This window comes from Marinobacter sp. B-12, assembly GCF_056857915.1.
Genome location: NZ_JBSXOB010000023.1, coordinates 1 through 57671, shown reverse-complemented (window position 1 = coordinate 57671; position 57671 = coordinate 1). Strand labels below are relative to the sequence as shown.

Below are 57671 nucleotides of genomic sequence, written 5' to 3'. Positions count from 1 at the left end.
AAGGTAGGCGCCATCTACACCATCGGCCCCTATCTGTTCCCGCACCTGCTACCGGAGCTTCGCCGCGCCGCGTCTGAGATGCCGCTCTACATCGAAGAAAACTACACGGCCACACTGCGCCAGAAACTGCGCCAGTCAGAACTCGACGCCATCATCATTGCACTGCCGTTTGAAGAGCCAGAGGTCGTCACTCTGCCGCTCTACGACGAGCCTTTTGTGGTGCTGCTGCCGGGAGGTCACCCGCTGACCAAACGCGAGAGCCTGACAGCGGAAGAACTGGCGCAGGAGCAGTTGCTGCTGCTCGGTCCCGGCCACTGTTTCCGTGACCAGGTGCTGGAGTCCTGCCCGCCGCTGGTGGATGCGGTCACCCGTAATCCCAGTGCTGCGGCGCCTTCTCTGGTGACCGAAGGCAGTTCACTGGAAACTATTCGCCACATGGTAGCCTCCGGCCTCGGTATTACGGTGTTACCGCTGTCCGCCGCTACAGCGATGCAGTATGACGAGAACATACTTGCTGTCAGGCCTTTCGCGGCACCGGTGCCCTATCGCACGGTGGCGTTGGCCTGGCGGGTCACTTTCCCACGACCAAAGGCGATTGATGTGCTGTCACTGGCGGCCAGCCAGTGCCGGGTGATCGAGAAAGCGAAGATTGAAACGCCGGCCGCGGCTGCAACCGCCTGAGCCAGGCTATGATGTCACTGGACGACATTGCCGTCACCACCCTGAAGGGCGTTGGTAATGCCCTGGCCGACAGGTTGTCGAAACTGGGCATCCGTTCGCTGCAGGACCTGCTGTTCCATCTTCCCCACCGGTATGAGGACCGCACCCGCATTATTCCCATGGGTAACCTCCGTATCGGCGACGTCGGCGTGGTGGAAGGCGAGGTAATGAAAACTGACCTCGTGATGGGCCGGCGCCGCAGCCTGCAGGTGACTCTGAAGGATCGCAGTGGCTTTCTGGTCATGCGTTTTTTCCATTTTAACGCCGCCCAGAAGAACCAGCTTACGGAAGGCGCGCGGGTGCGTTGTTTTGGCGAGGTTCGGCCGGGGCGGGCCGGTTACGAATTCTACCACCCCGAATATCAGGTAAACCCGCCGCCGATGCCTGCGCAGGGTGAGGCCACGCTAACGCCCGTTTACCCCCTGACAGAGGGCATTCAGCAGCCGCGGGTTCGTAGCCTGTGCCAACAGGCCCTGGGCTACCTAAAGCGCTACCCGATCCGCGATTGGCTGCCCGCTGATTTGTTGGCAAGCTACCAGTTGCCCGGCATCACTGAGGCGGTGGAACTGGTGCATTCGCCGCCGGCCAATGCGCCAGTTCATCTGTTGATGGAAGGGCGACACCCGGCTCAACAGAGGCTGGTCATGGAAGAGCTGCTGGCCCACCAACTGAGCCTCTTGCAGGTGCGGCAGCAAGTTCAGGCCCGGGAAGCGCTGCCGCTACTACCAACCGGTGATCTGCCCGAACGCTTCCTTGATCTGCTTCCGTTCAGCCTCACCGGAGCGCAGCGACAGGTTATGACGGAGATCCGTCAGGACCTCAGCCAGCCGGTACCCATGTTGCGGTTGGTGCAGGGGGACGTGGGGTCCGGTAAAACCGTGGTGGCGGCGCTGGCAGCACTGCAGGCCATTGGTGCCGGCGCCCAGGTGGCGCTGATGGCGCCCACTGAAATACTGGCAGAACAGCATTACCAGAATTTTCGCAGCTGGCTGGAGCCGCTTGGGATCCAGTTGGCGTGGCTGTCGGGAAAAATTAAGGGCAAGGCACGAAAGGAGGCTCTGGAGGCCGTTGGCAGTGGCGAAGCCACCGTGGTGATAGGTACCCATGCCCTGTTCCAGGAAGATGTCGCGTTCAGTCGCCTGGCACTGGTGATTGTTGACGAACAGCATCGTTTTGGCGTGCACCAGCGGCTGGCCCTGCGGGAAAAGGGCGTCGGTGGCACCATGGCGCCACACCAGTTGATTATGACAGCGACTCCGATTCCGCGTACGCTGGCCATGAGCGCCTATGCGGATCTGGACACTTCGGTGATCGATGAATTGCCCCCCGGCCGCAAGCCTATCGAAACCATCGCCATTCCCGACGGCCGGCGTGACCATGTGACCGATCGGGTGCGAAGAGCCTGCAAAGAAGGCCGGCAGGCATACTGGGTGTGCACGCTGATTGAGGAATCCGAAGCGCTGCAGTGCCAGGCAGCGGAAGTGACTGCGCAGGAGTTGGCGGAACGTCTGCCGGATCTGAAGGTGGGGCTTGTTCATGGTCGCCTCAAGGCGGCTGAAAAAGCGGCGGTGATGGAACAATTCAAGAACGGTGAACTCGACCTGCTGGTGGCAACCACCGTGATTGAGGTGGGCGTGGACGTACCCAATGCCTCGCTGATCATCATCGAAAATCCGGAGCGCCTGGGCCTGGCGCAGTTGCATCAGCTGCGTGGCAGGGTTGGCCGGGGCGAAGAGGCCAGTTTTTGTGTGTTGATGTACCATCCACCGTTATCGCTGAATGGCAAAGCGCGTTTGCAGGCCTTGCGCGACAGTCAGGACGGTTTCGTGATTGCCGAGAAAGATCTGGAAATACGCGGGCCGGGAGAAGTGTTAGGCACCCGCCAGACCGGTATGATGCAGTTCCGGCTGGCAGATTTTGAACGAGACAAGGGTTGGATAGAGCCAATCCGTGAAATGGCGCCGCCGCTGATGAAGCAGCCGGCATTGGTGAACGGTTTGATTCGCCGTTGGTTGGGGGAGCGAATTCGCTACGGCGACGTATAAAAGCACTGCGTCGGTCTATGAAATCTTGTGAAAACCCGCTTGCTGTCAAAGTTGGGCCGCCGTTTGTGCCCTATACTGAGTGAAACCAATGTGTCCAACGGGGCACCGTATACATTTTGGGAGAAACTTATGGAGCTACCTGTCGTAGTCAGGCAGGCGTTGGGTGAGTCTGCTGCCGGCGTTTCCCTTAGGGATGTGAGCCAGGCCCGTGGCGGCGAACTGTTACGAATGGTATTGCTTACGGATGACGAGGGGAATCTCCAGGCCATATGCCGCGAGGGGGACCTGCTGGATATCAATGCCCTGAACAAACAGTTGGGGCGGGATTTGCGGGTGATGAAGCGACGGGAGCAGGTCCTGGTTCGTGAGCGCTCTGGCCTGACTGAGCTGCCCGCCTTGCCGTCTCTAACCGGCTGGCCCACGATTGTGGACGTTCGAGTTGATGAGTTGGCGTCCGTGGCATTGGTCCTGGGTGAGCAGAATCTTTGTATGGTCATGCCCGGCGACGAGTTCCGGGGAATCACCGTCGCGGCCGACCGCCATTCGTTTTCGGTGGCGCGGGATACCATTGCCGTGAATCTCAACAGTCCGGAGAAGGACCGAGATCAGCTACATTCCGCTATTCGTCGGTTTACCTCGCTGCGCATTCAGCAGCGCCTGGAAGATACGCTGGAGTTGCCCCCTCTGCCCGAAACTGCCCAGCGCATTATTCACCTGCGGGTGAATCCCAACGCTGTAATGGGGGATCTGGTGGACGTTGTGGAAAGTGACCCTAGCCTGGCTGCTCAGGTTGTCAGTTGGGCGTCCTCGTCCTTTTATGCTGCGGCGGGGCAGGTGCGTTCTGTGCACGACGCTGTCTCACGGATTCTGGGGTTCGACCTGGTGATGAACCTCGCCATGGGGCTGTCCCTGGGGCGTGCCCTGAAACAGCCCCAGGATCATCCTGAAGGCTATGTGGATTACTGGCAACAGGCAATATGGCAAGCCCAGTCGGCGGGGATCCTGGCCAGCATGATGCCTCGTGGCGAACGTCCGATCTTCGGTCTTGCGTACCTGGGGGGATTGTTGCATAACTTTGGTTATCTGGTGCTGGCGCAGGTCTTCCCTCCCCATTTCAAGCTGGTATGCCGGTCGCTTGAAGCTAATCCCCATCTCGATTCCTCAATGATTGAGCATTTTCTGCTGGGCGTGACCCGTGAGCAGATTGCGGCGGAACTGATGCAGAACTGGGGTATGCCCGACGAGGTCTGCCTGGCAATCCGCAACCAGAAAAACCCTGGTTATGACGGCCCTCACTCGGTGTACAGCAAACTGCTCTGGCTGGGCCGGCAACTGCTGACCAAGCGCGATGTTGCCTTGGGTGCGGGTGAAGAGGTGTCGGACGCATTCTACGAATCTCTCGGGCTGAACAGGGATAAGGTGGAAGCGCAGTTCGATGAACTGGTCGAAAACAAGGATAGCATCATGGCGATGGCGGGGATGATGAATCAGTAGGGCTCCGTCACCGCCCGACCACCTCTCAAAGCCCGCAAAAAAGCCGGCCCGAAGGCCGGCAAGCTCACCCGCTTGTTGCAGAATCAAACCAACGTGTTCAGGAGAAAACAAAGAGCGCCGTTGCAGGGTCGGTAGTGGCAACGCGCTTTTTTAAATTTAGCCAATACGAAGGGAAATAAAAGCTGGCTACGTTGGTGTTTGGTGAATGAGTGGGGCGTCATAATTTCGCGACTGCTGAAGGGATTGATTTGTAAAGCTAATCAAATTCTCAGCGACGAAAACTAGTTACAAATTGTTACAAAATACTGAGCATCATGTCGGTACGGGGTGAGCGTCAAGCCTGGAATGGGTGGTGTCGAATGGCGGTTGCGGCGCGCCGGATGGCATCGGCATGCTCCTCCTCGACCGCCAGACGCTCGCGATCCATCTTGTCTACAAAGCGGGTATCTGTTTCCTGGCGGGCACGGTGGGTCGGCATATGCTGGATCTGATCATGCACTTCCTGGAAAACCCGGAAAGGCGACTGTTCCAGCAACTCCGGCGCCACGTGATCCAGCAAGCCCTTGATTCGCAGGCAAGCTTCTGAGTATTCGATTTGGTCCTCTTCCACCGCCATCGCCAATACCCGGATACTTTCAATCATACTGTCCCGGCGCTCCCTCCGGAAAGATTCGGCTTTCTCCTGTCGCCTCCTGTCGTCCTGCAGGGTGCGGAACTGGCGGCTGATAAACGCCACAAGCAGCGCGATGGCCAGCATGCCGGCAATAATCAGTGTCCATTGAAGCCATGGCGGCATAGAAGTCTCCCTTGAAAATATCAGGCCTGTTTGCGTTGGCGGTCCGCACGCCAGACTTTCACGGACACAGTCTGCCCATTGAGTACGGAGGTGCCAACAAGCGGATCAATTTCCTGATCACTCAACACGTCGTTTATGCTGGCGCCAGCGTGGGCAACCGCCACACTCTGACCGGTACCCTCCCGATGGTGGCCCCAGCCATGGGGTACTGAAATCACGCCTGCCATCACATCCTCGGTGATCTCCACCGGCAATACAATCTGCCCGGAGGTAGAGCCAATCTCGGCGGAATCGCCAGCCTGAAGGCCACAACGAGCAGCATCTTTCGGATGGATCATCAGGGTACAGCGGTCCTTGCCTTTCACCAACCGCTGGCTGTTGTGCATCCAGGAATTATTGCTGCGAACGTGCCGGCGGCCGATCAGTAACAGACCGTCGGAGGGCGGTGCCGTAAGTAAGGCATGAAGTCGCCCCAGATCCTGCAGATACCGGCGTGGAGCGAGGTTTACCTTGCCGTCGCGGGTAAACAACCTGCCGGGCATGCAGGGGCGAAGCGGCCCGAGATCCACGCCGTTGGGCAGTTCCTTCAGGGCGCTGATGGAAAGCCCCTTGGGCAAATCCTGCCAGTGGCGGTTCAGTGGGCTCATTTTTGCCAGACCCCGCAAGGGATGGCGCTCTGGAAGTATATCCATCACCAGGTCGATGGCCGGCTGGACCAGGCCGCGTGCAGGCCCGATGTTTGTTCCGTAGGGCCCGGCCCGCAACATGAGATCAAGAATCGGGTCGGGCCCAATCTGCTTGAACGCGCGCCAACCCATTTCGGAACGCAGGGGCAGGCGACCACCTTTACGCTTTTTCTCCAGACGGTGCGCCAGTTCCAGCAGTATCTGCCAGTCGTGGCGGGTGTCTTGGCCGGCATCGAACAGGGCGGGGCTATACTTGGCGGTATTGCGAACCGCAAACATGCTGAAGATCAGGTCGTAGTGGCTGCGTTCCAGGCCAGCGGTGGGTGGCAGTATGACGTCCGCATGGCGGGTGGTTTCATTGAGGTAGTAATCCACCGATACCATGAAGTCGAGGCTGGCGAAGGCCTCGTCGAGCCGGCCGCCGTTGGGGCTTGAAAGCACCGGGTTGCCCGCCACCGTCACGAATGCCCGTATCTGGCCTTCACCCGGTGTAAGAATCTCATCGGCAATGGTGCTTGAAGGGTATTCGCCTGCAAACTCAGGCAGCTTTTTCACCCGGCTGAACCGCTTGCCGAAGTGACCGTTCTGGCCGGACATACCACCGAGTGCGATCAGATCAATCGCGGGTTGTGTGAACATCATGCCGCCAGTGCTGTCCAGCTTCCCGGTCAGGATATTGAGCACGTAGGCAAGCCAGGTTGCAACTCCGCCAAAGGCCTGGGTGCTGGTGCCCATGCGGGTGTACAGTGCAGCCCTCGGTGTTGTGGCCAGTTGCCGCGCAAGGTTGCGGATATCGGCCGCCGGCATGCCGGTAGTATCGCTGGCAGCTTCAGGTGTAAATCCCAATGCCGCCAGTCGTACCAGATCCACATCTTTCGTCCACTGTTCCGCGTGGCCAAGATTGACCAGGTTCTCTTCGAACAGGGTGTGCACCATGGCCATCAGCAACAGGGCGTCGGTGCCCGGGCGGATGAAATGGAATTCGTCGGCGAGTTTGCCGGTTTCGGTGCGGCGTGGGTCCACGACCACCATCTTGCCGCCGCGACCCTTGAGTGCCTTGAGGCGACCGCGGAAGTCCGGCACGGTCATCAAACTGCCGTTGGAGGCTATGGGGTTCGCGCCGATGCAGATAAACAGGTCGGTGCGGTCGATGTCTGGTATCGGAAAGAGAATCTGGTGCCCGAACATTTCCAGGCTGGCCAGCATATGGGGCAATTGGTCGTTGGAGGTGGCGGAGAAGCGGTTCTGGGTACCCAGGGCCCGAAGGAATGGCATGGTGGCCACCAGCGAGCCGTGGTTGTGTACGTTGGGGTTGCCGAGGTAGGCGCCAATGCTATTGCGGCCGTGCTCTTTGCGTACCCGGTGCAGTCGGCTGGCCACCAGGTCAAAAGCTTCGTCCCACTCCATTTCCTGCCAGCCGTCAGAGGTGCGCCGTACCGGTTTGCGCAGGCGCTCCGGGTCTTCGTGGAGGTCCTGTAGGGCGACGGCCTTGGGGCAGATGTGGCCATGGCTCAACGGGTCGTCTTCGTCGCCCTTGATGGAGGTGACATGGCCATCCCTGACCTCAATAGCAACGCCGCACATGGCTTCACACAGGTGGCAGTTACGGTAGTGGGTGCCATTGTCCATCGGGTCTCTCCGGTCTTTTTATTGATTATGTGCTTTGGCAAGCGGGCAGGGGTATTCCGAAACACGCTGTGAATACGTCCCTTTACGCTCGGGCTCCGCCATCCATGGCTCCGCACGGTTTCGGAATACCCTGCCCGCTTGTCAGTCCAATTTTGGAGTTAGTTTCAATAGAAAACCAGATTAGCAGGAAATGCTTGGTAGGGGAAAACCGCTTTCCGGCTCTTTAGGCCACAAAAAAGCCAGCCCGGGGGGCTGGCCATAAGTAGCGGAGCCTGAAGTTAGTACTCTGCTGGAATTTCCTTGATGGGGTTGGAGAGGAAGTTCAGGTAAACGCCCTGCTGCGGAATGATCAGCGGGATGTTGACGGTCGCGAAACCAAGGGCAACCGCTTCAACGTTGATTTGCGGAACGTTGTCAGTTCTTTGTTCGATCTGCATCCTGCCGTCGTTGAAGAACTTCACCCTTCCTTCCAGATCCAGTGTGAACGGATAGCTGTAGAGGTTGTGCTCGGCGTTCAGCGGTGCGACCAGGTTCGGTGCGTCCAGGAATAGATCGGCTTCTGTCTTAAAAACCGGACCGTCATCTGTCTCGATAATGATCCCGGGGATCAAGCTGTTACGGGCACAATTGCTGGTGCAGCCAGGGTCATCTTTAGCATATCGCATGCGCAGGATTTGGGGCCCGGTTGTAGAGGCCTGCTCTCCGCCCAAGTAAAACGGAAGATCGATGTAAACGTCCGCTGAAGTGGTAGCCAGCAGTGTTGGGTATAACAGTACGCCAACACCGTCCTGGCCGGTTTCCGGGTCCACCGCCGGTCCCGTGACTTCGGTGTTCAGAGCGTAGGTCTGGTAGATGAACTTGTTGCGTGGGCAGTCGGGTCCATCCGAGCTACAGCCCACGCGCGCGCTGAGATCACCCAGAAACCCGCCATCTGCCGTCTGGTCGTCGACCAAGAGCTTTGCGGCATTGGCAGAGGGTAGGAACCCATCCGCATTGCTGCCTTCATGATTGAAAGGCTCCAGGCAGCTTTCTCCGCCCAGTGTTGGGCAATCTACGATGAAGTTGGAATTGGCATCACGGATCGGCAGGTTACGCAGAGGGGTATAGACAGTCTGCTGGGCCTCCATGCCACTGAAGTAAATGGTCAGGTTGGGGCCGCCGGCGTCGGTGGAGTCCACCAGCAGGTCGGTCTGCAGAGGAAAGCCTTGTTCCGAGCAGATGGCGTTGCCGCAATTGCCTGATCCGTTGGCGGATCTCATGGTGTAGCGGTAAAAGCTGCCATCGGCGGTGTCCCATGGGCTGTTAGGGTAGAAGCGGATGCGCTGGTTGTTTTTCTCCAGGCGTCCGCTGACGGATTCGCCAGAACCTATGGGTGTCGACGCATTGGTAACTTTTTCGACAATGAAGGTGTTTTCGTTAATGGTGTCGAAGTCCATAGACTTGGAGAACACCACTACAATAGGTCGGTCCGTGGGAAGCTTGGTGATTGGCAGTAGGTCACCGGCGGCACCACTGTCGGATGCATCCCGGCAGCGCCCGTGAGTGCCCTGGCTCAGGTTGACGGCGGTTGTTACGCAGGGATAGCCAGGATACGTTGTCAGTGCCAGGGGTGATCTCTGGGTAACCGAACCTCCCCCAGTATCAGGCAGGGCGAAGCTGAGGTTCTGAGGTGTGGCGCCATTGCCTGCAAGGTCGGTCAGCGCGTTGCCGATCTGCACGGTGTAGTTGACGCCATGCTCCAGGCCGCCGACCGGGTTCAGTACCAGGGCGGTTCCGTCCAGTTTGGCGTCCAGTGTGTCGTCGCCAACCGTCAGCGGTGTGCCCGCTGAGTCCAGCACAATGCCATCGGCGATGGTATCGGCGTCGAGTGGTTCGTCGAAATTCAGCACGATCGGGTCGCCAGGGCGCTGCATCTGATCACGATTACCCGGGAAGGCATCGTCCGGCCCTGGCATCCAGCTTACTAACTGTGGGCCGGTGTTGTCCGCCAGTTCTTCGTCCCGTTGTTCGGCAGCGTCCAGGGCGGATTCGGAGTCCGTTGCCGCTTCAATACGAAAGGCAATGGTGGCGTCGGTGAATTCCTGGCCCAGTAGGTTGGGTTCGACCATACCGATGGCGTCTATGGTTAACACGCCATCTTCCACGATCGCTATGCCGGTCAGCTCTACCCCCAGCAGGTCCTGGGATAACGAAGCATTGGGCTGCGCCTCTTCCGTGTTCATGGCAACGTCCATAAACAGTTTGACGTGGCGAGGGGCGTTCATGCTATCCGTGTAGGGGTTTGGCATCAGGTAGCCGGTGGCGTCCGACAACATGGTGACTTTAATGTCGCCGGTTTTCTGAATGCTGCCGGTTGCCGGGTCGATAACCGGCACCTCACCGTTTATTCGAACGTCCAGGGTGCTGCTGGTCAACACGCTGCCTTTCGGAACTCGCAGTGGCAGGGGCTCATCGGCCGCAAATGCCGGCGCGTAAGCGAGCTCTGCAAACAGATCGCCGGTTTGCTGGGACGGCCCAGCATTGCCCTGCAGGACGGAGTTTAGGGTGATGCCGTTGATGATTTGCCCGTTTAGCCGAGACTTGCGGGTGTTTTCAGCACTCTCGCCGGCATTCAGGCCGGAATCCACCACTTGCTGAGACAGCACAACCGTCGGGCCGGTGTCGCGTGGGGTTACGGTTTCGCTGAAGTCGCCCAGCGCACCGCCATGGAGGCTCGGCAGATTGCGGACTGACACGGTGTAGGTCTCGCCCGAGGTGAGTATGTCCTCCTCACGGCCACAGCGCTCTTTTGAGTCTGCAAGGCAGGGGTCGATAGTGATGTCCCGGCCTTTCACAATAACGGTGGCCGGCACAACGGTATCGTTACTGTCAGTGATTTCAATGACACCGCCCCGTGCCTTCCAGTCCGGGTGCACGGTCTGGGTCATTTGCAGTCGGAATGTGGAGAAGTTCATGGGCTGGAATACATTGCCCTCGGAGGGAATCATTTCCGCAACGGTGAACTCCGGGCTCAGGTTGTCCAGCCCGGAGATGCCGCTGAAGGCACCCCGTGTTGAAAACTGCACGCCCTCCGGGCCGAAGGCATTGGGGTTAGGAATCGTGCGGCCACTTTCCGCCTGCAGCGCTTCGGTAAACTCAATGGTGTAATTGGCTCCCGGACTGAGTTCGACCTGTGGCGACAGTGTCAGGCTGCGCCCGCCATCCACGCTTTCGGCAGTAAAGCTCAGGTCGGTGCTTCCATCAGTGATGCGTATTTTGCTGACTACATCGTCGTCAGACAGCGCATGGGAAAAGCGCAGTACCATGTCTGCCTTGGGGCTGACGTTGCTTTGGCCATCCGCCGGGTAGGAGTAGACGACTGAGCCCGGGGTTGTGGGCTCGTCGATGGTCTGTTCATCACCCCCGCCGCATGCGGCCAGGAGCATCGCGGGAATCAGTGCCAATGTGTTGTTGTGTTTCATGGCAAACCTCTCCTCAGAACTTCAGGGTGATGGAGCCGCTGATAACGTGAACGTCACCGTCGGCGGTTGCCTGCTGTTCGTTGCCGTCATAGTCGACGATGGTGAAATCCCGGTCCTGCAACTGCTGATATTGGTAACCGATATCCAACCGTACCGGGTAGGCCAGCACGCGGGTGCGTTCGTAGGTGGCACTGATGCCAAGCCCGGCCACGATCTTGTCGGTGTCCAGATAGTTCAGCTCCGGGTTGCGGGTGGTTTTGAGGGGAGACTCCTCATACGCCAGCCCTCCGCGAACGGCAAAGTGGCGGCTGAGCTGGTATTCGGCGCCGATGCGGGGCACCAGGATGTCATCGAAACGAATTCGATTGGCTGCGCTGACGTTCTCCTGGTCCTTGATGGTATCGCCGGCAAACTCGTCTTCCAGCTCTGACCAGTTCTGCTGCTCAATGCTGCCGCCGATGCGCCAGCCGTCACCCTTGTACTGGGTGCCGATGGCAAAGGTTTCCGGCTGGAAGGAATCGATGGTGGCCACCGCAAGGCTCAGGCCCGGGTCGGGAATGGTTTGGGTAACGATGATGTTGGAGTCCACAGACGTCGAAGCGGATGACTTGGTGCGATAGGTAACCGCACTTTCCCAGCCATCGAGGAAACAGTCACTGTCCGGACAGAGGGTATCGCCCCACTTGATGGTGGTGCCAAGGATGGACTTCAGCGACGGCTCGGCATTAACCGCCAGTCGCTCGCGGCTGGTCTCACCGCCGAGTGTTGAAACGGCATCCAGTTGAGCGGCTGCCTCCAGGGTGACGCGCACCGAGAAACCGCCCGAGATGCCTCGCCAGAGTGGGGTGGCACCACCAATGTTCAGGAAAAGGGGTTCCTTGCCGTATTGCAGATACTGCCCGGTTTCGGAGGTTTCCGAGGAGAATGCCAGCATTTCCTTACCATACTTCTCAACGCCTGCGATGAAGCCCAGGTAAATCGGGTGGTCGAAGCGGGTCAGGGACGCCAGGTTGGTTTTCATACCGATCAGGACATGCTGGCTCGGCGAGTCCGAAATAATATCGCCGTCTGCATCGGAACGGCTGGAGCGCAGTTCCTGCTCCGCATGAAGAATGCCACCGGTAAGCTCGCCACGCTCGTCACTGGTTAAATAGGACGGATTGTAATAGGTGGCTGACACCTGCTCGTTGAACATCGACAGGGCCTGTGCGGTGGCCACGTCCACGGGCATCACGCCATAGGTTGTGCCGATGTTGCCCATGCTGGCAGAGGCATTCAATGAAAAACCGGCCGAGGCGGCTGCAACGGCGAGTGTTATCGCACGCAGGGAAAAGCGGGAGGTTGAAACCATGAAACACACTCCATTCGTTTGTCTTTGTTATGGACCTTTGCCGTGCCCCCGGAGCCGGGTAACAGGGCTGGCAATTATTGTTGGTACATTTGTTCGAAAAGCAGTGTAGTGCTCTTGTCTTATCGGGACGTTGGCTTCTTTGACAGGTTTTGGTGTCGAAACGACCACCCTCTAGTTAAAGATGGTTTGAAAATGCTGGAAATACAGAGTTTTATAAGGCCGGAAGGTGTTTATTTCTGTAACGAAGGGGTGTGAACTGTTGCAGGTTTTGGAGGTGGGCACCAAAAAGGGCACCCGTTCGGGCACCCGGTGGATAAGCCGGCCGGCTGCTCAGCTGCTGGACAGTACCGACAATACTTTCTGCGCATGCTCCGCCATTTCACTGCCCAGGCTTGTCAGGTAACCGCCATCCTTCTGAGTGATCAGCCCCTTCTGGTGTAGGCGTTCAGCTGCTGTCACCATCTCTGGTGCAGCCGAATGCTGGTGAACCTTGATGCCCTCCTGCGCGGATGACAGGTCGAACATAGCGAGCAGGTTAAGTTCATCAATGTGATCGGAAGAGAAAGGCATAGTGCGTTCCTTGTGTTATTTTTAATGGCCATAGTGTAGTTGTATACGAAGCCACGGTATTCGGCAAAACTGATTTCCGGATAAACCACCCCACCTGGATGGAGACAGGGATGTACACCCTTCATATTGCGAACAAGAACTACTCGTCATGGTCGTTGCGCCCCTGGGTGCTGATGAAAGAGCTGGGCATTGAGTTTAATGAACAGCTCATTGTGTTTGGTGACGAGCCCACCTGGCAGGCGTACAGGCGCCTGAGCCCCAGCGGCAAGGTACCCTGCCTGACGGACGAAGGCACAACCGTATGGGACTCGCTGGCCATCAGTGAGTATCTGGCCGAGCGCCACGAAGGCGTTTGGCCTAAAGACTCGAAGGCCCGTGCCTGGGCACGTTGTGCGGCTGCTGAAATGCATTCCGGATTCCAGTCGCTACGGGATATCTGCAGCATGAACGTGGGCCTGCGTATCCGCATGAACACGGTCAGTGAAGGCCTGCAAAAGGATATCGGTCGCATCGACAGCCTGTGGTCCCATGGCCTGCAGAAGTTCGGTGGCCCGTTCCTCGCCGGTGACTGCTTTACCGCTGTGGATGCCTTCTTTGCCCCTGTCGTCTATCGGGTACGCACCTACGGGCTGGACCTGAGCGAAGGCGCCGGCGCCTACGTTGAGAGAGTTCTGGCGTTAGGCAGTATGCAGCAGTGGGAAGCCGAATCCCTCGCAGAACCGTGGCGAGATACCGAGCACGAGGACATCGCGTTCACGGTCGGGACCCTGCTCGCGGACCACAGAAAATAGCCACATTCTTTAACAGACAGGGGACACACCAGGCATGATCAGTTGGGAAGATTTTGAGAGCGTGGAGTTGCGCATCGGCACCATCATTGAGGTGAGCGAATTTCCGGAAGCCCGCAGGCCAGCGTACAAGCTAAAAGTCGATTTTGGGCCAGAGGTGGGTGTTCGTAAATCCAGTGCTCAGATTACTGACCTGTATGATCCTGAGGCGTTGTTGGGTAAGCAGGTACTCGCCGTTACCAACTTCCCGCCCAAACAGATTGGCCCCTTTATGTCCGAGTGCTTAGTGACCGGAATAAAGAATGATGAGGGTGCGATAACGCTGGTTAGCACTGATCATAAGGTCAGCAATGGTCAGAGGCTTATTTGAGGACGGTGGCTCTTTCTGAAACACGTTGTCATATGGTGAGTGGGCGCAGGTATCAGAAGCAGTTTATAAGGAAGGTCCCAAGTGAGGGACCTTCGTGTGACGGGTAAGCTTTGATATGTTGACTAGCCTGACACTAAGAGGTGATAAGGCGGCGCCTGATCGCAACTAGCCCAATCAGGCTTATGCCAAATAGCGCTAGAGTTGAGGGCTCAGACACTTCTACCGGCTCACAGTTACGGTCGACGCAGTAGGCAGCATCGTGGGAGAAGGGAGCGAAGTCCGTGATCGCTGTCCGGTTGCCGTTAGTTTCACCGTAAGTGTAAAGGTCGAAATGAAGACCGTAACCCATTGCCAATGATGATGCGTCTATCTGAAAAACCTGTTTGAATAACTCCTCACCGGCAGGTCCAGCAGTATCGTCTTGAACGTTGTAAGACGCTACTGTCGGCAAACCATCAAAACTGAAGGCAATTTGATAATACAAAGTATCGAAAATTCCGTGTGGACCAAGTTCTCCGCCGTTTGAGATTGATTCGATCGGTGGGGTACCGTACTCAGAATCACCTATGAGCGAGGAGAGTGCCGTGCCATTTACGGTAATACCGCCAAGGTTTGCGGGATCTCCGATGTTTTGGCTCTGAGGCAGAAGCGCAATTGACAGGTAGTAGTCAATAGTCGTATCTACACTCGGTACCTTGCCTAAAGCCCACAAATCGAATGTTGCAGCATTAGTCACAGTACTTTCTTCTGTGCCCCCCAAATAAGTGCCGCCATCAATGTCCAGTTGTAATGTTGGCACAGCCAGCACAGAGCTGGATCCCAGCATCCCTATGGCCAAAGCCGCTAAAGTTCTCATTTTCATAGCGACATTCCTCGCAAAAATTTTCAAACATACCCCGCCGTTCAATGGCAGGTGCTATATGATAAGCAAGCAAAAGCATGGCCAGAAACTAGAACTTGGGAATTTTCAATGGACTGGCGTCAGAGCCTGATCGTATGCTGGAGGCTTTGTGTAAAGAATGCCGACACCACTCGGGGTTTCTGAATTGGAATAAAAAGGTATGAAATGGTGGGCCCACCTGGACTCGAACCAGGGACCAAAGGATTATGAGTCCTCTGCTCTAACCAACTGAGCTATAGGCCCTTTTTTCAGCGGATGCTGTTTAAAGGTTTGCTTACTGGGATGTCGCTTCCGGGCGGGAGCAACAAAGCGGGCGCCATTATACCGGTGAGCGGCGGCGCCCGCTACTGTTGTGGTGTTTAACCGTTGCCCTGGTCGTCAATGAAGCCGCGCAGGTGGTCGGAGCGGGAAGGGTGGCGCAGTTTGCGCAGAGCCTTGGCTTCGATCTGGCGGATGCGCTCACGGGTAACATCGAACTGTTTACCGACTTCCTCAAGGGTGTGGTCGGTGTTCATTTCAATACCGAAGCGCATGCGCAGCACCTTGGACTCGCGGGCGGTCAGGCCGGAGAGCACGGAGCGGGTAGCTTCGCGCAGACCTTCAGCGGTAGCGGAGTCAACGGGCGACAGGGCCTGGATGTCTTCAATGAAGTCGCCCAGGTGGCTGTCTTCGTCATCACCGATCGGGGTTTCCATGGAGATCGGTTCCTTGGCGATCTTCAATACCTTGCGGATCTTGTCCTCGGGCATTTCCATGCGCTCCCCCAACTCTTCCGGCGTGGGCTCGCGGCCCATCTCCTGCAGCATCTGACGGGAGATGCGGTTGAGCTTGTTGATGGTTTCGATCATGTGCACCGGAATACGGATGGTGCGTGCCTGGTCCGCGATGGAGCGGGTGATGGCCTGACGAATCCACCAGGTGGCGTAGGTGGAGAACTTGTAGCCACGACGATACTCGAACTTGTCAACGGCCTTCATAAGGCCGATGTTGCCTTCCTGGATCAGGTCGAGGAACTGCAGGCCGCGGTTGGTGTACTTCTTGGCAATGGAGATAACCAGACGCAGGTTGGCTTCCACCATTTCCTTCTTGGCACGGCGGGCCTTGGCTTCGCCGATGGAGACGCGGCGGTTGATTTCCTTGATGTCGGAAACGTCCAGGTCCACTTCGGTCTGGATGTTGGCAATGCGCTTCTGCAGGCGCACGACTTCGTCGATGCGCTCGGCAATCAGCGGTGCGTAGGGCTTCTTGCCCTTGGACATCTTTTCGGCCCAGTCCAGGCTGGTTTCGTTGCCGGGGAACGACTTGATGAAATCCTTGCGCGGCATCTTGCACTCACGCACACAGATTTTCATGATCGCACGCTCGTTCTCGCGCACCAGATCGTTGGTGGAGCGAACCACGTTTACAAGCTCATCAAAGGCCTTGTTGCCCAGCTTGAACGGCGCAAACACCTGTCCCAGCTCGTTCAGGGCTTCCTGGGTTTTCTTGTGGCCACGGCCGTGTTTGGCCAGGCAAGCGTCCGCGGCGTCGAGTTTTTCTTTCAATAGCTCGAAGCGCAGGCGGGTTTCTTCCGGATCCGGACCGCTTTCGGTTTCTTCTTCACTGTCGTCATCGTCATCATCGTCGGATGAGTCGTCTGACGTGCTGGACGTATCCGGGGTAGTGTCTTCCTCCATGAACGGCTCGGCGCCGTCGGGATCGAGGAAGCCGGAGACGATGTCGCTGAGACGGCCTTCGTTCTCGATGATGCGGTCGTAGGCCTGGATAACGGTGCCGGTGATGCCGGGGAAGTGGGCCACGGCGGCCATCACATCGCGGATACCTTCCTCGATGCGCTTGGCAATGACGATTTCACCTTCGCGGGTCAGCAGCTCCACAGTGCCCATTTCGCGCATGTACATGCGGACCGGGTCCGTGGTGCGGCCAGCGTCGGATTCCACGGCTGCGAGTGCAGCGGCGGCTTCAGCGGCAGCTGCTTCGTCTGCGGTGGAGTCACCGTCGGTCATCAGCAGCGTGTCCGCGTCCGGTGCCACTTCAGACACCTGGATGCCCATGTCGTTGATCATGCGAATGATGTCTTCGACCTGGTCCGGGTCAGCAATATCTTCCGGGAGGTGGTCGTTTACCTCGGCGTAAGTCAGGTAACCTTGTTCCTTGCCTCGTGCAATGAGGTCTTTAAGACGTGATTTCTGCGAATTGCCTGACATAGACACCCTGTGAACTCGCTGGTAAAAGGAAAAAAGTTAAACAGCCATTATAGCTGTCGCGCGGTTGCTCTGCCACCGGATGGTTAGATGGTGATCAATACTGCAAGTTTCAAGTGCAGTGCCGTTTCCGGCGGCAGTTATTGCGTTTTTTGGCCCGCCGGCTCTGTTTTCTGGCGCTGGTCAGTCGTCGTTCTGTCCAGTCAGTGCCTTCAGTTCCTGTCGCTCTTCGGCGCTAAGGTCTGCCAGGCTACGTTTTTCCGATAGCAGAGACGCCAGCCGCTGCTTGCGCGCTACTTCCCGGTTCGGATTCAGCATTTCCCTGGCGCCAGCCAGGGTCTGTTCCCGTGCGGGGATGTGTTCAATACCATCGAACAGGCTGTAAAACTGTTCTCTGGCGCGGTTATCCGTTGCCAGTTCGCGGACCAGGGAGCGCCGGTCTTTGATGGCCTGCTCCAGAATCCAGCCGGCGAACTGGCCGGCCTGCCGGTATTGGCGGCTGCTGCGGCAAAGTTCAGCAATTTCGCTGGCCATGTCAGGTGCTTCCAGCAGGGCCAGACAAAGCTGGGTATCCTTGCTGAGCTTTACGTCAATCCGTTGTTCCTGCACCCGGCGCTCGCCGTATCCGCCCTTGCCGTTTGGCTGGCGGCGGTTCTGCCAGTCGCCCCGGCTGTTGCCGCACAGTCGCAGCATTTCATGCCACATGGCATCCCTGAGGGTGCTCCTGGGCATTTTCTTCAGCAGCGGCTCTACCCGTGCCTTCAGCTCACCCCGGTCTTCCGGCAGCGTCAGGTCCAAGCCTTCACTCTGCCTGTTGAACAGGTAGCGAGACAGGGGCGTGGCGCCGTTGATGCGTTCCTGGAACGCGTCGGGGCCCTCCTTGCGCACCAACGTGTCCGGGTCTTCACCGTCCGGCATCATCAGGAATTGCAGATGAAGGCCATCGGTCAGCAATTCCAGCGCATTTTCCAGGGCCTTATCGGCCGCCCGGTAACCGGCCTGGTCGCCATCAAAACAGAACACCAGATGCCGTACCTGCTTCAGCAGTGCCGACAGGCTGTCCTGGTTTGTGGCTGTGCCCAGTGTGGCTACGGCAAAGTGGATGCCATTCTGCGCGAGCGCAATGACATCCATATAGCCTTCCACCACCAGCAGTCTGTCGAGTTGGCGGATTGACTGTTTGGCTTCATAAAGGCCGTAGATTTCGCGACTTTTATGGAACACATCAGACTCCGGAGAGTTGATGTACTTGGCCTTGTCATCACCCAGTGTGCGCCCGCCGAACGCAATGGTCCGTCCGCGGCTGTTGCGGATCGGGAACATCACTCGGTTGCGAAACAAGTCCCTGGGCCGCCCGTAGCGGTCAGACACGGCGCCGGTTTCAATCAATGGCCCCTGCAGGTCCTTGCTGGCGCTGTCGAACAGGGCGGTGCCGGTGCCAGGGGCGTAGCCCAGCTGGTACTGTCCAATAATGCTGTCGTCCAGGCCCCTCTGTTTGAGGTAGTCCCGGGCGAATTCACCTTGTTGGCCCTTCAGGGCGGACTGATAGAAGCGGCTGGCGTAATCCAGGGCGTCCGTCAGTGTTCGCGCCTGCTGCATTTCCTGGCGCGCGCTCTGGTCGTAGGGCACTTCCATGCCGGCTCGGCGGGCCAGTTCCTCTACGGCGTCGGTAAAACCCAGGCCGTCGAATTCGCGGACAAAACTGATGGCATCGCCATGGGCGCCACAGCCAAAGCAGTGGTAAAAGCCTTTGTCCGGCCGAACGTTGAAAGACGGCGTTTTCTCATCATGGAAGGGGCAGCGGGCCTTGTAGTTGCCGCCGGCCTTTTTCAGGGTGATACGTGATCCGATCAGCTCTGCCAGGTCTACCCGGTCGAGCAGGTCTTCAACAAAGCGTTGCGGGATCAGTCCACTCATGATGTCTCCGGTCGCGCGGAAAGTGCCGGGCCTGGAAGTACAGCCAAAAATGCCGCCGAAGCCAGGCCTCGGCGGCATTTTGGTATCGCTCTGTGCAACCTGTGGCTATACAGGCGATTATAGGCTTGCAGTCAAGCGGCGTCCGGTAAAGCTTAGTACAGACGCTCGAACTTGCGCTGTTCCCGCTGAAGCTTCTTGAGATGACGCTTGACGGCTGCAGCTGCCTTACGCTTGCGCACGGCTGTCGGCTTCTCGTAGTGCTCACGGCGACGTACTTCCGACAGAACGCCTGCTTTTTCGCAGGAGCGCTTGAAGCGACGAAGGGCTACGTCAAACGGTTCATTCTCTTTCACTTTAACAGCTGGCATTCGAAAATCACCTACCTGATTGATTCGGTTTCAGTTTTGTCTGATCGACCTGTCTGTCAAATCGACTCGATACCTGGTCAGATTGGCTAAAACTCGACCAGTGCGTATTTAAGGCCGGCAATGATAGCGCCTGCCCATGGCCAAGGTCAATGTTTGTTCGATGAAACTGACGGAGGGTTTCGGGTTTCTGCTAAAATGCCTCGTTTACGTTTACCTGCCCGGAGTTGTGGCCCTTACTTATGCTGATTCTCGGTATTGAAACCTCCTGTGATGAAACCGGCGTTGCCCTCTATGACAGCGAGCGTGGGCTGCTCGCGCATGCGTTGTTCAGCCAGATTGATATGCATGCAGACTACGGTGGTGTGGTGCCGGAGCTGGCCTCCCGCGACCATGTCCGTAAATTGCTGCCGTTGTGTGATCAGGTGCTGGCCGACGCCGGCCGGGTTCGCGCTGATATCGAAGGCATTGCCTACACCGCCGGCCCCGGGCTGGTGGGTGCGCTGATGGTCGGTGGCTCCGTGGCCCATGCCCTGGGGTTCGCCCTGGGTGTTCCCGTGCTGGGGGTGCATCACATGGAGGGCCACTTGTTGGCGCCGATGCTGGAGGATAACCCACCGGCGTTTCCATTCGTCGCCTTGCTGGTCTCCGGTGGCCATACCCAGTTGGTTCTGGTTAAGGGTATTGGCGAGTATGAAATGCTGGGTGAGTCGGTGGACGATGCCGCCGGTGAAGCCTTTGACAAAACCGCCAAGATGCTTGGGCTGGATTATCCTGGCGGGCCGAGGGTGGCTGCGCTGGCTGAGAAGGGCGCGCCGGGACGCTACCGGTTCCCGCGCCCGATGACCGACCGGCCGGGGCTGGATTTCAGTTTCAGTGGCCTGAAGACGTTTACCCTCAATACGGTAACTGCCGCAGAGCGTGCTGGGGGGCTGGATGACCAGACCCGCGCGGATATTGCCCTGGCCTTCGAGGCAGCGGTGGTGGATACACTGACCATCAAATGTCGCCGTGCCCTGGAGCAGACCGGTTGCAAGCGTTTGGTGATTGCCGGCGGCGTGAGTGCCAATAAGCGGTTGCGTGCCGGGCTTGAGAAAATGACAGAGAAGCTTCGTGCCGCCGTGTTCTACGCCCGCCCCGAGTTCTGCACGGATAATGGCGCCATGATTGCCTACGCGGGTTGTCAGCGCATGAACGCAGGTCAGCAGGATGGCGATCGGATTGTGGCGGTGCCGCGCTGGCCGATGAATACACTGCCACCGGTTGGCGAGCTACGGACGAACGGGTTGGTGGACTAGAAGCCCGGTTCACGGCCCTGGGCCATACGGATCAGGTTGTTGCGGTGACGTACCACAATCAGGATGGCCAGGAGGCCGAACAGCGGCAAGGTGTCGGGTTCGATCAGCGCACTGATGATGGGGCCGCTCACAATGGCTACAATCGAGGCGAGCGCTGATATCTTCCAGCGCCACATCACCAGGGCCCAGATGGCGGCCAGCAGAAGAGTGGTTGCTGGCGCTAGCGCAAGCCCCGCGCCCAGCGCAGTCGCCACGCCTTTTCCACCCTTGAACCGATAAAACAACGGAATCATATGCCCGGTCACTGCGCACAGCGCCACCATGGCCTGGGAAAGAATGGTCAGGTCTGCCTGGTGGGCAAGCCATACCGGAAGCCAGCCCTTGGCGGCATCCAGGAACAGCGTCAGTGCTGCCGGCGGCCATCCGCCGGTACGGTAGACGTTGGTGGCGCCGGGGTTTCCGGAACCCTGGGCGCGTGGGTCCGGCAGGTGCCAGGCGCGGCAGACCGGCAGTGCAAACAGTATCGAGCCTGCCAGGTAGGCCAGGGCGCACAGTAGAACGGTCAGTACCGGGTCACTCAGATAGCTCATCGGTGGCGATCATTGGCAAAGTGAAAAAGACGCAAAGACGCGTACTGGTCATTTGTGAGAAAATGCCGGCCCCGCGACGAGGCAGGTCAGATTTTACACAGTATCCGCTGCCTGCGCGTTATTCAATCAGCAAAGAGTGTAAGCCCGGGAGTGCCTCTGTTGACAGATAGTGTACTGATCGAAGGCCTGGCCGTTGAGGCAATCATCGGCGTATACGACTGGGAGCGTGAAGTCAGACAGCGACTGTTGGTAGACCTGGAGATGGCCTGGGATAACAGGGCCCCAGCAGCCTCGGATGATGTCGGTGACGCCCTGAACTACGCTTTGGTCAGCGAGCGGGTCTCAGGCTACCTTGTCGAGGCTCGCCCGCAATTGCTGGAAACCGCTGCAGAAGGCATTGCAGGTTTGCTGCAGAGCGAGTTCAACGTGCGCTGGGTCAAGTTGACCCTTCGTAAGCCCGGCGCCGTTCCGGCTGCAGTGGCCGTGGGTGTAAAGATTGAACGGGGGAGCCGCTGATGGCGCGGGTGTATATCAGTATCGGTAGCAACATTGACCGCGTGCGCTATGTCACGGCGGCGCTGGATGCATTGGCCGGCTGGTTTGACGAACTGCTCATCTCTTCTGTCTACGAGAGCGAGTCCGTCGGTTTTGATGGTTCGCCCTTCTACAATCTGGTGGTGGGTGTCGATACCGGCCTGAGTGTGGCGGAGCTGTCGGCCCGCTTCAAACAACTTGAGGCGGATAATGGTCGACGGCGGGATGTGCCAAAGTTCAGCCCCCGAACCCTGGATCTGGATATTCTCACCTACGATCACGAGGTGGGCCGAGTCGATGGTGTCGAGCTGCCCCGGGGCGAGATTCTGAAAAACGCCTTCGTGCTACTGCCGCTGGCGGAGATTGCGCCGACCGCCGTTCATCCGGTTTGCGGTGAGTGCTACCAGGCATTGTGGCAGGTCTATGACCGTGATCAGAAGCTGTGGCCGGTGGACTTTACCTGGCAAGGCCGGCACATCTCTCAGGCCTCCACCCTCTAATCTGGCTTTTATGAGCCGTGATGCGAACGGTATAGCTGGATCAGGCTGGCCGTTGAGCTGTCGATGGCTTCGTTGCCCTCAGCAGTAACGCCGGTCAAGCGATCCAGTATGCCTTTGCCCATCTGTTTTCCCAGCTCAACACCCCACTGATCGAACGAATCCACATCCCAGATAATGCCCTGAACAAACGTGCGGTGTTCATAGAGCGCAATCAGCGCGCCGACGGTTTCCGGCGTCGACTTATCGATCAGCAGCGTATTGCTGGGTTTGTTGCCGGGAATCACCTTGTGGGGGGCCAGTTTGTCGATATCCTCACCGCTCATGCCCTCGGCCTTCAGTTCCGCCTTGGCTTGGTCCAGCGTCTTGCCGGACATCAGTGCTCGTGACTGGCTCAGGCAGTTGGCAAACAGGGTGACGTGGTGACTGGCGACCGGGTTGTGGGTCTCGAGAGGAATGATGAAGTCCGCCGGAATCAGGCGCGTACCCTGATGCAGTAGCTGGTGGAAAGCGTGTTGGCCGTTGGCACCCACGCCACCCCAGATCACCGGGCCGCTCTGGTAGGTTAGCGGCTCGCCGTTCTGGGTCACGCTCTTGCCGTTACTTTCCATGTCCAGTTGTTGCAGGTGCGCTGGCAGGCTCCGCAGGTAGTGGTCGTAGGGCAGGATGGCGTAGGTTTCTGCGCCCCAGAAGTTGTTGTACCAGAGCCCCAGCATTGCCATGATCACAGGCAGGTTCTGCTCCAGCGGCGCGGTGCGGAAGTGCTGGTCCATGGCATTGGCGCCTGAGAGTAGGGCGCGGAAATTTTCCATGCCGATGGTCAGTGCTACGGGCAGGCCGATGGCAGACCACAGTGAGTAGCGTCCGCCCACCCAGTCCCACATTGGGAAGATGTTGTCTTCGGAGATGCCGAAGTTAACGGCTTCCGGGGTGTTGGCGGTAACCGCCACGAAGTGCTTCGCGACCTGGTTTTCGCTGCCGCCGTTGTCCAGGAACCAGTTCCGGGCCACCTTGCTGTTCTCCAGGGTTTCCTGGGTACGGAAGGATTTGGACTGGATCAGGAACAGGGTGGTTTCCGGATTGACCCGGCGCAGTATCTCGGCCATCTGGGTGCCGTCGATGTTGGCGACGTAGTGGCCCTTCAGCTGGCCGTGCCAGTAGGGGCGTAGAGCTTCCGATACCAGTTTGGGGCCGAGGAAGGAGCCGCCAATGCCAATACTGACCACATCCGTAAAGGCCTTGCCGGTATGCCCTTGCCAGCGTTTGCTAAGCACGTCGTCTACGAACTGCTCCATGCGATTCAGCGTGCGTTCCACTTCCGGCGCGATGTCCATGCCGTCAACGTGGATGGGAGCGCCGCTGGTGTCCCGCAGGGCGATGTGCAGCGCCGGGCGCTTTTCAGTGACATTGATGTGGTCGCCACGAAACATGGCTTCGATCCGCTCCGGTACACCGCATTCCCTGGCCAATGCCATCAGCTTTGCCAAGGTGTCATCGGTTATGCGGTTGCGGGAGTAATCCAGCGACAGGCCGCCGCCGCGAATGAAAAAGCGGCTGGCCCGGTCCGGATCGCTGCTGAAAAGCTCCCTCATATGGGTGCTTTCCAGTTCCGCCTGATGTGTCTTCAGCGCCTGCCACTCGGGCCGGCTGGTGAGTGGTACAGAGCCCTGGGACATTGTGGAATCCTTTCTGTCAGTGGGTGTCGGATCAGCGGTTAATCGACAGATTGTCGATCAGTCGTGTGGTGCCCAGAAACGCTGCCGCCAGTAGAGTCAGTTCGGTATCGTCGGCGTTGGCTGGTTTCAGGGTCTGGCTGTTGGCGATGTTGAAGTAATCCGGCCGTAGCCCCGCTTTACTGAGGGCATCATTGGCCTCCTGAGACAGCACTGTGAAATCGGTCCGACCTTCATAAATTTGTTCTGCGGTATTTTTCAGCGTCTGATAGACGGCCGGTGCAACGGCGCGTTCATCCTCGGTGAGAAATCCATTGCGAGAGCTCTTCGCCAGGCCGTCCTCTTCGCGAACGGTCGGGCCGCCGATGACTTCCACCGGTATCATCAGGTCCTGGGTCAGTTTGCGAATAACAGCCAACTGTTGGTAATCCTTCTCGCCAAACACCGCGATATCCGGCTGAACCATATTGAACAGCATGGTGACGACCGTGGCCACGCCCTCAAAGTGTCCGGGCCGGCTGGCGCCGCAATGGCCCTCACTGACTTCCGGAACCGTAATGCGGGTGTGCCGGGCCAATCCCTCGGGATAGATTTCGTCATTGGAGGGGGCGAACACCAGGGTGCTGCCCGCCGCCTCAAGCCGCTCCTGATCTTCAATCAATGTGCGCGGGTAAGTGTCCAGGTCTTCCGCGGCACCGAACTGCATCGGGTTTACGAAAATGCTGGTCACGACAATGTCGGCTGCTTCACGGGCCTTTCTGACCAGTGAAATATGCCCCTCATGCAGGTTGCCCATGGTGGGAACCAGCCCGATACGTTTACCTTGCTGGCGATAACTGCGCAGCATGGCTCGGAGTTCTTTAAGAGTATGTACGGTTCTCATGCCTTGAACGTATGCTCCTCGGCGGGGAATGAGCGGTCGCGCACAGCGGCCACATAGGCTTCAATGGCTCCTTTGATGGAGCCGGACTCCGCCAGGAAGTCCTTCACAAAGCGTGGTTTGCGGCCGGTGACCATGCCCAGCATATCGTGGACAACCAGTACCTGGCCGTCGGTGTCTGCGCCGGCGCCAATGCCGATCACCGGCGCTTGTACGGCCTGGGTGATCCTGGCAGCCAGCGGCGCAGGTACGCATTCTAGAAGGATTACGTCGGCTCCGGCGGCCACCAGCTCACAGGCGTGTTCAATCATCAGTTCGGCGTGCTTTTCGTCCCGACCCTGGACCTTGTAGCCGCCAAACTTGTTGACGAATTGCGGAGTCAGACCCAGATGAGCGCATACCGGCACGCCGCGTTCGCTCAGGGCGTGAATGGTGTCCTTCATCCAGTCGGTGCCTTCCAACTTGACCATGTGGGCGCCGGCGCGCATCAGCTCGGCGGCGTTCTCCAGGGCGGCCTCGGTGGTGCCATAGGTCATGAACGGCATGTCGGCCATGATCAGCGAACCCCGGTTACCCTTGGCCACAGAGGATACGTGGTAGACCATCTGGTCCATGGTCACGGGAAGTGTGCTGTCGTGCCCCTGAAGCACCATGCCAAGAGAATCGCCAATCAGGATGACATCAACGCCGGCCTCACTGACGATTTGAGCAAAGGTGGCATCGTAGGATGTCAGCACGGAGAAAGCTTCGCCCTTCTGCTTGTAATCGCGCAGAGTATTGATGGTAACAGCCATAGAATCCTTGCCTTGTGGGTGGATGGGCCAGACCGGGCCGGGTGTATGCCGGCATCCAGGCCATTAGGGTAATCCGGGGGTGTGTTTGTGGCAATAGCCGCACGCCGAGCCGTTGGTCTCAGCCAGGCGGGAAAGGTGCTCGTTCCACTGGATTGAGTTTTTGCAGGTTGTTGTCCGGGCATTGCTGTCGCAATTGCGCAACGGTGCGGCCGTCTGGCAGTGCAAGTTCGTGCTCCAGGTCCAGTAACGGCTGCAAGACAAAGTCGCGGTTGGCGAGTTCAGCGTGGGGTACGGTCAGGCGTTCGCTGGCGATGATTTCATTGCCATAAAGGAGCAGGTCCAGGTCCAGGGTTCTCGGTCCCCAGTGCTGTATGCGTTCGCGGCCATGAACCTGTTCAATGGCCTGTAGCTGGTCCAGAAGTTCCAGGGGGGAAAGTTCCGTGCGTAACCAGGCCGCGCCGTTTACAAAATCGGGCTGGTCTTGCGGGCCCACCGGCTTGCTGCGATAAAAAGGGGACTGGGCCACCAGTTCAGTTTTCGGCAGCGCAGCCAGCCGGGCTACGGCACCGGCCAGTTGCGCGGATGGGTCGGCCTGGTTGCTGCCGAGCCCAATAAAAACATCCGTGGCCGTCATCGGTCAGGCCTTTTTCGCGGGCTTCTTGCGGCGGCGTTTCTTGGGGCCGTCGCTACCGAGTTGTGTCAACATGCGTTCCTGACCACGTTCGTCCGATTCCTGGAACTCCGTCCACCACTGGCCCAGCCCTGGTTCGATTTCGCCGGAGGCTTCCCGTACCAGCAGGAAGTCATAGGCGGCCCGGAAGCGGGGGTGGGACATGGTGGCGAAGGCGCGCTTGCCCTGGCGACGGGGCAGGCGCATCTGTAACTCCCAGATTTCCTTCATCGGGCCGGAGAAGCGCTTGGGGATCGAGGTGGCCTGAACCTGTCGGCCGATCACCTTGGCGATGGCCATGTGCAATGCCGGTTGTACCGGCTCCCCATTATCCTGGCGTTTTCGCCATTCCGCCTGCAGGGCCGGCCAGAGCATTGCGGCAAACAGGAAGTAGGGGGTTACCGACTTGCCCTGGGCGATGCGGGCATCGGTATTTCTCAGGGCCTTGCGGATCAGTTCATCCGGCTGGCCGTTGTTGATGGCCTGTACCGTCTCCGGAAACAAGGGCGCCAGCAGGTTGTATTCGCTGAGCAGGTCGTAAGTGGCTTCACCGTAACCGGCGGAGAACAGCTTAAGCACTTCCTCAAACAGTCGGGCTGGCGGAATGTGCGTCAGTAGCGGTGCCAGTTCCCGGATCGGGGCTTCGGTGTCGGGTTCGATGTCGAAGCCCAGCTTGGCGGCGAAGCGCACGGCACGAAGCATGCGTACCGGGTCTTCCCGGTAGCGGGTTTCCGGGTCACCAATCAGGCGCATCTGACGGTTTTCCAGGTCTTCAATGCCGTTGGCGAAATCCACGACGGTGAAGTCGCGGATGCAGTAATAGAGGGCGTTCACGGTGAAATCACGGCGCAGGGCGTCTTCTTCCAGGTTGCCGTAGACGTTATCCCGCAGAAGCAGACCGTGCTCGCTGGTTCTGCGGTCATCGTCGTCATCCTCCTCTGCTTCCGCGGCATTTCCACGGAAGGTGGTGACCTCAATGACTTCACGGCCGAACAGGACGTGAACAATGCGGAAGCGCCGGCCAATCAGCCTGGAGTTGCGGAACAGGTCATGCACCTCTTCCGGCGTGGCGTTGGTGGCGATGTCAAAATCCTTGGGTTTGCCGCCAAGCAGTATGTCGCGAACACCACCGCCCACCAGATAAGCTTCGTAGCCTGCGTTATTCAGCCGGCTGAGCACTTTCTTGGCGGGCTCGCTGATGAACGAGCGGGAGACGGTATGCTGGTCCCGGGGGATATCCTGACGTTGATAGGTTCGGGCTTTTTTCTTCCCGTTTCCTGACACGTATGACAATAGTCGTTTAAGCATTGAATTCCGTTATTGCGCTGAGCAAAAGCGAGAGTTTAACGGTTTGGGCGGGATTTGCACACGTTTGGCGCCATAAGCTGGTGAAAACAACCAAGGGAAGGGCGAAAACGGCCAAGTTGAAAAACCGTTGGGCCAGATAATCAAAAGGCGGATCCGTTCACACGAATCCGCCCTGAAAGCGTTGACGATCTGCATTGTTTTTGTTTTTGCCGGGATTTTTCTTCGTTTTTCTACCCCACTGTTAATCCCCAAACTCAGGGATTTCAGGAGTGCAAACGGAAAGCTTTGAATACACAGAGCAGTCAGAGACATCGGGCGAGTCATCGGGTAAATGCAGTGCCGCCTGGAAGACGATTCTTCTCTACATCTACAACTCACACGTGCCGTGGGACCACTAAAAAGCAAAGTACCCAAAACACTCAGTTCGCTCACGTTCTGTTTTTGTTTTTGTTACCGAACGTCTTCTACAGCTTTTTGTTCTTGTTGTTGGCGCTGCGTTGTCACTGTTGTTTTTGTTGTTGTGCGCCCTATAGAGTGCAGTCCGTGTGCCAGTTTTTTAAAGTTGTTTGTTAACAATGAGTTAGTATTTTAAGGCCCTCTGGAAAGGTAAGTCGTAAGACTTAAGTGTTACTGAGGTCGCGGTTTTTAGATCTGGGGTGTTACCGTCAGGAACACAGGGTAACAACTGAGCGCAGGTTCAACCTTTTTCGGTAACAACGCTTGCTGGAGAGCTACCGGAGAAGTATCAGTTCCCCGAACTTTTCTTTCGTGGGATACCCAGGCGTTGCCGCCGTTCCCATAGCGACTTACGGCTGATCCCCAGCTTTTGGGCCAGTTCGGTTTCACTCATGCGATCCTGGTTTTCCAGCACAAAGTGCTGGAAATAATCCTCAAGGGAGAGATCACTGGTGGCCTCGGCTTCCCGGGAAGGGGGCTGCTCGTTGTTCCCGTCCACCAGTGTTTCGGGAATGCTGACATCGCCGCCTTCACCGTCCAGATCCAGCAGTGACGGGGTGATCAGGTCGTTGTCGCAGAGGATGGTGGCGCGCTCGATGGCATTTTCCAGCTCCCTGACGTTGCCGGGCCAGCGGTGTCGTTCCAGTGCACGCATGGCCTCTGGTGTCAGGTTCAGGCCGGTTTTGCTCATTTTCTCGCCCTGGCGTTGCAGGAATCGCTGGGCCAGGCCAAGGATATCCGACTGTCTCTCCCGCAGCGGCGGTATGCGAACCTGCATGACGTTCAGTCGGTAAAACAGGTCTTCGCGGAACCCACCGGTTCGTGTCATAGCCTTCAGGTTACGGTGGGTGGCGGCAATCATTCGGACATCCACCTGGCGGCTTTGGGTGGAGCCTACCTTGCGAATCTCGCCTTCCTGCAACACTCGTAGCAAACGCGCCTGGGCCTCGGCGGGCAATTCGCCGATCTCGTCCAGGAACAGGCTGCCGCCGTCGGCCGCTTCGATCAGGCCGGTCCGGGCCGATACCGCCCCGGTAAACGACCCCTTTTCATGACCGAACAGCTCTGACTCGATCAGGCTTTCCGGGATGGCGGCGCAGTTTACGGAAATAAGTGGTCTGGCGGCCCGGGGGCTCATCAGGTGAAGCGCACGAGCAGCCAGTTCCTTGCCAGTCCCGGATTCGCCCTGAATCAGCACCGTGGTTTCCGTCGGTGCCACCTTGCGTATCAGGGTGAACACCTTCTGCATGGCATCGCAGTGACCGAACATAATGCTGGCCGGGTCGCTGTCCGGTGCACCCGCATCTGCCCGCTCCGATAATGGCTGAGCAGAGGGTGAGGCCTGGGGTTTTCTGGCGAGAATGCCCTCTACGGCTTCCAGCATTTCATCGTGGTCGAAGGGTTTGGCAATGTACTCCACGGCACCCATCTTCATTGAATCCACGGCAGAGCGGAGACTGGCGTAACTGGTCATGATCAATACCGGGGTGTCCGGTGCGCGCCGTATCAGTTCCGTCCCGGCTGCTCCGGGCAGCCGAAGGTCGGAGATGATCAGGTCAAAATCGCTGGGGTCGTGGTTGTCTTCGGCTTCTTCCACGGAGCCGGCGTCGGCAACCTCATAACCGGCATGCTGGAGCAGCTTGCGAACCGCTGAACGGATGATCTCTTCGTCTTCTACAATCAGAATGCGAGGCATAATGCGTTTACGACCCTTCGTTCTGGCTGATGGTGGTACCGGTGTCCGGCTCGTAGGCCGGCAACCTCATGCGCACACAGGTGCCCCGGCCAGTATCAGAATCAGCCGGGCTGTCCACTTGAATGTTGCCGTAATGTTCTTCAATGATGCTGTACACCAGCGACAGGCCCAGGCCTGTGCCTTTGTTGGGGGCCTTGGTGGTGTAAAAAGGCTCGAAGATGTGGTCCAGCTGGTCTTTCGGTATGCCGGAGCCGTCATCGGTGACCTCGATAATAGCGGAGTAGCCGTCGCGGTTTCCACTGATGCGCACTTCTCCGCCAATGGGTGAGGCGTCCCGGGCGTTGGCCAGCAGGTTGATAAACACCTGCACCAGCCGCTGTTCATCCCCCAGGATGGTCAGCTCAGCCGGGCATTCGTTGCGGTAATGAATGCCCATGCCCTTGTCACTGAGGGAGAGCAGGTTGATGGATTCGTTTACGCAGCGCTGCATATCCACCGGCTCGTAGCGGTTGGCGTGAGCATGGTTTCCGGTACGGGCAAAGTTCATCAGCGACTGCAGGATGGTGGAAATGCGCCGGGTCTGCTGTTGGATCTGGTCAGCGGTGGACAGAATGTCCGGGTCGTCGGTTTCCAGCTTCAGGTTCTGGGCCAGGGAGGAGATGCCAGTGACCGGATTGCCGATTTCGTGGGCGACACCGGCTGCCAGTCGGCCTACGGAGGCCAGCCGCTCGCTGTGCATCAGTTCGTCTTCCAGCAGGCGGGTTTCCGTCTGGTCTTCCACCAGGATGATGCTGCCGCCCTCGGTGTGATCGGGGCCGCTCAAGGCTGCTTTGTGCAGGTTAAGCCAGTGGGGGCGACCTTTCAGGTCCAGCCGGTGTTTGTACCGGTGCAGATCCTCACCGCTGTTGAAGTCGTCCAGCAGCAGGTGCCAGTGCTCGGGGAGGGCCATCAGTCGGGCACCCACCACATCGTCTGCCGTAATGCCGGTGAGGGCTTCCATGGCGTTGTTCCACATGAGTATTTCGCCGTCTTCACCGACAGAGCAGGCGGGAATCGGAAGGTTCTGAAGGGTCTGGCGATAGTGGCGGCGCAAGTTGTCCAGTTCCCCGGCAAGCCCGGTCAGGCGATTCTGGTAATCCCCGAGGGCTCGTTCGACATAGCGTATATCCTGTGCGGTACCACCACTGGCCATGGGTTTATAGCCCAGATGCCGTTTGACCAGATCACGGGCGACAGCCGGGCCCAGCAGGCCTGAAAGATTCACCTCCACGCGGTCGCGTAAGCGCCGAAGTTGGTAAGGCCGGTATTCCACGTTGGGCAGTTTGAGCTGGGTAAGGGCTTTTTCCACTTCCCGCCTTGCAACCCCCAGTCCTAATGGAACCGCAAGCTGGCGGGTGAAGTCCGCGGACGAGGTTGCCAGCAATTCCCTGCGCTGGGGGCGGGAAAGTGCGCCCAGGGAACAAGCCTGGGCAGCCCCGGCTTCTTCGGCGGAACTGGTGCTCAGTACTGAAATCAGGGTGAATATGGTGACATTCACCGTCAGGCTAACGAAGGTGAAGATGTGCCAGTTGCTGTAGTCCGGTACCAGCGGCGCACCGATGAAATCCAGCAGGTTGGCGGTATGTGAGAACGGCAACACCAGGGTAACCACCCAGATAACCAGACCTGAGACCAGTCCGGCGATCAGGCCACGGCGATTGCCTTCAGGCCAATAGATCACACCAAGGGCGCCGGGAAGTAGCTGGAGCATGCCTGATAGTGAAATGGCGCCGAGGATCGACAGGTCCAGGTTTTTGCCCAGGGTTTCATGGAACAGCAGCGCGGCGAAGATAATGGCCGCGATGAGCACGCGCTTGACCCATTTCAGCCAGTGGTAGATGTCTCCGTGATCCTTGGGGGTCCTTAGCGGAAGTACTGCATGGTTCAGCACCATGCCCGCCAGTGCCAGGGTACTGACGATCATCAGGCCGCTGGCGGCGGAAAGGCCGGCAATGTACATCATCAACGTCAGCGCCGGACTGCCGAGGGCCTGGGCGGTGCCGATGGCGTAGAAGTTCGGTCCGGTGGTGGCGGCCAGTGCCTGCCCCCCCCAGAGAATCAGCGGAATCGGCAGGCCGAGCAGCAACAGGTAAAGGGGCAGCCCCCAACTGGCCTTTGCAAGTGCCTTGGGCGACGGATTCTCACTGAACGTCATGTGGTACATGTGGGGCAGCACCAGGGCACCGGCGAAAGACATCAGCATCAAGGCACGCCAACTGCCGTCGTCAATGCTCATGGTCATGGTACTCACCGGGGTGCTCTGGTCCGCCAGCCAGGTTTCCAGCCCCGACATGCCATCGAATACGCCAAACAGGATGACGCCACCAAGGGTCAGCAGGGAAAAGAGTTTCACCAGGGAGTCGAAGGCAATGGCCAGCACCAGGCCCTGGTGGTTCTCGGAACCCTGGCTGCGACGAGTGCCGAACAGCATGGCAAACAAAACCACGATAATGCTGAAAAGTACACTGATGAGTTGGGGGGATGTGTCTGGCGCCAGCAGGCTGGCAGACGTGGATACCGCCTGGATCTGCATGCTCAGCAAGGCCAGTATGGCGGTGCCGGAACAGATGGTTACCAGCGTGCCCGCCCACTGACTTCGATACCGGTAGGCGAACAGATCGGCAAGAGAGGTGAGCTGGTAGGCGCGACCAATTCGCATCACCGGGTTGAGCAAAACCGGTGCCAGCAGAAAGGCGCCGCTGATGCCCAGATAGTAGGCCAGGAAGCCAAACCCCGATTCAGCGGCCATGCCCACCGCGGCGTACACGGCCCAGATGCCCGCGTAGACGCCAAGGCTAAGCGTGTAGACCAGGGGGTGCCTGATCCAGCTGCGGGGCAACGCGCCTTTTTCGGTCACCCACGCAATGCCGAAGAGCAGGACCAGGTATAACAGGCTAGCCAGTAATAGGCTGGGCGCGCTAAAACTCATTGGGATCCCGTCGCCATTCCAGCCAGAAGCCGATGGCAATCAGGCCGGCCCAGATTACGTAGGGGCTGTACCAGGCATTCCCGGGTGACGTCCACCAGTCAAGAATGTTGGGAGAGAATATGTAGATGGCCAGAACCAGAAGGAAGACCAGACGGTAGATATACATCAGACATGATATCCGCACTGTCGCTTGTGAAAAGGTTTATAACACGTCGTTCACCGGGCTGTCAGGTGAATCCGCTCCGGTGCCCAGTTGGCTGCGGCTCGGGCAAGCAGGGTACCGATGTCTGATGCCCCTGCCAACAAACGTTGATCTTGTCCCAATGCCGCGAGGGCCTGTTTCAGGTTGTCTTTCGCTTTCCGGTCATCCAGGGCTGGGGCTTGATTTTGCTTGCTAAGCTTCTGACCATCAGCATTGAGAATAACGGGAATGTGCATCCACTGAGGTGACGGGGCGCCCAGTGAACGATAGATCTGTTGTTGCTGTGCGGTCATGTCCAACAGATCTGAGCCCCTGACGACGTGGCTTATGCCCTGGTCGATGTCGTCGGCAACGACCGCCAGTTGGTAGGCGTAGAAGCCTTCCTTGCGGAGGATGACCGGGTCGTCCAGTTCAGCGTGTACCCTCTGCACTTGCGGCCCCAGTAATTGGTCGTGCCACTCGCTGCGCTCGTCGTGAAGGGCAAAGCGGACAGCGAACGGACGTTCTCCCGGTTCGGCCTTCCCCTCACGGCAGTGCTCCGGGTGGTGCCCTTTGTTTTCACGCAGTTGTTTTCGTGAACAGGCACAGCGATAGGCCAGTCCCTGGCTGAGTAAATGATCAATCAATGCATGGTAGTGGGCATGGCGTTCTGACTGGAACCGCACCGGCTCATCGGAATGCAGGCCGTGGGCGTCCAGGCTATCCAGTATCCTCTGGGTGGCTTCGGGGGATTCACGAAGGGGGTCAAGGTCTTCGATGCGCACCAGCCAGGTGCCTTTGTGACTGCGAGCCTCCAGGTAGCTGGCAACGGCGGTGACCAGGGAGCCAAAATGCAGAGGCCCGGTTGGAGACGGCGCAAATCGGCCGCGATAATGGGAATCCGTCATGGCTGGCGAATACCGGCCCCGGGTTCGGGAGCCGGCATACTCAGAGGCGTGGGATCAGATGCCAGTCTGGCGCTCGCGAATTTCAGCGAGGGTCTTGCAGTCGATGCACAATGTCGCGGTTGGCCGCGCCTCGAGGCGACGGGTACCGATTTCAACGCCGCACTGGTCGCAGAATCCGTAGTCATCCTTGTCGATGCGGTCGATGGTCTGGTCAATTTTCTTGATCAGCTTGCGCTCGCGGTCGCGGGTGCGCAGTTCCAGGCTGAATTCCTCTTCCTGGGTTGCGCGGTCGCTGGGATCCGCGTAATTTGCCGCATCTTCCTGCATGTGGTGCATCGTGCGGTCCACTTCTTCCATCAGCTCCTGCTTCCATTGCAGCAGCAGATTCTTGAAGTGCTCCAGCATTTCCGCACTCATGTACTCTTCACCCTTCTTCATTTCATAGGGGGTGAAGTTGGTGAAACGTTCGCGTGCTTGTTCTGCAGTCTTTGCCATTGAACCCGGCCTCATATTTGTACTTCGCAAGAGCGCTTTATTTCCGGCGGCCAGCGAATACTGGCCGGTCATTGCCCTGGAAAAAGCATTCGTCCTGAAACGGGAATTTGCGGAAAATAGCAGATTAGTCACAGGGGTGCCAGCCTTGTGATGCCTACTTTTGCTCGGAGTCCAAAATGAAGTTGCCCGCACCACTGATCGAAGGCCGTCTGTTAAGGCGTTACAAGCGGTTCCTGGCCGATATCCGGTTACCGGATGGCAATGAAGTTATTGCCCATTGCCCCAATACGGGCTCCATGTTGGGGTGTCAGCCCCAGGATGCCCGGGTATGGCTGAGTACCAGTGACAATCCCAAGCGCAAGCTGAAGTATACCTGGGAGTTGGTTGAAACCGCTCCGGGCGAGGTGGCCTGCATCAACACGGCGAGGCCGAATACGCAGGCGCGTGAAGCCATTGAATACGGGGCGATTCCGGAGTTGGCTGGCTACGAAACCTGTAGGGCAGAGGTGCGCTACGGTGCTGAAAAAAGCCGTATCGACCTTCACCTGAGCGGCCACGCCAATCTCCCGGATGCCTGGGTGGAGGTAAAAAACGTGACCCTTTGCGAGGATGGGCAGGGCTTTTTCCCCGATGCCGTAACCACCCGTGGCCAGAAACACCTGCGGGAACTGATGGCGCAGGCCAGGGCAGGCGAGCGTGCGGTGCTGTTTTTTGTGGTCAATCACACCGGCATCGACAGTGTGCGGCCTGCCGACCATATCGACAGCGCCTACGGCGTGCTGCTTCGTGAGGCAAAGGCGGCCGGCGTTGAGCTGCTGGCGTACAGGGCCGGGCTGTCCGGCCCACAGGGGCCGGATGGGAATATCTCATTGGGGGAAGCCGTGCCGGTTATCCTGGAGGCCTGAGGCGGTAACTTCGGGATGTTGCAACGCATCCGGACACCGTCCAGAGCAGGCGTTTTACATACCGGGAAGGCCAAAGTGCTGACGGATTCGGTCTGCGACTGCCTCCCCCACATGTTCCTGGTCGGTATACAGATGAATGGTGTGGGTTTTTTCGTCGGTGGTAAGGGGCTCAAGCCAGGCTTCTTGCTCTTCCAGGAATTCTTCGGTGGCTTCGGAGGCATCACCTGTACGGTTACGGGCCCATTCCTTGCGGCTTTCCAGGGGCGCTTCGCAGTGCAGTAGAGCGAACGGCATACCCCGGCTCTCCGCCACGTCCGCCATCATCTCCCGCTCGGACTGTTTCAGGCAGGCAGAGTCTACGATCACGGGCAGACCGCTGGTCAGTAAAGCGCCGGCCAGTTTGGCCAGGCGCTCATAGGTGCGCTGGTTGCCCTCTTCTGTATACAGCTTCTCACCGGTCGGGGATTTGCTCTGGTCCAGCGGGCCAAGGCCAAAGAGTCGCTTGCGCTCTACGTCCGAACGTAGCCGGATCAGCCCCAATTCCGCCGCCATGGAGCCGCTGACGCAGGATTTGCCACTGGCGGAGAGGCCGGTGGTGGCCAGCAGGTAAGGGTTTGGTATGGCGCTGTAGTCTTCCGCCAGCTGGGCGTAATCGCGATAACGCTGCATCAGGCCCTGGCGCTCTGCATCGGTCAGTGATGGATTGCCCAGGGTAAACAGGGCGATTTTGGCGCGGACCATGGCCCGGTAAGCCTTGTAGAGGGGCAGCAGCGGGAGGGCCTCGAAGTCACCCCGGTATTCCAGGTAGGTATTCAATACCAGGTTCGCCAGCTCGGGCTCACGGCGGGACTCCAGGTCCATCAACAGGAACGCCAGGTCATTGATCACATCAATCCAGCGGAAAGGCTCATTGAACTCGATGCAGTCGAATACCGTCACGTCGCCGTCATAGATTGTGATATTTGCCAGATGCAGGTCGCCATGGCATTCCCGTACAAACCCGCTCTCGTAGCGCTCGGAAATCAGGGCCGATTGACGCTCAAAGGTGCTGCGGGTCCATTGCTCCAGATTGTCGAGTTGAAGCAGGAGCGCGTCATCGTCAACCATCGGGCGGATCTGGTCGAAGTTTTCCTGCATCGCAGCGAAGACCGCTTCCGGCGTTCCCAGTGGTTTGCCGGATTCAACCGGTGGTTGGCTGTCGTGGAAGTCCGCGGCCTGCCGGGCGAGGCTGGTGAGCAGTTCAGGCGTGAGTTTGCTGTTTTCCTGTCGCACGTCGAACAGTTCGTTCTGGTCGAACTGACGCATGCGAATGGCGTACTCGAACGCGTCCCCCTCGCCACCGAGCGCCGGGGCCTCGGCCGAGCCGGTTATGGGTAATACGTCGAGGTATAGATTGTCGGCGAGGCGCCGATTCAATCGCAATTCCTCTTCGCAAAAGTGCTTGCGTCGCTCCAGGGTCGAGAAGTTGAGAAAGCCGAAGTCCATCGGCTTCTTGATTTTGTAGGCATAGTCGCCGGTCAGGATGACCCATGAGATGTGCGTTTCGATAACCTGAAAGTCTTTCACCGGGTGGTCATACAGTGCCGGATTCTGCAGTGTCAGAATCAGGTTGTCGGAAGGTGCATCGCTCACGGCTCTCTCCTTGGGTTCCTTGAACTCGTTGATTTTTATCGCCCCCATCATAACGAGCAAAGCGGACAGATTACAGAAATAACACACGGATGACCTGCCGTACCGAGGTCCGGATTCGTTATAATCCCGCCATGAAAAAATCTGCTTCCCCCCGGAAATCGCCCAAGAAAAACACCCGCAAGGGAAAGTCTGCCCGCCGGCCCTGGTTCTGGCGCCTGTTTTTGCGCGTCTTTTTTATCGGCGTGGTGCTGCTCGCCGGTTGGATGGTCTACCTGGATGCGGTGGTCACCTCCCGCTTTGAAGGCCGTCGATTTGAAGTGCCTTCACGAGTCTATGCGAGACCACTGGAGCTGTATGACGGCGCGAGCGTCAGCTCAGGCGCGCTACAGCGGGAGCTTGAGCTGTCCGGCTACCGTGCCGGGGATGGCAGCCAGGCAGGTACCTATCGCCGCAATGGCGGTCACTTCATTATCAGCACGCGGGGCTTTCTGTTTACTGATGGGCTGGAACCTCGTAGACGCCTGTCGCTCAACATATACAGCGACCAGGTGCAGGATTTCCGGGTACTGTCGGGCGACCCTTCGCCGATTGTGCGCCTGGAACCGGCCCAGATTGGCGGTATCTATCCCGCCCACAAGGAAGATCGGGTGTTGGTGCAGCTGGCGGATGTGCCTGACCTTTTCACCGACACGTTGTTGGCCGTTGAGGACCGCAATTTCCATGACCATGTCGGGGTCGCCCCGCTATCGATTGGCAGGGCAATGCTGGCCAATATCCGGGCCGGGCAGATCGTGCAGGGGGGCAGCACGCTGACCCAGCAGTTGGTGAAGAACTTCTTTCTGACCCGGGATCAGACCTTGTTGCGCAAGGGCAACGAAGCCTTGATGTCGCTGTTGCTGGAACTCCATTACGAAAAGAACGACATACTGGAAACCTACGTCAACGAGGTTTACGTGGGGCAGGCAGGCACACGAGCCATCCACGGGTTCGGGCTGGCCAGCCAGTTCTATTTCGGCGAGTCGATTCGTGATCTTCAAACCCATCAGATTGCCTTGTTGGTCGGACTGGTGAAAGGGCCGAGCTACTATAATCCCCGGCGCCATCCGGAGCGTGCCCTGTCCCGTCGCAATCTGGTCATCGATGTGATGGCCGAAACTGATCTCATCAGCGAACAGGACGCCGCCAGGGCTCGTGCCCAGCCGCTGGGTGTTACGAACCAGGCTTCGTACTCTGAAAACCGGTACCCGGCCTACATCGATCTGGTTCGTCGTCACCTGGCCCGGGACTACAAGCAGGAAGATCTGCAGAGTGAGGGGCTTCGCATCTTCACCACCCTGAACCCCGCGATCCAGTATGCGGCCGAATTTGCCGTCAAGGATATGCTCGGGCGAATGGAAGGGAGCTCCGATACCACGCTGGAATCTGCCATGGTGGTGACTTCGCGGGACAGTGGAGAGGTATTGGCCCTGGTTGGTGGACGTGACCCGAAATATGCCGGTTTCAATCGTGCCGTGGATGCTAGCCGTCCTATCGGCTCTCTGGTCAAGCCATTCGTTTACCTGACGGCGTTACAGAACCCGGATCGGTATACCCTGATCACGCCGGTCGAGGACAAGGGCTTCTCCCTGGTGTTCGACGACGGCCGCCGCTGGGAGCCGGAAAACTACGATAAGGAACAGCGCGGCGAGGTGCCCTTGCACAAGGCACTCTCCCATTCGTATAACCTGCCTACTGTGCGTGTAGGGCTGGATGTGGGTATCGGTGCTGTGAAGTCTACCTTGCAGGGGTTTGGCGTTCCCGGCGGTATTTCGGAGTATCCCTCAATGTTACTGGGCTCAGTCTCCATGACGCCGGTGACGGTCGCCCAGATCTATCAGGGCCTGGCTACCTCCGGTTTCAATACGCCCCTGAGAACCATCCGGCAGGTTACCGATGCGCAAGGCGAGGCCCTGTCGCGCTATAGCCTGAAAGTGGACCAGGTCGCTGATCCCGCTGCGGTACATCTTGTCCAGTACGTTATGCAGGAAACCATGCAGGAAGGCACCGGGCGTTCCGCGTATCGCACCGTGCCGAGGGAACTCTCGCTTGCAGGGAAGACCGGAACCACCGATGATGGCCGCGATTCCTGGTTTGCCGGGTTCAGCGGCGACCTGCTGGCGGTGACCTGGGTTGGCCGGGACGACAACGGCCCAACGTCTCTGACGGGCGCCACCGGCGCGCTACCGGTATGGTCCCGGTTTATGAGCCAGGTACCGCAGCATGGCTTCTCGCCGGTGGTACCGGATGGCGTAGAGTACCTCTGGGTCAATCCCGACGAAGTCGCCCTGACAGAAGAACATTGTGATAATGCACGCCTCGTACCGTTCATCACCGGCAGTGAGCCTGATGTGGAGGTTTCCTGCGGAGGTAATATCGAGCGGCGGATACGGGGCTGGTTTGAAGGACTCTTCCAATGACATCGAACACGTTTAAATGCGCTGGTTTATTGGCCCTGTCGCTGGCGGTGGCCGGTTGTGCCTCTGGCCCGGGTGGTGGATCCATTTATGTGCCAGCCGGTGGTCAGTCATCCCCTGACGAGGCGCCCCAGCCGCCACAAACGAGTGAGCCGCGTGACGAACCGCGGGTTGAACGTAAAAGCGAGCAGCCTGATCAACCGGTGCGGCAGCCAGAGCGCACGGCCCCCAGCTACCAGGATGAGGGGGACGCTCTGTCACCGGCAGCACGAAGCCTTATTCAGCGGGCGGACAGCCTGATGGCGTCCGGCGAGACCCAGGCCGCCGTGGCGCAACTGGAGCGGGCGCAACGGATTGCTCCACGCTCGGCGCAGGTGTACTTCAAACTCTCGCAAGCCTACGTGGCACTGGATCAGCTGGGTTCGGCGGAGCAGTTCACTCTGAAAGGGTTGTCTTTGGCGGGCAGTGACGCATCGCTGCAGCGTGCGGGGTGGCTGTTGCTGGCGGATATCCGGCGTGCCAGGGGTAATGTGGCTGGGGCGGATCAGGCAGAGGCACGTGCGTCGGCCTTGTGATTTGAGGTAGCTGGAGCCGGGCGGTCTTTGAACTGCCCGGCGATCTATCGAGAACTACGGCTGTGTCTGGAGTTCAAAATCAGCGGTAGACGTCTCGCTAGCAACAACGATGACATTTTGAGCGCCGTTGAAGTTGATGTCGTCGTCTGATGGTTCTCCCTGATCATTCTCGATCAGGTCATCCCCGCAGGTATAGCTCACGGTGTACTCGCCAGCTGGAATGAAAGCGGCGGTGTAGGTATAGGTTCCGTTTTCGTCGACCGGCGCAACAACCAGTGGTTCGTTTTCGCTGCCAATGTCGTCAGGCACGGCATCTGCACCTTCATGAACGTAGACGTTGCCTGCAAATTCAGGAGTCATTGCGTCACCACATTCCTGAGTGATCAGTTCGCCAGCTATCGTTCCCTCGATAGTGCCGACCTCAGAGTTGTCGACAAGCCTGAGTACCGGCTTGAGGCGATAGCTGTCCTGCCCGACAGGGTTAACCAGTGACTTGCGAACATCGAAGTCGATGGTAAAGCTAACTTCACCTCCGGCAGGAACGGTAAACCCTGATGTCTGCACGCCTCTTGCCGATGGAGTGGTAAGGATGTGAGCGCTTCCGTCATCAAGAAGGACGGTGTTGTCGTCGCCGAGTTCGATTCGCATCCAGTTGTAGTTGCCAGCCGGAACTTCTTCATCAGTAATGAGGCTTTCAAATGAGCCTCCCTGTAAATCAAGAAGATTGATGGGTTCGGGGAATTCCAGCTCAAACCTGCGACGTTCGCCGTCTGGAGGTTGAAGTACCAGCGCGGCAACCTCAATGTGTACCTCCTGGGCACTGTCTACAGGTGCATCGGTCAGCCCGACGCTTACGCTGCCGGTCTCCCCTCTGCTAAGACTGCTGCTGCCGCTGTCACCGCCGCAGGCAGTCAGTGCCCCGGTAACGCCAAGTATTGTCAGGTATTTGAGAGACTGATTCATTGCAAACCTCCTTAAGGAAAGACGCTGGCCGGCTGAAGAAATGTTGGGTGGCCGCAGGTGCATAACGCTGAATTGTCGTCAGCCGTTCCTTGGGGGCTGTTAACCTTTGCCTGTGAGACGGCTGATTCGACTTTGATCGATGGTTTGGTTTTGGGCCAATACTTAGGTGCAGATTGTGTTGTAAACTGCGCCCTCTTTTTTTGCGCGATTAATCAGACGAGTACCGGTTTTGGCTTTACTTTCCTTTAACCCTTCACGGGCCAAGCGATTTGAGAAACTGGTGCAGCCGCATTTGGAGGCTATGTACCGGTTTGCGTATCGTTTGGCCGGGCAGCAACATGACGCAGAGGATTTGGTGCAGGATGTGGTCGTGAAGCTGTATCCCCGTCTCTCGGAGCTGGAGTCAGTGGAGCAGTTGAGGCCATGGTTGAATCGCGTGTTGTACCGGCACTTTATCGATCAGGTTCGGCGCAAAGGACGTCGCGCCGACAGGCCTGTTAGCGATGTAGCAGAGCCGGAACAGCAGTCCTCCTTTTTAGACTCATACGCCGCGGATATTCCCGATCTCAGTGAACAGATCAGTTCCGAACGCTTGAAGCCCGTTATGGATGAGATTATTCAGGCTCTGTCGCCGGATCAGCGCACTTTGATGCTGCTGCACGATGTAGATGGCTGGAGCCAGGAAGATATCGCTCAGGTGCTTGAGATACCAGTTGGTACGGTGAAGTCGAGAGTCCATCGTTGTCGGGCCGCCCTGCGGGAAAAGTTACTTGAGCGTCCGGAACTTTTTCCGCAGGCCGAGCGTGTGAAAGAATGAGGTGATGGCAATGATATGTGACGAGTGCAAAAACAATCTGGGGTCCTGGGCCAAGGCCGAGTTGTCGGCTGCTCAGGCTAACCGCCTTGAGCAGCACCTTGCCGAGTGTGAGGGCTGCTCTGTTGCCGCACACAACGAATTGGCAATCGTCACCGCGATGTGTGAAAGCCAGGAGATACCTCCCCCGTCGCCGGGTTTTGAGAAACAGGTTCTGGATGTCGCCATCGGAAGAGAGCACCGGTCCCGCAAACGCCTCGCGGACTACGGTTGGAGTGCCCCATGGGCGGGTGGTGCCATTGCGGCGGCCCTGGTCCTGGGAATTGCACTTGGTTTTGGCTGGCGTTCAGGCCAGGAGCCGGCGGATGAGTTGGTACAGATTGAAACCGATTCAGTAACCGATCATCGAGCAACCGTTGTTGATGAAAACACGGATGAACACTCGGGCGTGGAGCCTGTTGCCCGGAATGTTCGGCTTGCGTTTCGCTCCAGGGAAGCGCTGCAGGGTGTTACTTTGACAGTGGAGTTACCGCCTCATGTAGAGGTTTCGGATTATCCCGGGCACCAAAAGTTGAGCTGGAGAGTTGATCTGGATAAAGGCGAAAACGTGGTAAACCTGCCATTAAACATACTGTTCTCTGGTGAGGGTGAACTGGTCGCTCATCTTGACGATGGCCAAAGAACCAAAACGTTCCGGGCTAGTCTCAATGGCCCATCAATAAATGGACATCCGGAGCCCTCGTCATGATGTCGGGAATCTGGCAGAGAACTGTTTTTCTCGTCGGTCTCAGTCTGTTTTTGGTGGGACCGTCAACGGTTTTTGCGAGTGATGATCTTGATGTGACCATGAGAATGGTTACGGACGACGAAGACCTTACAGAGTCTGTCGTGCGTGAGATTAACCTGCGTGAACCGGTATCACTTGGTCGACCGTCGAAAGATCGTGGCGTTGATAAGTCCGTTAATTCCGCGGATAAGGCTCGTGATGCCCGGGATGCACGCGAAAGAGGGCGGGAAGCCGCCAACGCAGCGTCAGAGCGGGCTCGGGAGGTCCGTAATGACAATGGGCGAAAGGGGCGCCCTGAGCTGCCTGGTCTGCCAGATGTCTCCAATCGCCCCGACCGGCCCTAGCTTCCCTCACTAACTACTTGTTAACTATACCGCATCGTAATTTTCCTTCTGCGACGAAGCACTTCGTCAGTTGCTATACTCCGGTTTTTGTCGTGCCCTCATTTAACGCGTCTGTTTTGAGGGGCGCCACCACAGCGTATTTCCGGAGTAAAGCTTGGGGTTCCCACGATCAGCCATTCTGTTTATTGCCCTGATGACCTCGACGCCTGCGGCGATAGCCATGGAGGTCATCAATAAGCCGGATTTCGATGCCGGGGTGGAGGCCTTTCGGCAAGGAAACCTGGAAGAGGCCCGGATTTTTTTCGAGCGAGCAAGGGCGTCTGGCTCCAACTCTCCATCCCTACTCTACAATCTCGGCGTTGTTTATTTCCGTCTCGGCGATCTCGAGTCGGCCGAAATGGTATTCCTGACGTTGTTGGAAACGCCTCATGCGCCTCTGGCTTACTACAATCTCGGGCTGGTAAAGCAGAAGATGGGTAAGGTGGGCGACGCCCGCCAGTGGTTTGAGCGCGCTGCCAGCAAGGATTCACCTGAAGAAGTCCAAACGTTGGCTCGTCACCAGCTGGCTGATGTCACCGCGGAATCTCCATCGGATCAGCAACATGGTAGTGGCTATCTCGCCGTCGCTGGCGGATACGACGATAATATTGCCGGAACCCCGGATGACGTTTCCAGTGATAAGGAAGGTGGCTTTGCGGATGCTCTTGCGGCAGGAAGTGTTCAGCTTGGAATGAAGGAACTTAGTGTGCACGGGGTTGCCTTTACTCGCCGGTACCCCGGGAACTCAGCCTTCGACAACACTTATCTCAGCACCGGTGCGTCGTTGCCGAAAGAACTGGCAGGCGGAGAGCTCACGTCAACCCTGAGCCTGTCGGCTTCCTGGTTTGGAGGTGATCCCCTTGAACGCGAGGCTCGAGTCGAGATGCTCTATCGTCCCGATCGGTGCGTTTTGGCTCCGGTGGTGTCTGGTGTTGAATGCAGCGTAAGTGGTTCGGTTTCCAAGATTGAAGGTGGTAGCGATTACAGCGCCTACGATGGTGAGATGCTGCAGTTCCGTGCCAGCGCTGATAAAGCGTTGGGAAGCTGGGTTCTGAGCGGTCATTATCAACTGGAAGATAACCATCGAAAGGATCTCTCCACACAGCAGGAGTTCTTCAGTGTATCTCCCATACGCAACCTCGTGTCGGCGGAAGTCCGTCACTATGTGTCGCGCCGATTTTCGTTAGGCGGCAAGGCGGATGTTCGCTACTCCCGCTACAAGGATGACCAGAGGTTCGTATCGAACGGGGCGCTGGTCTCAGAGCGGCGCACGGATAACCGGTTGCGCGGTTCTCTGCTGGCGGAATACCGACTGGCCGGTGAATGGATGATGCTGGCGGAATGGAGCATGCTGGACAACCGCAGTAGCATTGAACGTTATGACTACAGCCGTCGGGAAGTGATGCTCGGGTTTGAGACGGTATTCTGAAACCATGGCGGGACATCCGTTTCCTGCCATGACGTATGGAGCTATTTAAAGCCCGGCGTTTCTCAGGCGGTTGGCCTGCTGCCGGAAGACGGTCTTTGGATCCGTCTCGAACAGGCTATGCAGACCAAGGGCCTGATTTACCTCATCCAGGTGGTTCATGAAATAATTGTCACGAATCACTTTGCCGAAGTGGCTGCTGCAGCGACCCACCAAACCATCGTTGGGGCTGAAGGTAAACGCCAGGCTGGTGGTGCCCAAAAGCGCGTCGGATGGGTCCAGCACGTTGGTCAGTACGCCAGTGCCACCCCATGAATAAAAGCGCACACCGTTGCTGGAATAGGCACCTTCACCACAGGCACTGGCAGGAACGCCGGCGGGGGCGAAGTTGTTGAACTCAGCACTGCCTTCGGTGGTCAGTGAGTAGAGGCTGGACTGAAGGTCCTGGTTGTAGCCGCCGCCGGAGAGCAGGTCGATCAGGCTGCCCAGTGCGTTGCCGAGTGATGCCGCAAGACCGTCCGCCGGAGATCCGTGGATCAGGTCTGCAACCGGTGAGCCTTTATGGGGGGAGCCCACAGAGGTTACCGAGGCTACCAGGTCCGGTCTTACCCGTGCTACGTATCGAGCGGTGGGCCCGCCATGGCTGTGGCCAATCAGGTTTACCTTGCCATGCACCGCTGCGATTGAGGCGATCTGTGGCAGCAGTGCCTCACCCCTGGCGATGGTGCTGTCCAGAGCGGGTACCTGGGTGGTGTAGACATCGGCGCCGTACTTGCGCAGGTCTTCGGCAATGCCATACCAGTAGTCCACGCCTACAATTGAATCGAATCCGAACATACCGTGAACCAACACCACCGGATAGCGGGTGTCGGTGTAGTTGGAGGGCGTGGAATTCCACCACCAGGCCATTGATGGCGCCGACCATGCCAGTGCCACCAGCATGGCGAATACCTTGATCCATTGTTTCATTGTTGCACCTACAGTTTGCTGTTGTATTTGTTGTCAAACTGCGGCTCGACCTAACAGGTTGTGCCGACTACTGCATGTTCGGGCAGTCCAAGGCAGTAATGCGTGGCGTCCGTGCGCTGACTTCTGTCTTGTGATTGTTAGATGGTCGCAGTCAGTGCATCTCTTGTCTGAGATCTGACCATAATTTGATTATGGGGTGAGCGATGTCAACGGCAGGAGGGGCCGGGGCGGTTTGGGCGGTCAGAAGTGTGATACGGGTCACCCCTGTGGCCCCGAAAGACATGCCCTTGTGACTGGCAGGGTTTCGGGGGCAGGGGTCAATCGGCAGTGTTCAGAGCGTTTTCATGACACGGCGTGCCGCTTCCGTTGTCTGTCGGATGTCGTCATCGCTCAGGGCGGCACTGGTAAAGCCGGCCTCAAAGGCTGAAGGTGCCAGGTACACACCTTCCTTGAGCATCCCCTGGAAGAACTTCTTGAACCGCTCGACGTCGCAGGCCATGACCTGGTCGAAGCGGGTGATTCTGGGGGAGTCGGTAAAGAAGAATCCGAACATGGCGCCAGCACTTTGCACTGCCAATGGGACGCCGGTGCTGTCCGCAGCCTCCTTCAACCCATCGCGAACGGCGTTGGTTTTTTCCGTCAACCGGTCATGGAATCCCGGCTCTGAAATGGCGTTCAATGTAGCCAGCCCGGCACACATGGCCAGCGGGTTGCCACTCAGAGTACCGGCCTGGTAAACCGGCCCCAGTGGCGAAATGTGTTCCATGATTTCCCGTTTGCCGCCGAACGCGCCAACGGGCAGGCCGCCGCCAATCACTTTGCCCAGAGCAGTCAGGTCCGGTGTGACACCGTAGAGGCCCTGAGCGCCACCGAGAGAGACGCGGAAGCCGGTCATGACCTCATCGAAAATCAATACCGTGCCGTGCTCGTCGCATACCTCCCGCAAGGCTTCAAGGAAACCGGGTACAGGCGGTATGCAGTTCATGTTGCCCGCCACTGGCTCAACGATGATGGCCGCGATCTCATCGCCCATTTTCGCGAAGGTTTCCCGAACGCTTTCAATATCGTTGAACGCCAGGGTCAACGTATGTTCCGCGAGGCTGGCGGGAATGCCCGGTGAGTTGGGGACGCCCAGGGTCAGTGCGCCGGAGCCGGCTTTCACCAGTAGGGAATCCACGTGGCCGTGATAGCAGCCTTCGAATTTCACGATCTTGTCTCGGCCGGTATAGCCGCGGGCGAGCCGAACCGTGCTCATAGTGGCCTCGGTGCCGGAATTAACCATGCGCACCAGATCAATGGAAGGGACCAGTTCGCAGACCTTCTTGGCCATTTCGGTTTCGATTGCCGTCGGTGCCCCGTAACCGATGCCCTGATCGACCTGAGCATGGAGCGCATCCTTGATGATCTGGTTGCCGTGGCCAAGGATCATAGGCCCCCAGGAGCCGATGTAATCGATGTAGCGGCGATCGTCTTCGTCGTACAGGTAGGCGCCTTCGGCGTGCTTGAAAAACAGCGGGGTACCGCCGACTCCCCGAAAGGCCCGGACCGGAGAGTTGACGCCTCCCGGGATGTATTTCTGAGCCTGTTCGAACAGGGTTTCGGACTGGGTCATGGTTCAGGACTCCTCAGGTACGGACGATGAAAAAAGTGGGTGATGTTGCGCAAACAGCCGGCTAAATCGGCGTGCGCGCTCTTCAATGGCGGCAGCGTCACCATCAAACAGGCCACCGACTACGGCCAGCAGGTCGGCCCCGGCGCGGATCAGGCCTTCGCCGTTGTCTGTGGTAATGCCCCCAATGGCGGTTAGGGGTTTGCCAAACTGCCGTGACTTGGCCAGAACTGAGGGATCGGCAACGGGCGCGTCAGGCTTCGTGGTTGAGTTAAAGAAGCGGCCGAAGGCCAGGTAGTCGGCGCCGTCCGCATCCGCACGGGACGCCAGTGCCAGGTCGGCATGGCAGGTCGCACCGATAATGGCATGGTCACCAAGCTGCCGTCTGGCCTGGGCCAGGGAGCCATCGGACTGGCCCAAGTGCACGCCGGCGGCTCCGCAGCGTCGGGCCAGCTCTGGGTCATCGTTGATGATCAGGGGCACCCGGGCGTTGTGACAGAGGGCTGCCAGGTCCTGCGCCTGTTTCAGTCGTTCCGGCTCTGGCGCTTTTTTTTCACGGTATTGTACCAACACAGCCCCGCCTCGAAGGGCCGCTTCAACCGCGACCAACAGCCGGTCTTCCGGTAATAGCTGGCTGTCGGTAATGGCGTAGAGGCCTGGCTTCAGGCCCTTGGCGATGGCCTGGGCACTGAAGGTGCCGGAAGGCGTTAGCTCTGCCATGGAATGCCCCGGTCGGGTACTGGTTGCCCTTTGCCGACTCGCAGTGCATGCCGGATCGCACGGAGGACGTAGTTCTGCGCCTGGTCAATCGCTGCCCCGGCAGAGAGGCCTGATGCCCTGCCAGCGGCGATCGAAGCCGCCAGGGTGCACCCGGTGCCGTGATATTCACCACCAACCCGCTCAATGTAAAAACGGGAAGGTTCTTCGGTCTGGTGGTAGAGGGTGTTGATGATGTCCTCGCCTTCGCCATGCCCCCCCGTGGCCAGTACTGACTGGCAACCAGCGTCTAGCAGGTTGCGGGCGGCTTGCGTCGGGTCTTCGTCCTCGCCCAGCAGAGCCAATTCGATGCTGTTTGGCGTAATCATCTCGGCGTGTCGGAACAGACGCGCCTTCATACGTGCAATCAGTGTTTCGTCGGCGAGGTCGCCGCCGCCGGCGGCCTTGATCACCGGATCGGTAATCAGCGGGATGTCAGGGTGGTTGGCGAGAAAGTCCACCAGCACATCCACCACATCGGCGTTGCCGAGGGCACCGGTTTTAATGGCATGAATGGGGGTGTCTCCGGCCAGGCATTCCAGTTGTTGGCGGACGATGTCCGGATCCGTTGCGGTGGCGTTGTATACGTTACGGGTGTCTTGCACGGTCAGGCAGGACAACACTGGCAGTGGGTGACAGCCCAGGGCGGTCACCGCCTGGATATCGGCCTGGATGCCGGCACCGCCAGAGGGGTCCAAGCCAGAAATAATCAGAACGTGTGGACGGCTGTGAAGGTTGATAGTCTGGCTCCTCAGAAGGGTTTGACGACAGCGAGAATGACAACGGCGACCAGTGCCAGAACGGGTATCTCGTTAAACCAGCGGTAGAACACGTGGCTCCGGGTGTTCTGGTCATCGCGGAACACCTTCACCAGATGTCCGCAGTAGAAGTGGTAGCCGATCAGCAGGACAACCAACAACAGTTTGGCGTGAATCCAGCCTTGGCTCATGTAACCCTCGACATTGTAACCGATGAGCCAGAGACCAAAAACAACCGTTGCCGCCATCGACGGCGTGGTGATTCCGCGATAGAGCTTGCGCTCCATGATCTTGAAGCGCTGGCGGCCAGGTTCGTCCTCACAGGCGGCGTGATAGACGAACAGTCTTGGCAGGTAGAAAAGGCCGGCGAACCAGCACACCATGGACACAATATGCAGGGCTTTGACCCACAGCATTTATCAACTCCGTCGGTATTGGTAGTAGCTCTCGATATCCGATTTCAGCACAACGCCGTAGACGCGTTGGATCATCGGGGCAACATGCCGCTGTACGTAGAGGGCCTCTACGTTGGTCTGGTCAAACTCGTTCAGTGCTTCTTCCAGGGTTGCCTGATACTGCACTGGTGCGATGTCCCGGCGATTGGCGGGAATGTCCATCAGGTCAATCTGCTCTGGTGTTGTGTCTTCTTCGCTGTCCGTTGCTGGCGCTTTGGTATCTTCCATGTAGCGGGCCAGATCCACTGCCGGCAGCAGGCCAGTGGGGCCGTTGCTTCCCTCCACCACTAGCCATTTTGGTTCGGATTTGAGGATTTTCCTGGCTTCTTCGCGCGACAGGAAACGTTCGGTGCGAAGGATGCTCCTGTCCATGATGGCGCCTACGGACACGCGTCGTAAAGCCTGGATAACCGGTGAGTTCTGGTAGCTCAGGCCCTGGCTCTTGAGTATGGTCAGAAACAAAGACTTCTTGCCAAAAGCCTCGCTGGTGACCAGGCTCGAGGTGGTAATGATCAGCATGCCCGGCAGAATGATGTGGGGATTCCTTGTGAGTTCCATCAGTGCCATGAGTGCGGCCAGTGGCGCCTGCAGCACGGCCCCCATCATGGCGCCCATGCCCAGCATGGCGTAAAAGCCCACGGACGATGCCATATCCGGCAATATCTGGGCGCCGATTAATCCCATGGCGCCCCCCAGTGTGGCTCCCATGAACAGGGTGGGGCCAATCACGCCGCTAGGCATGCCAAGGCCGAGGGTGACCGAGGTGATCAACAGCTTGGCTATTCCGGCGCCCAGCAGTAACCAGAAGGGCAGTTGGTTGTCGATAGTGAACTGCACAGTGTCGTATCCGATACCCATCACTTCCGGCACAACAATGGCAAACGGCACCATAAGAAGTCCAGCGATAGTGAGCCGCAGTAATACCGGACGGTGGTGGTGTCGCCCGGTGGTGTCGATCAGTTGTATAAAGGCCGCCGCCGCCACTCCGATAATGATCGCAATGGCAATGATCCAGGGGATTTCCAGCAGGGAGTTCATGGTCAGCGGCGGTACACTGAACGCTGGCTCTGAGCCATACGCGGCCTGGGTGACCACCGCTGCGGTAACGGATGCCAGGATGATGGGGGTAAAACCGGCGATGGTGTATTCCATCATCACCACTTCCATCGCGAAAATAACGCCTGAGATGGGGGTGTTGAAAGACGCGGAAATGGCGGCGGCGCAGCCGCAGGCGACCAGGGTCCGGATGCTGTTGTTGGGTAGCCGCATCCATTGCCCCATCAGGCTGGAGATAGCAGCGCCAAGATGCACGGCGGGGCCTTCCCGACCGGCGGATTGGCCGGTAACGACGGTGCCGACACCGGTGACGAACTGGACAAGCGCGCTGCGAACGGAAATATAGCCCTGATGGTAGTTCAGGCGTTCCATAACGTGCACGATGCCCACCTTGCGGTCGTGGGTTGCCAGGTTGTGCATCAGCAGGCCTAGCGCAACGGCACCCGCCAATGGCAGGATGGCGCGGGTAAGAATGTCCAACTCTTCAAACGACTCAGAACCGTCGCCAGGCAGGAAGTACTCAAGCGGCCATTCAATGGCCAGGCGAAACACCAGAATCACACCGCCGGTAAACAGGCCCGATAGCAATCCGAGCACAGCCAGTTGCGGCAAGGCGTCGACACCGGACAGCCGGCGTCGGAAAACCGGGATCAGATTTTCAGTGATCTTTTTTCTCAGTTTGCGCATGACCGCCGGTTTTCCAGGGACGAGTGGTTTCTTGACGATATTGTAACCAGCGCCGGTCGGGCTGCAATAAGTCATTGGTTTATCATGTTAGACTATGCGTGTTTTATGAACTCGATTTCAGCTGGAGAAACAGGTGATAAAAGTAGGCATTGTAGGTGGAACCGGTTATACCGGTGTTGAGCTCCTGAGGATTCTTGCGGTCCATCCGGATGTGATGGTGAGTTGCATTACATCGCGCTCGGAGGCCGGCATGCCGGTCGCCGATATGTATCCGAACCTTCGCGGCCACTACGACCTTGCCTTTTCCGAGCCGGACGTAAAGACGCTGGCAGCCTGTGATTTAGTCTTTTTCGCTACGCCTCACGGTGTGGCCATGCGCATGATGCCGGAACTGATGACTGCGGGAACCCGTGTTGTGGATTTGTCGGCGGACTTCCGCCTTCGGGACCTTGATGTCTGGGCCGAATGGTACGGTATGCCCCACGAAAGCGCCGAGTGGGCGGAGAAAGCGGTTTATGGCCTGCCGGAAGTGGTGCGGGACAAGATCCGCGCAGCACAACTTGTGGCTAATCCTGGCTGTTATCCCACAGCTGTCCAGTTGGGTTTTCTGCCGTTGCTGGAGAGCGGACTGGTCGATCCGTCGCGACTGATCGCGGATGCCAAGTCAGGTGCCAGTGGTGCGGGGCGTCAGGGCAAGATCGGCATGCTGCACGGTGAGGTGGGTGAGAGCTTCAAGGCCTACGGAGCATCCGGCCACCGTCATCTCCCGGAAATTCGCCAGGGTTTGTCGCAGGCGGCGGGTGTTGATGTTGGTGTTACCTTCGTGCCGCACCTGATTCCGATGGTCCGGGGAATCGAGGCGACTCTCTACGCGGAGCTCCGGAACCCCGCTGACTTTGACCGCCTCCAGTCGCTGTTTGAAGACCGCTTCCGGGATGAGCCTTTCGTGGACGTGATGCCTTTTGGCAGCCATCCGGAAACCCGCAGTGTTCGTGGTGCCAACAACTGTCGTATGGCCCTTCACCGGCAGGAGCAGAGCAACATTGTGATCGTTTCATCGGTCATTGATAACCTGGTGAAAGGTGCGGCAGGGCAGGCGGTCCAGAACATGAACATCATGTTTGACCTCAAGGAAACCCTCGGGCTGGAAGCGCCCGCGCTGCTACCATAGGCCTGACCGGTGAGCGAACACAGAAAACCCGCTGAAGAATACGTCGTTATCCGGCATCGCCCGGGTTACCGACTTCGCCGCAGCTTGATATTGCTGACGTTTTCCATCCTTGCTGCGGTGCTGGGGTATGTGACCGGTATGGCACAGGGTGGGTTCCGTTTTTCAACCGCCGAGGAGTCCCGCGACCTGTTGGAAGAGCAGGTTGAGGACCTTCGAGAACAAAACCGCGAGGCCAGCCAGCAACTGGTCAACCTGGAGCGGGGGCGAACCATAGATGCACAAGCGCTTAACCAGGCGAGAAGGAGCATCGTTGATCTGGAAACCCGGATCGCGTCACTGAAAGCGGACCTGACTTTCTATAAAAACATCATGGCGCCTTCGGAAACCAGTAAAGGGCTGCAGGTTGATCGGTTCGCGATGCAGCAGGGGCGCGAGGACGACACCTACGGTTTCAAGTTGGTGCTCACCCAGATTGGTGACAACAAGAGTTATATATCGGGCGTGGTCGCGGTGAACGTCATCGGCATGCGAAACGGAGACAAAGAAGTGATCGCGCTACGGGATTTGTCTGATGATATCGACGATTTGGGAGTCAAGTTCCGCTTCCGGTATTTTCAGGATGTAGAGGGGCTTTTGCGAGTGCCGGACGGTTTCAAGCCAGTAGAGTTGCAGGTGGTCGCCCGTGCTGAAGGCAGGAAATCGTCCCAGGCCGAACGAACTTTTGATTGGGATGAATTAACGGAGAACTGAAATGCTTGGCAAAAAGAAACAGAAACCAAGGCGGCCCGCGGGGCACTTCGATACGCTGGTCTCATCCCGCACGACGGTTAAGGGGGATGTGCATTTCTCCGGTGGGCTGCATGTTGATGGCACTATTCGCGGCCGGGTGGTTGCCGAAGAAGGCGGTGATGCGGTGTTGCGGTTGTCTGAAGTGGGCTCCGTGGAGGGTGACATTGTTGCCCCCCATGTAATCGTAAACGGTACGGTTCATGGCGATGTGTACGCATCGACGCACCTTGAACTGGCCGAAAAAGCCTCCATCCATGGCAACGTCTACTACAATCTGATCGAGATGGCCATGGGCGCGTCTGTCAACGGAAGCCTGGTTCATCAGAACGAGCCTGTAGGTTTGTTGAGCAGGGACAAACAGCCGGACGCTATTGGAGACGCTGTCTCGGAAGAAAAACCGGAGGAGAAAGAGTCGATGGGAGTGTCCGGCAAGGAATAGTTGATTGTTTTAGTCAGGAATATGATAATCAGACCAGATCTTTCTGTAACCGGAGGCGGACTTGAGTGTAGTTCAGCAACAAGCAATCACACCGCTGTTTTTCAGTGACAGCGCGGTATCCAAAGTACGGGAGCTGGTGGACGAGGAGGGTAACTCCGACCTCAAGCTTCGCGTGTTTGTCACCGGTGGCGGCTGTTCCGGTTTCCAGTATGGTTTCTCATTTGATGAGGCGCAGGATGAGGAAGACACTGTCATCGAAAGGGATGGCGTGATGTTGCTTGTGGATCCCATGAGTTACCAGTATCTGATCGGGGCAACCGTGGATTATCAGGAAGGGTTGCAGGGGTCGCAATTTGTCGTGCAGAACCCCAATGCCAGTTCTACGTGTGGCTGTGGTAGCTCTTTCTCGATCTGACGCGAATGTTCAGGCGTAGTACACCGCTCCCAGTATTCTTTTTCCTTCTGCTCCGGTCACTTCCGGAACATTTCCGGGCTTGCCGGAGAGAGTCTGGCTGGCTAGCCAGGCAAATGCGGCTGGTTCTACCCACTGTGGGTCCAGGCCAAGGTCATCTGTTGATGCAAGGCGGGCCGGGCTGCAGGTTCGCTGCAGCGCCCGCATCAGAATCCTGTTTTTAGCGCCGCCTCCACACGCAAATATCGTCGTTCCCGGTGATTGTGGCAACTGCTGCGCGACAGACACGGCCGTTAGCTCGAGAAGGGTGCGTTGTACGTCGGCGCCGGAGAGATCCGGGTGGCGGCGTAACTGAGTCTTGATCCACTCAAGATTGAACTTTTCGGTGCCGGTGCTCTTGGGTGGCTGGCGTGAAAAGTAGGCATCCGAAAGCAGGTCGCTTAGCAGCGCCTGATTGATTTCACCTTCCTCTGCCCATGCACCGTCTTCATCAAACGCGCGGCCTGTCTGATCCATGCACCACGCATCCATCAACGCATTCGCGGGGCCTGTATCAAAACCGGTGATTGGCTCATTGGTGTCCGCTGGAAGGTGGGTGATATTGGCGATGCCACCAAGATTCAGGATGCACCGGCTCTCGCCTGCACAACTAAAGAAGGCTTTATGAAATGCCGGCACCAGTGGAGCGCCTTCGCCGCCTGCCGCCAGATCCCGTCGTCTGAAGTCTGCCACCGTCGTGATGCCCGTTCGCTCAGTGATAACGGTGGGGTCGCCAATCTGCAGGGAGAAAGGTGCCGAACTATCAGGGTGGTGTCGCAGGGTCTGGCCGTGGCTGCCTATGGCATTAATGGACGAGGCCGGAAAGCCGGATTTGTCGATCACGGTCTTCGCTGCGAGGGCAAACAGTGAGCCGACGGCGTGATCAAGCTCGCCGACGTCGTCCGGCGTTCCCCGGTTCTGGCTGAGATTATACAGCCTTCGGCGTATGTCGTCTGGGTAGGTGGTGGTGTGGGTGGCATGCACCAGGATTGTTTGGCCGCTGAACGACACCAGTATGGCGTCAATGCTGTCCATGCTGGTGCCAGACATCAGTCCAATCCACGCTTTCATTCAGTTCACTCGTCAGCGGCCAGGGCTAGATGCTGGTAGTTCTGGCGGAACAGCTCGAACTTGGCAACTTGCTGCTCGGCAAATCCCTTGAAGCGGGCCATTTCTGACTTGGGCACTGGTTTCGCATCAGGGAGCTTAACCTTCCGCGAGTTTCTCGGGGAGCCGTTGATCCGGAATTCATAGTGCAGGTGGGGGCCGGTGACCATGCCGGAAGAGCCGACATGGCCAATGGTGTCGCCCTGCTTGACTTTGGTCCCATTCTTGATGCCTTTGCCGAGGCGGCTCATGTGGGCATAAAGGGTTGTAATGTTGTCGCCGTGCTTGAGAATGACCGTGCGGCCGTAGCCGCCTTTCCAGCCGGCAAACTGTACCCTGCCGTGCCCTGCTGCTTTTATGGGAGTACCTGGAGGCGCGGCGTAGTCAGTGCCCTCGTGCGGGCGAACGACATCCAGCACCGGGTGACGGCGTTGGAGGTTAAAGGAAGACGAGACGCGGGCATTGATAGGTGTGCGCAGGAACGCCTTGCGCATGCTGCTGCCATCCGGGCTGTAATAGTCGGTATCGCCGTTACTGTCGGTGTATTGCAGGGCAATGACCTCCTTGCCCTGATTGATAAAACGGGCAGACAGGATGTTGCCGGTATCGAACTTCTCACCGTCCAGATACAGTTCCTCATACACCACTTCGAACCGGTCACCCTTGCGGACATCGTATACGAAGTCGATGTTCCACCCGAAGATGCCGGCCATTTCCATGGCCAGTCTGTCACTCATGCCAGCTTCGCGCGCGGCCACATAGAGGGAGCCGTCAATAACGCCTGAGGCAAATGCTGGCTTAACGTCGGGCTCGCGGACCACGGTTTCGCCGGTAAAACCTTCCTCGGTCTTCTCAACGTGAAGGGTTTCCAGGAGATTGCGCTGAAGGTCGATGGCTGCGAGTTCGCCGGCATCATCGGTTGCAAAAGCGATGGTTTCGCCAGCGTAGAGCCGCTGAAGTTTATCGGCTTCGCCAGAGCCATGGATCACAGACAGCATAATACCGTCGTTAAAGCCGGCTTTGCCGAACAGGGATGAAAGTGTGTCGCCGGACTTGATCTTGTATTCCTGCCATTGCAACTCCGGCTCGCTGACCTCAGCCATGGCTGCAGCGGTGTCCAGTGCCCCGGGTAGCTGAGTCTCATTGCTGATGGATGCCAGTTCAGATGCTGCCGTTGCCTTGTCTTCAGACATCTTGTCGGCGGCGGGCTGCTTGCTCGGGCGCGGAGATGGCGTGCCTGACTCCTTGACGGTGCCTTCGTCGAGATCCAACGAATAAGCCATTCTGTTGGCTTCTACATCGGCGCTGGGGCTCATCAGAATAGCGGCTGCGATGACAACACTGGTCGCCGCAGCAATGGTGATATGGGTTTTTGGAAACATTTTCAGCACGTGTCGCATCCGTTTTAATCGGTATTCCGGCAGGTTGTACTACCTAATTAAAGCTGTTGTTCAAGTATAGTCCAACAGATTACCGTATAAAATGCGCTCAGGACAGCATCAAACATTACCGTTACCGGCATGCGGGCCGGATTTTTGAGGCCGGGATTGTTATAATGCCGGGCCTTAAATACGCGGCTTTGTTCGAAAACTGAGCAGGTACACTTTAACAAGGGTGCTGGTAACGCACAGATTTCTTTTGTAGATCTCTGTAACTGTCGTCCGGCCCAAATGATCAGAATTGAGGATGTGTGGTACATGGCATCTATTGATGAGGCACTGGCCGTAATCAAGCGCGGCATGGATGAGTTGATCCCCGAGGAAGGGTTGATTGAGAAGCTCCGAGAGGGGCGCCCTCTCAGGATAAAAGCCGGATTCGATCCCACGGCCCCTGATCTCCACTTAGGCCATACGGTTCTGATCAACAAACTGCGACAGTTCCAGGATCTGGGACATGAGGTGATCTTCCTTATTGGAGATTTCACCGGAATGATTGGTGACCCCACTGGTAAGAGTGCAACTCGTCCGCCTCTGACCGAGGCGCAGGTTGCCGCCAACGCCATTACCTATAAAGAGCAGGTGTTCAAGATCCTGGATCAGGAAAAGACGCGAGTGGTGTTTAACTCTGACTGGATGAGCAAGCTCTCTGCGGCTGACATGATTCGTCTGGCGGGGCAATATACGGTTGCCCGTATGCTCGAGCGCGATGATTTTACCAAGCGCTACCGTGCCGAGCAGCCCATCGCCATCCATGAGTTCCTGTATCCACTGGTTCAGGGGTACGACTCGGTCGCCCTCGAGGCGGATGTGGAACTGGGTGGAACGGACCAAAAGTTCAATTTGTTGATGGGGCGTATTCTCCAGAAGCACTATGGCCAGAAGCCGCAGGCTGTATTGACCATGCCTTTGCTGGAAGGGCTGGATGGTGTCCAGAAGATGTCAAAGTCACTGGGCAATTATGTGGGCGTTAATGATTCGCCGGGTGAAATGTACACCAAGTTGCTGTCCATGCCGGATGATCTACTGTGGCGTTATTTCGAGCTGCTGAGTTTTCGGCCGTTGGCGGAAGTGGGTGAATTTCGCGCCGCGGTTTCCGAAGGTGCAAATCCCCAGGACTACAAAAAGCTGTTGGCGGAAGAAATTATCACGCGCTTCCATGACGCAGACGCTGCAGCGACGGCCCACAAATCCGCTGGTAACCGGGTGGGTCTGGGTGAAATACCCGAGAACGTGCCGACTATCGAGGTTTCCCTCGCCGGGCAGGAGCAGTTGCCTGTCGCTACAGTGCTTCGTCTGGCAGGGTTGGTGAAGAATGGGGCCGCTGCCAGAGATGTACTTGGGCGTGGTGCTGTCTTTATTGATGGCGAGAAGCACGAGGGGGATCGTTTCTTTAATCTGGGCGACGACTGCGTTGTACAGGCGGGTAAGAAGAAGATTGCCCGTGTAGTGATCACGGATTGATCGATAAGTAAGGTTTTTGAGAAAATATTGAAAACCGCGTTGACAGTCCGACTGAGCTCTGTAGAATACGCATCTCTTTCGAGGGGTACGCCACTGAGGCGGGCCAGAAATTGAAAGACAACCGTTTGAATTGATTGAAGATTTCGAGTTTAAAAATTCTTCAGAAAGCGGTTGACAAGGCAGCGATTCGATGTAGAATGCGCCACCTTGATCGGGCAAGCCCCGAACGCTCTTTAAAAAGTTAACCAAGTAATTCGTGTGGGCGCTGGCCGAGGTATTTCGGATACGAAATATCAGGACAGTGACTCGTCGAAATTGAGTTTTGTCTTGAGCAAGAATAG

Annotated in this window: 50 protein-coding genes and 1 tRNA gene (1 of these 51 running past the window's edge); 20 read left to right on the top strand and 31 right to left on the bottom strand. The window is 57.9% G+C overall.

The genetic code is table 11. From position 1 onward, the window contains the following. The 3 genes from AC13D2_RS01965 to AC13D2_RS01955 all read left to right on the top strand — a co-directional run. Nucleotides 1-681, top strand: the 3' portion of a protein-coding gene (locus tag AC13D2_RS01965; RefSeq protein WP_292047783.1) for a hydrogen peroxide-inducible genes activator. Its footprint begins 279 nt before the window's first position; only the last 681 of its 960 coding nucleotides appear in the window; the start codon falls outside the window, past its left edge; it ends in the stop codon at nt 679-681. 8 nt (nt 682-689) lie between these two features. Further along, the gene (gene recG / locus AC13D2_RS01960) at nt 690-2765 is read left to right on the top strand and encodes an ATP-dependent DNA helicase RecG (RefSeq protein ID WP_292047784.1); all 2076 of its coding nucleotides are present in this window, start codon (nt 690-692) and stop codon (nt 2763-2765) included. 129 nt (nt 2766-2894) lie between these two features. Next, on the top strand, nt 2895-4259 hold the full coding sequence (locus AC13D2_RS01955) for an HDOD domain-containing protein (RefSeq protein ID WP_292047785.1): 1365 nt from the start codon (nt 2895-2897) through the stop codon (nt 4257-4259). Nucleotides 4260-4593: 334 nt separating this feature from the next. Here AC13D2_RS01955 and AC13D2_RS01950 read toward each other — a convergent pair whose 3' ends face one another. From AC13D2_RS01950 to AC13D2_RS01930, 5 genes are all read right to left on the bottom strand, one after another. Continuing rightward, nucleotides 4594-5055: a DUF2489 domain-containing protein gene (locus tag AC13D2_RS01950; RefSeq protein WP_482938142.1), complete on the bottom strand. Its 462-nt coding sequence runs from the start codon at nt 5053-5055 to the stop codon at nt 4594-4596. Nucleotides 5056-5075: 20 nt separating this feature from the next. After that, nucleotides 5076-7370 (bottom strand): molybdopterin-dependent oxidoreductase, encoded by a 2295-nt coding sequence (locus AC13D2_RS01945; RefSeq protein ID WP_300499905.1) that lies wholly within the window; start codon nt 7368-7370, stop codon nt 5076-5078. A gap of 278 nt (nt 7371-7648) precedes the next feature. Beyond that, nucleotides 7649-10831, bottom strand: coding sequence for an Ig-like domain-containing domain (locus AC13D2_RS01940; RefSeq protein ID WP_482938141.1), 3183 nt, complete (start codon nt 10829-10831; stop codon nt 7649-7651). A 13-nt stretch (nt 10832-10844) separates the two neighbouring features. Next, nucleotides 10845-12182: an alkane uptake protein AupA gene (gene aupA, locus AC13D2_RS01935; RefSeq protein ID WP_292047793.1), complete on the bottom strand. Its 1338-nt coding sequence runs from the start codon at nt 12180-12182 to the stop codon at nt 10845-10847. Nucleotides 12183-12512: 330 nt separating this feature from the next. Further along, nucleotides 12513-12752, bottom strand: coding sequence for a TIGR02647 family protein (locus AC13D2_RS01930; protein ID WP_199447693.1), 240 nt, complete (start codon nt 12750-12752; stop codon nt 12513-12515). A 110-nt stretch (nt 12753-12862) separates the two neighbouring features. On the opposite strand from AC13D2_RS01930, the gene AC13D2_RS01925 reads away from it, so the two are divergent. Both AC13D2_RS01925 and AC13D2_RS01920 read left to right on the top strand, forming a co-directional pair. Next, nucleotides 12863-13543: a glutathione S-transferase family protein gene (locus AC13D2_RS01925; protein WP_482938140.1), complete on the top strand. Its 681-nt coding sequence runs from the start codon at nt 12863-12865 to the stop codon at nt 13541-13543. Between the two features lie 34 nt (nt 13544-13577). Continuing rightward, on the top strand, nt 13578-13910 hold the full coding sequence (locus tag AC13D2_RS01920; protein ID WP_482938139.1) for a tRNA-binding protein: 333 nt from the start codon (nt 13578-13580) through the stop codon (nt 13908-13910). 133 nt (nt 13911-14043) lie between these two features. Here AC13D2_RS01920 and AC13D2_RS01915 read toward each other — a convergent pair whose 3' ends face one another. The 5 genes from AC13D2_RS01915 to rpsU all read right to left on the bottom strand — a co-directional run bounded on the left by AC13D2_RS01915 (nt 14044) and on the right by rpsU (nt 19300). Beyond that, on the bottom strand, nt 14044-14772 hold the full coding sequence (locus AC13D2_RS01915; protein ID WP_482938138.1) for a choice-of-anchor N protein: 729 nt from the start codon (nt 14770-14772) through the stop codon (nt 14044-14046). Nucleotides 14773-14977: 205 nt separating this feature from the next. Beyond that, nucleotides 14978-15054: transfer RNA gene (locus AC13D2_RS01910), tRNA-Ile, on the bottom strand. A 116-nt stretch (nt 15055-15170) separates the two neighbouring features. Continuing rightward, nucleotides 15171-17018 carry an RNA polymerase sigma factor RpoD gene (gene rpoD, locus AC13D2_RS01905; protein WP_300497575.1) on the bottom strand — a complete coding sequence of 616 codons (1848 nt, stop codon included), beginning with the start codon at nt 17016-17018 and terminating at the stop codon, nt 15171-15173. A 180-nt stretch (nt 17019-17198) separates the two neighbouring features. Beyond that, on the bottom strand, nt 17199-18932 hold the full coding sequence (gene dnaG / locus AC13D2_RS01900) for a DNA primase (RefSeq protein ID WP_482938137.1): 1734 nt from the start codon (nt 18930-18932) through the stop codon (nt 17199-17201). 152 nt (nt 18933-19084) lie between these two features. Further along, nucleotides 19085-19300, bottom strand: coding sequence for a 30S ribosomal protein S21 (rpsU, locus tag AC13D2_RS01895; RefSeq protein ID WP_007153483.1), 216 nt, complete (start codon nt 19298-19300; stop codon nt 19085-19087). A 239-nt stretch (nt 19301-19539) separates the two neighbouring features. Here rpsU and tsaD point away from each other — a divergent pair, with 239 nt between their 5' ends. Next, the gene (tsaD, locus tag AC13D2_RS01890) at nt 19540-20595 is read left to right on the top strand and encodes a tRNA (adenosine(37)-N6)-threonylcarbamoyltransferase complex transferase subunit TsaD (protein ID WP_300497567.1); all 1056 of its coding nucleotides are present in this window, start codon (nt 19540-19542) and stop codon (nt 20593-20595) included. Here the strand turns inward: tsaD and plsY are convergent. Continuing rightward, nucleotides 20592-21185: a glycerol-3-phosphate 1-O-acyltransferase PlsY gene (gene plsY / locus AC13D2_RS01885; RefSeq protein ID WP_288074913.1), complete on the bottom strand. Its 594-nt coding sequence runs from the start codon at nt 21183-21185 to the stop codon at nt 20592-20594. The two genes, tsaD and plsY, sit on opposite strands and share 4 nt — an antisense overlap. Before the next feature lie 159 nt (nt 21186-21344). On the opposite strand from plsY, the gene folB reads away from it, so the two are divergent. Further along, nucleotides 21345-21701, top strand: coding sequence for a dihydroneopterin aldolase (folB, locus tag AC13D2_RS01880; protein WP_300497561.1), 357 nt, complete (start codon nt 21345-21347; stop codon nt 21699-21701). Then, nucleotides 21701-22219, top strand: a complete 519-nt coding sequence (gene folK, locus AC13D2_RS01875) for a 2-amino-4-hydroxy-6-hydroxymethyldihydropteridine diphosphokinase (RefSeq protein WP_300497558.1) — start codon at nt 21701-21703, stop codon at nt 22217-22219. The genes folB and folK (AC13D2_RS01875) overlap by 1 nt, the downstream gene beginning before the upstream one ends. An 8-nt stretch (nt 22220-22227) precedes the next feature. On the opposite strand, the gene pgi is transcribed toward folK (AC13D2_RS01875), so the two are convergent. The 10 genes from pgi to dksA all read right to left on the bottom strand — a co-directional run bounded on the left by pgi (nt 22228) and on the right by dksA (nt 34245). Continuing rightward, on the bottom strand, nt 22228-23892 hold the full coding sequence (gene pgi, locus AC13D2_RS01870) for a glucose-6-phosphate isomerase (RefSeq protein ID WP_292047813.1): 1665 nt from the start codon (nt 23890-23892) through the stop codon (nt 22228-22230). 31 nt (nt 23893-23923) lie between these two features. Continuing rightward, nucleotides 23924-24772, bottom strand: coding sequence for a pantoate--beta-alanine ligase (panC, locus tag AC13D2_RS01865; protein ID WP_300497555.1), 849 nt, complete (start codon nt 24770-24772; stop codon nt 23924-23926). Beyond that, on the bottom strand, nt 24769-25563 hold the full coding sequence (gene panB, locus AC13D2_RS01860) for a 3-methyl-2-oxobutanoate hydroxymethyltransferase (RefSeq protein ID WP_300497553.1): 795 nt from the start codon (nt 25561-25563) through the stop codon (nt 24769-24771). The genes panC and panB overlap by 4 nt, the downstream gene beginning before the upstream one ends. A gap of 118 nt (nt 25564-25681) precedes the next feature. Next, nucleotides 25682-26197, bottom strand: coding sequence for a 2-amino-4-hydroxy-6-hydroxymethyldihydropteridine diphosphokinase (gene folK / locus AC13D2_RS01855; protein WP_300497552.1), 516 nt, complete (start codon nt 26195-26197; stop codon nt 25682-25684). A 3-nt stretch (nt 26198-26200) separates the two neighbouring features. Then, entirely contained in the window at nt 26201-27541 is a 1341-nt protein-coding gene (pcnB, locus tag AC13D2_RS01850; protein ID WP_300497549.1) for a polynucleotide adenylyltransferase PcnB, read from the bottom strand. Nucleotides 27542-28286: 745 nt separating this feature from the next. Continuing rightward, nucleotides 28287-29693, bottom strand: coding sequence for a sigma-54-dependent transcriptional regulator (locus tag AC13D2_RS01845; RefSeq protein WP_292047819.1), 1407 nt, complete (start codon nt 29691-29693; stop codon nt 28287-28289). A 7-nt stretch (nt 29694-29700) separates the two neighbouring features. Further along, nucleotides 29701-32661, bottom strand: coding sequence for an ATP-binding protein (locus tag AC13D2_RS01840; RefSeq protein WP_300497544.1), 2961 nt, complete (start codon nt 32659-32661; stop codon nt 29701-29703). Then, the gene (locus AC13D2_RS01835) at nt 32651-32827 is read right to left on the bottom strand and encodes a hypothetical protein (protein ID WP_007153470.1); all 177 of its coding nucleotides are present in this window, start codon (nt 32825-32827) and stop codon (nt 32651-32653) included. The genes AC13D2_RS01840 and AC13D2_RS01835 overlap by 11 nt, the downstream gene beginning before the upstream one ends. A gap of 50 nt (nt 32828-32877) precedes the next feature. Next, nucleotides 32878-33750 carry a tRNA glutamyl-Q(34) synthetase GluQRS gene (gene gluQRS, locus AC13D2_RS01830; RefSeq protein ID WP_273062745.1) on the bottom strand — a complete coding sequence of 291 codons (873 nt, stop codon included), beginning with the start codon at nt 33748-33750 and terminating at the stop codon, nt 32878-32880. Between the two features lie 54 nt (nt 33751-33804). After that, nucleotides 33805-34245: an RNA polymerase-binding protein DksA gene (gene dksA, locus AC13D2_RS01825; protein WP_292047823.1), complete on the bottom strand. Its 441-nt coding sequence runs from the start codon at nt 34243-34245 to the stop codon at nt 33805-33807. 176 nt (nt 34246-34421) lie between these two features. Here dksA and sfsA point away from each other — a divergent pair, with 176 nt between their 5' ends. Continuing rightward, nucleotides 34422-35150: a DNA/RNA nuclease SfsA gene (gene sfsA, locus AC13D2_RS01820; RefSeq protein ID WP_273062749.1), complete on the top strand. Its 729-nt coding sequence runs from the start codon at nt 34422-34424 to the stop codon at nt 35148-35150. 54 nt (nt 35151-35204) lie between these two features. On the opposite strand, the gene AC13D2_RS01815 is transcribed toward sfsA, so the two are convergent. Further along, nucleotides 35205-36833: a bifunctional aminoglycoside phosphotransferase/ATP-binding protein gene (locus AC13D2_RS01815; protein ID WP_273062751.1), complete on the bottom strand. Its 1629-nt coding sequence runs from the start codon at nt 36831-36833 to the stop codon at nt 35205-35207. 80 nt (nt 36834-36913) lie between these two features. On the opposite strand from AC13D2_RS01815, the gene mrcB reads away from it, so the two are divergent. Both mrcB and AC13D2_RS01805 read left to right on the top strand, forming a co-directional pair. After that, nucleotides 36914-39238 (top strand): penicillin-binding protein 1B, encoded by a 2325-nt coding sequence (gene mrcB / locus AC13D2_RS01810; RefSeq protein WP_292047826.1) that lies wholly within the window; start codon nt 36914-36916, stop codon nt 39236-39238. Then, nucleotides 39235-39810, top strand: a complete 576-nt coding sequence (locus tag AC13D2_RS01805; RefSeq protein ID WP_292047829.1) for a hypothetical protein — start codon at nt 39235-39237, stop codon at nt 39808-39810. The genes mrcB and AC13D2_RS01805 overlap by 4 nt, the downstream gene beginning before the upstream one ends. A gap of 54 nt (nt 39811-39864) precedes the next feature. Here the strand turns inward: AC13D2_RS01805 and AC13D2_RS01800 are convergent, their stop codons facing one another. Then, a complete protein-coding gene (locus tag AC13D2_RS01800; RefSeq protein ID WP_482938136.1) occupies nt 39865-40773 on the bottom strand; it encodes a DUF4382 domain-containing protein in 909 nt (302 codons plus the stop codon). 280 nt (nt 40774-41053) lie between these two features. On the opposite strand from AC13D2_RS01800, the gene AC13D2_RS01795 reads away from it, so the two are divergent. The 4 genes from AC13D2_RS01795 (at nt 41054) to AC13D2_RS01780 (ending at nt 44186) form a co-directional block, all read left to right on the top strand. Then, nucleotides 41054-41590: an RNA polymerase sigma factor gene (locus tag AC13D2_RS01795; RefSeq protein WP_421910199.1), complete on the top strand. Its 537-nt coding sequence runs from the start codon at nt 41054-41056 to the stop codon at nt 41588-41590. Between the two features lie 4 nt (nt 41591-41594). After that, nucleotides 41595-42335, top strand: coding sequence for an anti-sigma factor family protein (locus AC13D2_RS01790; RefSeq protein WP_421910200.1), 741 nt, complete (start codon nt 41595-41597; stop codon nt 42333-42335). A 98-nt stretch (nt 42336-42433) separates the two neighbouring features. Next, on the top strand, nt 42434-42718 hold the full coding sequence (locus AC13D2_RS01785) for a hypothetical protein (RefSeq protein ID WP_300497532.1): 285 nt from the start codon (nt 42434-42436) through the stop codon (nt 42716-42718). Between the two features lie 154 nt (nt 42719-42872). Next, the gene (locus AC13D2_RS01780; RefSeq protein WP_292047839.1) at nt 42873-44186 is read left to right on the top strand and encodes a tetratricopeptide repeat protein; all 1314 of its coding nucleotides are present in this window, start codon (nt 42873-42875) and stop codon (nt 44184-44186) included. Between the two features lie 45 nt (nt 44187-44231). Here AC13D2_RS01780 and AC13D2_RS01775 read toward each other — a convergent pair whose 3' ends face one another. The 6 genes from AC13D2_RS01775 to AC13D2_RS01750 all read right to left on the bottom strand — a co-directional run bounded on the left by AC13D2_RS01775 (nt 44232) and on the right by AC13D2_RS01750 (nt 50473). Then, a complete protein-coding gene (locus AC13D2_RS01775; protein WP_421910203.1) occupies nt 44232-45152 on the bottom strand; it encodes a lipase family alpha/beta hydrolase in 921 nt (306 codons plus the stop codon). Nucleotides 45153-45483: 331 nt separating this feature from the next. Beyond that, nucleotides 45484-46764: a glutamate-1-semialdehyde 2,1-aminomutase gene (gene hemL, locus AC13D2_RS01770; RefSeq protein ID WP_482938135.1), complete on the bottom strand. Its 1281-nt coding sequence runs from the start codon at nt 46762-46764 to the stop codon at nt 45484-45486. A 3-nt stretch (nt 46765-46767) separates the two neighbouring features. Further along, the gene (gene thiE, locus AC13D2_RS01765) at nt 46768-47481 is read right to left on the bottom strand and encodes a thiamine phosphate synthase (RefSeq protein ID WP_300497525.1); all 714 of its coding nucleotides are present in this window, start codon (nt 47479-47481) and stop codon (nt 46768-46770) included. Beyond that, nucleotides 47469-48224 carry a bifunctional hydroxymethylpyrimidine kinase/phosphomethylpyrimidine kinase gene (thiD, locus tag AC13D2_RS01760; RefSeq protein ID WP_367187228.1) on the bottom strand — a complete coding sequence of 252 codons (756 nt, stop codon included), beginning with the start codon at nt 48222-48224 and terminating at the stop codon, nt 47469-47471. The genes thiE and thiD overlap by 13 nt, the downstream gene beginning before the upstream one ends. A gap of 44 nt (nt 48225-48268) precedes the next feature. Beyond that, complete coding sequence (gene hemJ / locus AC13D2_RS01755) at nt 48269-48691, bottom strand: protoporphyrinogen oxidase HemJ (RefSeq protein ID WP_482938134.1); 423 nt, start codon at nt 48689-48691, stop codon at nt 48269-48271. Nucleotides 48692-48694: 3 nt separating this feature from the next. After that, entirely contained in the window at nt 48695-50473 is a 1779-nt protein-coding gene (locus tag AC13D2_RS01750; RefSeq protein WP_300497519.1) for a chloride channel protein, read from the bottom strand. Nucleotides 50474-50606: 133 nt separating this feature from the next. Here AC13D2_RS01750 and argC point away from each other — a divergent pair, with 133 nt between their 5' ends. From argC to erpA, 4 genes are all read left to right on the top strand, one after another. After that, nucleotides 50607-51644 carry an N-acetyl-gamma-glutamyl-phosphate reductase gene (gene argC / locus AC13D2_RS01745; RefSeq protein ID WP_292047849.1) on the top strand — a complete coding sequence of 346 codons (1038 nt, stop codon included), beginning with the start codon at nt 50607-50609 and terminating at the stop codon, nt 51642-51644. A 9-nt stretch (nt 51645-51653) separates the two neighbouring features. Further along, entirely contained in the window at nt 51654-52394 is a 741-nt protein-coding gene (locus AC13D2_RS01740; RefSeq protein ID WP_292047850.1) for a DUF6776 family protein, read from the top strand. 1 nt (nt 52395) lies between these two features. Then, nucleotides 52396-52872, top strand: a complete 477-nt coding sequence (locus AC13D2_RS01735) for a bactofilin family protein (RefSeq protein WP_292047853.1) — start codon at nt 52396-52398, stop codon at nt 52870-52872. Between the two features lie 61 nt (nt 52873-52933). Beyond that, complete coding sequence (gene erpA / locus AC13D2_RS01730) at nt 52934-53287, top strand: iron-sulfur cluster insertion protein ErpA (RefSeq protein ID WP_292047854.1); 354 nt, start codon at nt 52934-52936, stop codon at nt 53285-53287. A gap of 9 nt (nt 53288-53296) precedes the next feature. Here the strand turns inward: erpA and AC13D2_RS01725 are convergent, their stop codons facing one another. Together AC13D2_RS01725 and AC13D2_RS01720 are read right to left on the bottom strand one after the other, a co-directional pair. After that, nucleotides 53297-54394 (bottom strand): anhydro-N-acetylmuramic acid kinase, encoded by a 1098-nt coding sequence (locus AC13D2_RS01725; protein WP_482938133.1) that lies wholly within the window; start codon nt 54392-54394, stop codon nt 53297-53299. A gap of 5 nt (nt 54395-54399) precedes the next feature. Further along, complete coding sequence (locus AC13D2_RS01720) at nt 54400-55821, bottom strand: peptidoglycan DD-metalloendopeptidase family protein (protein WP_300497508.1); 1422 nt, start codon at nt 55819-55821, stop codon at nt 54400-54402. Between the two features lie 306 nt (nt 55822-56127). Between AC13D2_RS01720 and tyrS the strand changes: the two genes are divergently transcribed. Next, a complete protein-coding gene (gene tyrS, locus AC13D2_RS01715; protein WP_292047858.1) occupies nt 56128-57330 on the top strand; it encodes a tyrosine--tRNA ligase in 1203 nt (400 codons plus the stop codon). The last annotated feature ends 341 nt before the right edge of the window (nt 57331-57671 follow it).

Excerpts from the sequence above, each read along its gene's own strand:
- recG (WP_292047784.1), top strand. The coding sequence starts at position 690 with ATGATGTCACTGGACGACATTGCCGTCACCACCCTGAAGGGCGTTGGT.
- AC13D2_RS01955 (WP_292047785.1), top strand. The coding sequence starts at position 2,895 with ATGGAGCTACCTGTCGTAGTCAGGCAGGCGTTGGGTGAGTCTGCTGCC.
- AC13D2_RS01950 (WP_482938142.1), bottom strand. The coding sequence starts at position 5,055 with ATGCCGCCATGGCTTCAATGGACACTGATTATTGCCGGCATGCTGGCC.
- AC13D2_RS01945 (WP_300499905.1), bottom strand. The coding sequence starts at position 7,370 with ATGGACAATGGCACCCACTACCGTAACTGCCACCTGTGTGAAGCCATG.
- AC13D2_RS01940 (WP_482938141.1), bottom strand. The coding sequence starts at position 10,831 with ATGAAACACAACAACACATTGGCACTGATTCCCGCGATGCTCCTGGCC.
- aupA (WP_292047793.1), bottom strand. The coding sequence starts at position 12,182 with ATGGTTTCAACCTCCCGCTTTTCCCTGCGTGCGATAACACTCGCCGTT.
- AC13D2_RS01930 (WP_199447693.1), bottom strand. The coding sequence starts at position 12,752 with ATGCCTTTCTCTTCCGATCACATTGATGAACTTAACCTGCTCGCTATG.
- AC13D2_RS01925 (WP_482938140.1), top strand. The coding sequence starts at position 12,863 with ATGTACACCCTTCATATTGCGAACAAGAACTACTCGTCATGGTCGTTG.
- AC13D2_RS01920 (WP_482938139.1), top strand. The coding sequence starts at position 13,578 with ATGATCAGTTGGGAAGATTTTGAGAGCGTGGAGTTGCGCATCGGCACC.
- AC13D2_RS01915 (WP_482938138.1), bottom strand. The coding sequence starts at position 14,772 with ATGAAAATGAGAACTTTAGCGGCTTTGGCCATAGGGATGCTGGGATCC.
- rpoD (WP_300497575.1), bottom strand. The coding sequence starts at position 17,018 with ATGTCAGGCAATTCGCAGAAATCACGTCTTAAAGACCTCATTGCACGA.
- dnaG (WP_482938137.1), bottom strand. The coding sequence starts at position 18,932 with ATGAGTGGACTGATCCCGCAACGCTTTGTTGAAGACCTGCTCGACCGG.
- rpsU (WP_007153483.1), bottom strand. The coding sequence starts at position 19,300 with ATGCCAGCTGTTAAAGTGAAAGAGAATGAACCGTTTGACGTAGCCCTT.
- tsaD (WP_300497567.1), top strand. The coding sequence starts at position 19,540 with ATGCTGATTCTCGGTATTGAAACCTCCTGTGATGAAACCGGCGTTGCC.
- plsY (WP_288074913.1), bottom strand. The coding sequence starts at position 21,185 with ATGAGCTATCTGAGTGACCCGGTACTGACCGTTCTACTGTGCGCCCTG.
- folK (WP_300497558.1), top strand. The coding sequence starts at position 21,701 with ATGGCGCGGGTGTATATCAGTATCGGTAGCAACATTGACCGCGTGCGC.
- pgi (WP_292047813.1), bottom strand. The coding sequence starts at position 23,892 with ATGTCCCAGGGCTCTGTACCACTCACCAGCCGGCCCGAGTGGCAGGCG.
- panC (WP_300497555.1), bottom strand. The coding sequence starts at position 24,772 with ATGAGAACCGTACATACTCTTAAAGAACTCCGAGCCATGCTGCGCAGT.
- panB (WP_300497553.1), bottom strand. The coding sequence starts at position 25,563 with ATGGCTGTTACCATCAATACTCTGCGCGATTACAAGCAGAAGGGCGAA.
- folK (WP_300497552.1), bottom strand. The coding sequence starts at position 26,197 with ATGACGGCCACGGATGTTTTTATTGGGCTCGGCAGCAACCAGGCCGAC.
- pcnB (WP_300497549.1), bottom strand. The coding sequence starts at position 27,541 with ATGCTTAAACGACTATTGTCATACGTGTCAGGAAACGGGAAGAAAAAA.
- AC13D2_RS01845 (WP_292047819.1), bottom strand. The coding sequence starts at position 29,693 with ATGCCTCGCATTCTGATTGTAGAAGACGAAGAGATCATCCGTTCAGCG.
- AC13D2_RS01840 (WP_300497544.1), bottom strand. The coding sequence starts at position 32,661 with ATGAGTTTTAGCGCGCCCAGCCTATTACTGGCTAGCCTGTTATACCTG.
- AC13D2_RS01835 (WP_007153470.1), bottom strand. The coding sequence starts at position 32,827 with ATGTATATCTACCGTCTGGTCTTCCTTCTGGTTCTGGCCATCTACATA.
- gluQRS (WP_273062745.1), bottom strand. The coding sequence starts at position 33,750 with ATGACGGATTCCCATTATCGCGGCCGATTTGCGCCGTCTCCAACCGGG.
- dksA (WP_292047823.1), bottom strand. The coding sequence starts at position 34,245 with ATGGCAAAGACTGCAGAACAAGCACGCGAACGTTTCACCAACTTCACC.
- sfsA (WP_273062749.1), top strand. The coding sequence starts at position 34,422 with ATGAAGTTGCCCGCACCACTGATCGAAGGCCGTCTGTTAAGGCGTTAC.
- AC13D2_RS01815 (WP_273062751.1), bottom strand. The coding sequence starts at position 36,833 with ATGATGGGGGCGATAAAAATCAACGAGTTCAAGGAACCCAAGGAGAGA.
- mrcB (WP_292047826.1), top strand. The coding sequence starts at position 36,914 with ATGAAAAAATCTGCTTCCCCCCGGAAATCGCCCAAGAAAAACACCCGC.
- AC13D2_RS01805 (WP_292047829.1), top strand. The coding sequence starts at position 39,235 with ATGACATCGAACACGTTTAAATGCGCTGGTTTATTGGCCCTGTCGCTG.
- AC13D2_RS01800 (WP_482938136.1), bottom strand. The coding sequence starts at position 40,773 with ATGAATCAGTCTCTCAAATACCTGACAATACTTGGCGTTACCGGGGCA.
- AC13D2_RS01790 (WP_421910200.1), top strand. The coding sequence starts at position 41,595 with ATGGCAATGATATGTGACGAGTGCAAAAACAATCTGGGGTCCTGGGCC.
- AC13D2_RS01785 (WP_300497532.1), top strand. The coding sequence starts at position 42,434 with ATGAGAATGGTTACGGACGACGAAGACCTTACAGAGTCTGTCGTGCGT.
- AC13D2_RS01775 (WP_421910203.1), bottom strand. The coding sequence starts at position 45,152 with ATGAAACAATGGATCAAGGTATTCGCCATGCTGGTGGCACTGGCATGG.
- hemL (WP_482938135.1), bottom strand. The coding sequence starts at position 46,764 with ATGACCCAGTCCGAAACCCTGTTCGAACAGGCTCAGAAATACATCCCG.
- thiE (WP_300497525.1), bottom strand. The coding sequence starts at position 47,481 with ATGGCAGAGCTAACGCCTTCCGGCACCTTCAGTGCCCAGGCCATCGCC.
- hemJ (WP_482938134.1), bottom strand. The coding sequence starts at position 48,691 with ATGCTGTGGGTCAAAGCCCTGCATATTGTGTCCATGGTGTGCTGGTTC.
- AC13D2_RS01750 (WP_300497519.1), bottom strand. The coding sequence starts at position 50,473 with ATGCGCAAACTGAGAAAAAAGATCACTGAAAATCTGATCCCGGTTTTC.
- AC13D2_RS01735 (WP_292047853.1), top strand. The coding sequence starts at position 52,396 with ATGCTTGGCAAAAAGAAACAGAAACCAAGGCGGCCCGCGGGGCACTTC.
- AC13D2_RS01725 (WP_482938133.1), bottom strand. The coding sequence starts at position 54,394 with ATGAAAGCGTGGATTGGACTGATGTCTGGCACCAGCATGGACAGCATT.
- tyrS (WP_292047858.1), top strand. The coding sequence starts at position 56,128 with ATGGCATCTATTGATGAGGCACTGGCCGTAATCAAGCGCGGCATGGAT.